Below are 57,671 nucleotides of genomic sequence, written 5' to 3'. Positions count from 1 at the left end.
GATCGCCCGGTGGCCGGAGGACCCGATCCAGCCGTCGACGCACCGGTTCGCCAGCTGGGCGGCCGTCTCACCCGACGCGGAGGCCGTGGCGACGATCTCACCGTCGGTCTCGACGGCCCAGCCGTACTGGGCCATGCGGTTGCCGTTGTGGCCCATGGACCCACGGTTGCGCTGGTGCTCGCTCCACGACTGGGCGACGGCGGACAGCTGATGGTCGAGCGGCAGCGGCGCGCGACCGTTGGACACCCGGTAGTCGTTGATCCGCTGGACCATGACGGCCATCGGGTCGTTGCTCGCGCGGGTGGCCGTCGCGGCGCGGGCTGCGGTGGCGGGCAGCGCCAGCGTGGCAGCGCCACCGAGCAGGCCGCCCAGGAGCAGGCGTCGGTCGAGGCGACCGTGCCGGACGAGCCCGGGCGAGCTGATGGTGCCGGCAGGCGGTGACGGCGCCGGCCGAGCGGAATGGTTTGCCATGACGTTGTGTTCCCCGTCGTCGATTGCTGCGTGGGATTGTCGGGGTGTCACGAGAGCCTGACGCATGGTCCACACGGCCACCCTGTCCGAACGTCCGCCGAGGGAGGACGATCCACGCAACACTGTTCGGGATGCCTCCCCCTCGTTCCTGCCTCGCCTGCCTGGCGGTCGTTGCCCTGCTGGTGCTGACCGGCTGTGCACGCACCGGGGGCGAGCCGTTCCAGCCGACCCACAACGGTCCGCTGCCGCTGGACGAGGGGACGACCGTCGGCCAGACGATCAACCCGGCCGGGGACGCCATCACCGGCCTTGACGTGCAGGTGGCGACCTACACCGCACCTGCCGACCCCGACGGCACACTGACGCTGGCGCTGCGTGACCCCGACACCGGTCAGCGCATCGCACGGACCTCCGTCGCGGGGACCGAGCTGGCCGACGCCACGTGGGTGTCCCTGCGGTTCGACACCCCCGTCGACGTGCCCGACGTCGTCCTCGCCGAGCTGTCGTGGGAGGGGGCGACACGCCTTGCGGTGTGGGCGAACACGCCGGCCAGCCCGCAGGTCCGCTCCGCGGGCGTGCCCAACGACCCCTACGAGGACGGCGAGCTGGTCGTCGACGGCCTGCCCCGAGCGGGCGACCTCGCGTTCCGCGTGCGCGGCGCGGCCGGCCCGGGCGCTGCCCTCGTGCAGCTCGGGGAGGTCGTTGCCTCAGCGGGAAGCCGGCTGCTGGCCGAACCGGTCTTCGCGACCCTCTGGGTCCTCGCCATGGTCGGCGGCGTCGCCCTCGCCGTGCGTGGGCTGCGACCCCGACGCAGCTGAGACACCACCGACGACGTCCGCGCCCGGACCATCGAAGTGCATCCCCGCTGCCACTGCGTCCCGGCTGCGGTCCCGCAGCCAGCTGACCAGCGGCCAGCACGTCAGCGCCATCAGCGCGACGAACGCCGTGCGGAGGGCCCCCGCGAGTTGCTCGACCAACTCCGGTGACGTCAGCAACGCCTCGCGCAGGTTGGGGACGGCGTCCACGACGTCGGGTTGCAGCGGCTGCAGCAGGCCCCAGGTCGTGCCCGGGCCGCCGTACAGGTCGGCCAGGGCCAGCACCGCGCCGACCTGCAGCAGGTGCAACCACAACATCCCACGCCACTCGGGACGTCGGGCCAGGGCCAGCGCGACGAAGGGGGTGACCCAGGCGAAGTAGTGGGCGCTGAACGTCGTCAGCGCGAACATGCCGAAGTGGAACAGGGCCAGCCAGACCCACAGCTCGGCCACCGGCACCGGCCCGCTACCCCACCAGCCGTACGCGCGGCCGATCAGGACACCGAACAGCCCGATGGCGAAGAGCCCGAAGAGGTAGATCGGCCCGACCCCGTCGACGGGGATGGTGTAGGCCAGGAAGGTGGACCCGGTGGAGTAGTCGCGCAGCCGGGAGAACTCCCCGACCGTGTCGGCCAGCAGCGTGTTGGTCCACATGACCACCGCGAACGGCAGCAACGACAGGGCGGCCCAGCCCAGCCGGGCAAGCGGTCGACGCATGACGATCAGGCCGAAGATCGGGACCAGCACGATCGGGTAGCCGCGCATGGTGATGGCCAGCCCGAGCAGGACCGCCCCCCACCACGGGTGCTCCCGCTCGCAGGCCCAGAGGGCCGCGACGACCAACGCCACCGCGAACATCTCGTAGCGGCCGAACGCATACGTGGCGTACAGGCCGATCGGCGAGAGCATCCAGAACGCCCAGGCCCGGGTGACGTGCCTGGGGGCGGCGTGGGCGACGAGCGCCAGGATCAGCAGGCCCGCGGCGATGTCGAAGGCCAGGTAGGGCAGCTTGAGCGTCAGCAGGGTGCCGAAGATGCCCTCGGTGTCGACGAACTGTCGTTGGAACTGCGCGGTCAGCGCCGGACCGTCGGCCCACCACCACGGGTCGGTCCACAGCACGTCGGCAGGGGGAAGCAACGGGTCCAGGATCCGCAGGGACAACGCGTGGGTGTAGTGCGCGCCCATGTTGACCAGGTAGTCGCTGTAGACCGCCCCGTCGTAGGCGATGAGGTGGCTGCGCCAGTAGACCGCCAGCATGTCGGCGCTGACGGTGAACGGGGCGATCAGCAGGCGCACGACCATGCCCACCCCGAACCAGCCGAGCAGGCGTGGCCGCTGGGCGGGATCGTGCAGGGGCGCCGGCAGCCACGACAGCAGCCGGGGCAGCCCCTGCGTCGACCGCCCGCCGCTGGTCATCGGCCGGCGGTGTAGTGCTTGATGATGTTCTTGGCGTGGATCAGCGCGGTCCTCGGCCCCTGTGCGGTGGCGGTGCCGATGAAGCGCTTGGCGTAGTAGTACGGCGAGCGCTCCGGGACGACGTCGGCCAGGGTGAAGTTGGACGCGATGTAGTCGTGTCGCTTGTGGGAGGTGTCGGCGGCCCGACGGGGGCTGCGACAGAACTCAACGATCGGCGCCACGGCCCGTTCCCACGTCATCTCGGGCTTGATGGCCGCGAGGTTGTCCACGCACTCCTGGTACAGGTCCTTGTCGTTGCGCAGGCGACGGATCGCGTCGGCGCACGCCTCGACGTCCTCCGGCGGGACGGTGATGCCCAGCCCCCGCTCCTTGGCCAGCAACGACAGCGTGTCGCCCTCGGTGGCCACCATCGGCAGCTCGCACCAGATGTAGTCGAGGATGCGGGTGCGAAAGGAGTACCGCGTCTCGAGGTGCTCGTAGTGGGTGGAGACGCCGACGTCGGCCTCCATCAGGTAGTTCTGCCGCTGGGTGTAGTCGATCCAGCCGTCGTTGAAGAACACGTGGGTGCCCAGCAGGCCGAGCTCGACGGCAAGGTTGTAGGACGACGACGCCATCTGCATCTTCGGCACGTCGGGGTTGGGGTGGGCCGACCCCATGAACCACAGCTTCACGTCGGGGTGGTCCTCGGCGACACGCCCGACGGCCTTGATCAGCGTCAGCGGGTCGAACCAGTTGTAGATCCCGCCGCCCCACAGCAGCAGGAAGTCGTCCTCCTCGATGCCGTCGACGACCCCGCGGAGCACCCGCTCCTCGGTCTTGATCGGCTGGCCCGCCGGCAACCCGAAGGGTGCGATGTCGATCAGCGACCGCAGCGACTCGTCCTCGTCGAAGGTGGCGGGGTTGATGCGCTTGAGCGCCGACATCTGGCCCAGCCAGAAGTCCCGCTGCTTCTCCGAGGCGCAGACGAAGAAGTCGCCCCGCTGCAGCTGCTTGTTCAGCACGTCGGTGTCGGAGTTGTGGGTGGCGTAGCGCTGCCACTCCAGCTCGTGCTTGCGGTGGCTCATCCCCTCCAGGTGGAAGGGGTCGTAGATGTCGACGATGACCGGGCCGTCGAAGGCCTCGATCTCGGGGATCGCGTGCATCACGAAGCCCTGGAAGATGACGATGTCGGCGACGTCGAGCAGCGCGTTGATGCCGCCGGGCGCCCCGGTCCAGGTGACGGTGAAGCCCCGGCTGTGGACGCTGGGCGGTGACATCGACGCAAGGGTCACGTCGAACCCGGCGTCGTGCAGGACCGTGGCCATCTCGAAGCAGCGGATCGCCGGGCCGGCCATGCGCTCGCTGAGGGTGTCGCCCGTGATGATCAACACGTGGGTCTTGTGGACCAGGTGCTCGTACAGGTCGAACGCCTTCTCCACGGCGTTCCACACCTCGAGGTACTCACGGCCGTTGACGTTGGGACGCAGCGTCTCCTTGAACAGCGGCAGGATCTCGGAGTCGGGCCGTTCGCGCTTGTCCTGGATGGCGTTGCGCTTGGCCGTCAGGTTGGAGATGCTGCGGCCGAAGTCCCGCATCGCCGCAAGGTGGGCGGCGGTGATCGCGGGAACGGGGAAGTCCTCGTCGTCGAGGTTCTTGGCCCCCTCGACGATGGAGAAGTCGGGCAACCCGTCGCGTTCGGTCAGGTCGGTCAGCCCACGCATCAGCGTGAGCAGGACCGCGCTGGGCAGGGTCCGGGCCAGCAGGTCGTCGCCGTAGTTCTTGAAGATGGTGGCAAGGGCGTTGCGCTCAAGCAGGTAGCGCTCGCGGGCGTAGCCGAAGCGCTTGATCGTGCCGTGATGGCGGTGGAAGACCTTGGAGGAGGGCACGAAGTGCACCTCGTGGCCCAGGACCCACAGGCGCCAGCCGAAGTCGACGTCCTCGAAGAAGGCGAAGAAGGACTCGTCGAACCCGCCGACGTCGAGGAACAGCTGGGTCGGCACGACCATGGCGCCGCCGGAGGCGAACAGGGTGCGTTCGGCGAAGTTGGGGTTCTCCCACGCGGACTGCTCGACCTTGTTGGCGTAGCCCATGCCGTTGAACGCCATGCGGCCGCCGGCGTAGTCGATGGTCTCGCGGTCGTCGCGCAGGATCAGCGAGCCGAGGCAGCCGACCTCCTCGTGGGAGGTCAGGTAGGCCACCGCCGCGGCGATCCAGTTGGGGTCGGCCTCGGCGTCGTTGTTCAGCAGCGCCAGGTACTCGCCGTTGGCGACCTCGGCACCCTGGTTGACGGCCGGGGCGAAGCCCACGTTGCTGTCGTTGACCAGGATCCGGACCTCGGGGAAGTCCTTGCGGACCATCTCCACCGACCCGTCGGTCGAGGCGTTGTCGATCAGGATGATCTCCAGCCGGTCGGACTCGTGGGTCTGCCGGACGAGGCTGGTCAGGCACGGGGCGAGGAGGTCGCGACCGTTGAGGTTGACCACGACCACGCTGACCGTCGGCTGCTCCTGGCGAAGGCCGGTGGACAGGGTGGCATCGGTGGGGGTCGACATCGGGCGCTCTGGCTCCTGGGAGGAAGAGGGAGGGCGAGCGCGGGCGTGCTGACGCCGGCTCGCATGGGACGTGGGAAGTGTACGGGCGCGGCCCGATGGAGCCGGGTGGACCGGGTGGCCATCAGGCGAGCCCTGCCCGGATCGACCCCTTCGTGCCCCATGACCGGTCGGGGGGTCAGGCCCCGCGAGCTCGGCGCCGCGTACCCTGAACCGCGATGCGCACGCCTGTCACCCTCTCCGCGGTCGTGCCCGTCTACAACGAGATCGAGTCGCTGCCGGCGTTCCATGCCGAGCTGGTCGAGGCCCTGCACGCCATGGATGTCAGCAGCGAGATCGTCTACGTCGACGACGGGTCGAGCGACGGCTCCACCGAGGAGCTGGAGAAGCTGCACCTGGGCGACCCCGACACCGTCCGGGTCGTGGTGCTGCGGCGCAACTTCGGCAAGTCCGCGGCGTTGGCCGCCGGGTTCGACGTCGCCCGCGGCGAGCTGCTGGTGACGCTGGACGCCGACGGGCAGGACGTCCCGGCCGAGATCGGCACGTTGCTGGCCACGATGGAGCGGGAGGACCTGGACCTTGTCGGCGGCTGGCGGGCCGCCCGCATCGACCGTCGGGCCAAGCGCTGGACCAGCCGGGGGTACAACGCCGCGACCCGCACCTTCACCGGCTTGGACCTGCACGACTTCAACACTGGCTTCAAGCTGCTCAAGCGCGAGGTGGTGGAGGAGATGCCGCTGTACGGCGAGTTCCATCGCTTCGTCCCGGTGCTGGCCCATGACCTGGGCTTCAGGGTCGGCGAGGTCGCCGTGACCCACCGTCCCCGTCAGGCGGGCACGTCGAAGTACCTGTCCCTGACGCGGTTCCCCAAGACCATGCTGGACCTGCTGACGGTCCTGTTCCTGACCCGGTTCGCCGACCGGCCGCTGTACCTGTTCGGTGGCGTGGGTGCGCTGCTGTCCGCGGTTGGTTTCCTGATCCTCGCCTACCTGTCGGTGCTGAAGCTGGCCACCGGTGCGGGCATCGGCCAGCGCCCGCTGCTGCAGTTCGGCATCCTCTCCCTGCTGGTCGGGGTGCAGCTCGTCGGCACCGGCTTCATCGGTGACGTGCTGCGGCACTCGGCGTCCCGGGAGCAGGTCCCCTACCGGATCCGGCGGACACTCGCCCCCGGTGTGGATCCCATCGACCCCCTCGACGGCGACGCCTGAGCGTGCGAGCCATCGCGCTGACCCACGTGTTCCCCCGGTGGGACGGCGATCCGTCGGCGGCGTTCCTGTCGACGTGGGCGGCCGCCCTCCGCGCCGACGGCCACGACGTCCGGGTCATCGCCCCCCACGATGCGGGGCTGCCGGAGGTCGACGTCATCGAGGACACGCCGGTCCGGTTCGTGCGCTACGCCCCGGAGGACCGCGAGGTCCTGGCCTACCGCGGTGAGATGCACCGCATCGCCCTGCAACCCACCGGCCCACCGCTGGTCGCCTCGATGATGACCCTGATGGCCGGCGCGCTCCGCCGTGCCGTCCGGCGATGGACGCCCGACGTGGTGCACGTCCACTGGTGGATGCCCGGGGCGATCATCGCGCGGATGGCCCGGGTCGACGTTCCCGTCGTGGTGCACCTGCACGGGACCGACATCGGGATCGTCGAGGGGCGTCCCGGGCTGCGGCCCCTGGCCCGGTGGGCGCTGGACGGGGCCGACCGGTTGGAGGTCGTCTCGACCTCGCTGGCGCGCCGGACCCGGTCGGCCGTGGGCCGGCGGGTCGACGGGCTGAACCCCATGCCCCTGGACATCGCCCGGTTCACCGACGTCGAGCCGCAGATGTCCCTGGACCGACCGATCGTGCTGGGCGTGGGGCGGCTGGTGCCGGAGAAGGGCTTCGCCGACCTCATCGACGCCGTGGCCGGGCTGGAGGACCGGGTGGTGCTGCGGCTGGTCGGCGACGGACCCGCCGCCCGCGACCTGGCGATCAGGGCGCACGAGCGGGGCGTCGAGCTGCAGCTTCCCGGCCGGGTCGACCCGCTCGACCTACCCGCGGAGTACGCCGCCGCGGAGGTGGTCGTGCAGCCCTCCCACGCCGAGGGGCTGGGCCTCGTGGCGGCCGAGGCGGCGCTGATGGGCCGGCCGATCGTCGCCACCGACTCGGGCGGCGTGCGCGACGTGCTCGACGACCAGCTGCTGGTCCGGGTGGGCGACGTCGAGTCCATGACCGCCAGGATCCGCGAGTCCCTCCACGACCCCGACCTTCCGGCGGTCGTGCGGGCCGGCCAGCGCGTGCGGCGGACCCTCTCCCCCGAGGCGTCGGCCCGGCGCACGGTGGACGGCTGGCAGCAGGCCATCGCCGCCCACCGAACCCGCGGCTGAGGGCCAGTCGGGTCGGGACGTCGGTCAGGTCGGGACGTCGGTCAGGCCGAGACGTCGGTCAGGCGGCGGTGGACCCAGCCGAGCTTGGACATGACCGTCGGGGCGAGCACGAACGGGTACAGGTCGTCATGGCCCATGGAGCGGTTGATGGCGTTGAGGGCGTAGGTCAACGGCAGCCAGGCCTGGATCAGCTCCGGCATGGTGTCGTTGTCCGGTTCTGCGTCGTCGGGGTCGGAGGTCAGCACCTCGTGCGCGCCGTCGACGCTGACGCCGAACGCCCCCGCGGTCTCCAGGACGTCGGTGATGTGCAGCCAGTGGGCGACGGTCTCGGCGAAGTCCTCCCACGGGTGGGCGGTGGCGTAGGTCGAGACGTAGGAGTCGGCCCAGCCCTCCGGCGGTTCGGCGTCGTAGTGGGCCTCCAGGGCCTCGCCGTAGTCGGCCCGCTCGTCGCCGAACACCCGTCGGAAGTCATCGATCACCTCGGACCCGTCGACGTACCGGGTCCACAGCCAGTGGCCGATCTCGTGGCGGAAGTGCCCGAGCAGGGTGCGGTAGGGCTCGTCCATCTGCTCGCGGATGCGGATGCGCTCGACGTCGTCGGCCTCGGCCAGGTCCAGGGTGATGACCCCGTCGGCGTGGCCGGTGATGACCTGTTCGTCCCGGCTGGACAGCAGGTCGAACGTGGCCCCCTGCACGTCGAGGCCCATGCGCTCCAGCTGGAAGACCAGCCGGCGCTTGGCCGCTTCCGCGCGGCGCCATTCCGCCGCGATCTCCGGGTCGTCCAGGGAGGGGCGGGTGCGGGTCAGCCGGCAGGATCGGCAGTACTGCTCGCCGTTCTCGGTGACCCACGGGCAGCCGTGCTCGCGGTTGGCGCACCGCACGTCATCGGCCGTTGCCGAGCGCATCGCCCACGTCGCGGGGTCGAGGACCAGGTCGGTGCCGCAGCGGGTGCAGGAGGTGTTGTCGAAGAAGACCAGCTGGGTGCAGCGGTCGCAGGAGAAAGTGATCACGTCCAAGGTCTACCCCGGACCGAAACCCTTTCGAACCCCAGGACCTCAACCGAGCGCCACCGTGGCCAGCGCCTGGTCACGGGTTGCCTCGCAGGGACCGGTCCAGTCCGGCTGCACGGCGGCGCACAGCGCGTCGGCGGACTCGCGTGCGGAGGTCTCGTACACGGCGTTGGACGCCGCACCCTCGATGCACCAGTGGGCCGCGTCGGCCGATCCCATGCTGCACCGCTCGATCACGCCGTCGGGGTCCAGTGCGGCGATGGAGGAGATGTCGCGGCCCATCGAGCGATAACACGCCGTCCGGTTGAGCCCCTCGACGCTGTCACACCACTCGAAGGCTCCGGGGATGTCGCCGCCGAGCCGCCAGATGATCATCGATGTCTGCATCATCCAGCAGTCCTCGGCCAGGTCGTCGTCGACCTCGGTGCAGGGATATCGCAGGTCGTCGGCGGGTACGCCGGGCGTGGTCAGCCCCTGCTGGGCAGCCATGACGTTCTCCATGAACGCGCCGCTGGCGCAGGACCGGACCAGCCAGAACTCCTCGAGGTCACGGCACAACGGCAACGCCTCGAACAGGTCGGCGTCGACCCGCAGCATCAGCCCGTGGCCGAGGCCGTGCAGGCAGTTGTAGTGGGTGAAGGAGTAGCGGGGGTCGGCCGCCCCGTCGCAGAAGGTGGGCAGCTGCCCGGAGAGCGCGTCGTCGTCGATCTCCGCCAGGCGGGCCTCGATGAAGCCGTGGAAGTACCCCGACCAGCAGGCCGACCCGTCGACGGACAGGGCGTCGGCCATGTCCTCGATCTGCTCCGCTGCGTCGTTGCCGATGTCGTGCACGACCTGATGGCAGTTCTCCGCCACGTAGCCGTCCACGGCCTGCGCGGCGACGGCCGCGTCGATGGCGGCCTGCGGTCCCTGGGTCGCCAGGATCGTCGACAGGGTCGAGCGGTAGCAGGCGCCCCGGCCGACCTCCAGGTCCCGGCAGACGGTCGGGTCGTCCGCGGTTCCGTCCAGCACGGCGGCGACGGCCGGGTCCAGCCCCCCGGTCCCCTGGCCCCAGCCGGGGTCCCAGCCGACCAGCACGGCGCCCAGCACGAGCGCCACGACCAGCCCCAGCGCCTCGACGCGGGCGGTGCGTGGCACGTCGGCCCACCCCTCCCGTGTCCGGTGGTGCCACAGGCCGAGCGGCACGGCGACACCGACCACGATCACGGCCTTGAGGACCAGCGCGACCAACACCCCGCCCTCCATCCCCGACCAGGCCCGCGCAGCCAGCAGCAGGCCGGTGGCCCCGACGACCGCCAGGGACCACCCGGCGACGGGGACCATCCGACGCAGCGATGCCCGCAGCTGCAGGGTGCGTTCTTCACGGTCCAGCGCTCGCCATGCCGGAGTGCCGGCGACGAGCAACATCACGAGCAGCGGGCCGGTCCAGGCCGCGGCAGCGCCCAGGTGGAGGATGCCGAAGGTGACCGCGAGCAAGGGATCCTCACGGGAGAGGGCATGTCCGGCGAGGGTCCCGCCCACGACGGCGACGACCAGCGCGACCAGCGCCGGGGTCGTGGGGATGCGGCCGGTGGTCCGTGCCCCCGTTCGTGTGCTCCCGATCGCGAGCAGCCCGAGGAGCACGCCGACGGCGGCGAACCCCACCGTGCCGCGTGAGGTCCAGGCGAGGTCGCCGGCGCCGGCCTCCAGCAGGACCGCCAGCGCCACCCCACCGCGGCCGAGCGCCACGACGGCGCTGGCGAGGAGCAACCCGCCGATCCGGCGTCGGGTGATCCGGCCGGCCAGTCCTGCGTGCCCCACCGCGGCCGCACCCGCGAGGAGGGCGAGGGCGACGTACCAGGCGATCCGGAGGGCCAGTCCGGCCGTGTCCAGCGTCCTCGCGGTCAGGGTGGCCCCGCCGGCCACGCTCGTCGTCCCGCCGACCTCCGTGCCGACGCCGAAGAGGACCTCGCCGAGGACCCGGTGGCCGTCGTCCCCGATCGACTGCCACGCCAGTCCGTAGACGGCGTGCGGCAGGCGGGGAACGCCGAAGGCCACCACGGTGGTCTCGCCCGCCTCGCCCGAGAGCGGCTGGACGGCGACGACGTCACCGTCGGCGCTGCGCAGCTCGGCGGTGACCGTGCGGGGGTCGACCGCGGTGGCGAACGTCAGGACGATCTCGTCTGGCGAGTAGGCCAGCCGTTCCCCCGTCGCCGGGGACGACGCGACCAGCGAGGTGTGGGCACGGGCCGGCCCCGCTGTCAGGGCCAGCCCGGCCGTGGCCAGGACCAGGGCCAGCACGAGCCGGCCCACACGCCCCGTGGACACCGGCGACCGCACCATCAGTCAGCCGACGACGTCGGGGGCGGTGGAGGTGGGGGTGGAGGTGGAGGCGGTGGGGGTGGTGGTGGTGGAGGCGGTGGTGGCGGTGGTGGTGGAGGCGGCGGCGGTGGAGGCGGCGGTGGTGGAGGCGGCGGCGGCGGTGGAGGGGGTGGCGGGGGTGGCGGAGGCGGCGGCGCCGGTGGCGGCGCCTGCGGCTGGGGAGCCGGCTCGACGGTCTCCACGACCGGGACCTCCGTCGCGGTCGCGCTCTCGGTGGGGGTGGCGGTCTCCGTCGGCGTCTCGGACTCCGTCGGGATGACCAGGCCGTTCGTGCCCTCCTTCACGGAGTCGGTCTCGGACTCCGACGGGGTTCCGTCGTCCTCGGAGGGCTCGGTCTCGCTCGCGCTGACCGACTCCGTGGGGGTCGGGTCGTCGTTGGCGACCGAGTCGTCACCGCCGAGGGCGACCACGCCGACGACACCGATGACCGCCGCGGCGAGCACGGCGGCGATGCCGATGAACAGCCCGCGCCGGGAGGAGGGGTCGGCAGGCGGGACGGGCGGAGTGGTCGGTGGCAGGATCGACTCGCTGACCCGGTGGGTGGGTGGCGCGCCCGCTTCGGCCGCCGCGGCCCCGACCAGCAGCCCCTCACCGGTCGTCGAGCCGCTGGCCTGGACCACCGGCTGCCGGTCGACGGTCGGCAGGTCGCCGACCCGGACACCCGGGGCCGTGAACTCGCCGGTCCTGGCCCCCGAGGCGGACACCTCGTCGTCGGCGTCTCCCCGGATCAGCATGCCGGGGGCGCGGAGGCCATGGGCGGACAGGACGTCGGCCATGGCGTTGCCGAAGGCCTCGACCGACGGGTACCGGTCCTCGGGCTTCTTGGCCAGACCCTGCTCGATCAGCGCGATGACGTCCGGCGGGACCTCCTGGGCGGTGACGGGGGGCATCGGGTTGAGGAGGATGCGGGCCAGCATCGGCGTCAGCGTCTCGTCCCCCTCGCTGGCGAAGGCCGGACGGCCCTGCACCAGCGCGTACAGGGTGGACGCCATGGAGTAGACGTCGGCGGACGCGGTGGGACGGTTGCCCTCCAGCACCTCGGGCGCCACGTGCGACAACGAGCCGGTGATCGAGCCGGTGGCGGTCTCGGTTCCACCGGTGATACGGGCGATGCCGAAGTCACCGAGGGACGGTTCGCCGAACCCGTTGAGCAGGATGTTCTCGGGCTTGATGTCGCGGTGCAGGATGCCGGCCCGATGGGCGGTCTCCAGCGCGCCTGCGACCTTGATGCCCGCCGCGAACGCGTCGGGCCAGGCCATGACGCCCTGGGTGTCGACGAGGTCCTTCAGGGACCCGCCGGGCATGTACGCCATGACGATGTAGGGGTACCCGCCTGACGTCTTGCCCCATGTGTAGACGGTGATGATGTGGGGGTGGCCGGCGAGCGTGCCCATGGCCTGCAGCTCGCGGGTGAACTTCTGGTCGGCCTTCTCCGTCGAGCTGGGCTGGTTCAGGACCTTGATGGCGACGGTCCGCGACAGCGAGAGCTCTCGGGCCCTGAAGACGTAGCCGAAGCCACCTCGCCCGACCCTCACGGCGTCGACGAAGTCGTCCGGCATGGCGAAACGGACCCAGTCCGGGTCCGGCTCGTCCGGCGAGTACGGGATGTCGGTCATCGGTAGGGCAGTCCCCTGAAGAATGTCGTACACGCAGGCTACTCCCATCTGCGAGTCGTATCGTTCGTTCGCACGCCCGTAGTGGCTCATTGGCCTCCGACGTCACAGGTTCGACACATGTCTGCACCACATCGCCGTACCGCATCCCTGCTCGTGGTCCTCCTCACCATGGGGGTCCTGACCGCGTTCCCGGCCAGCGCCGAGGAGTTCGCATCCTTCGGCTGCTTCGCCGATCCGGGAGGTGACGCCGGCGGCGTGGACATCGCCGACATCGTGGGGACCTGCCTGCAGTACCCCGACACCGACCCGTCGGCGGAGTTCCCGCAGGGTGAGCCCATCCGCCTGACCACCGTGTTCGCGGCGGGCAACAACCCGCTGCAGGACGCGTCGTGGAGCAACGACGACACGGCGCTGCAGGTCGCGCTGTCCACCGACGGTGATGCCGCCCCCGAGCTCGTGCTGCGGCTGTTCCACGACGGCAACAGCCTGGTGCGCAGCATCACCGACGGCAGCGGCGGGCCGGTCGCCGCCTGCGACGCGCAGGTCGAGCTCGATCCCAGCTTCCAGGGCATCGACTTCGTCCTGCAGCCGAGCTGCATCCCCGACAGCCCCGACGTGCGCTACAGCGTGCAGATGACCTACGAGCAGACCGAGGGCGCCGCGGTGGCGATGGACCGCTGGCCCGACTCCGACGCCTCCGTCCGTATGCCCCGCGGCGACGAGAACCCGTTCTGCGACGTTCCGTCGGAAACCGGTGTGGAGGTCGTCGTGGCGCGGGTGGCCTGCGGCATCGGGGGCACGGAGCCGGTCAGCCAGGCCGTGGCGATCAGCCAGTTCGTCTTCAACGACCTGTCCACGCTGGAGTTCGAGCCCTACACCGGCCAGTGGGCCGTGATCGTGCGCGACGACAACTTCGCCGACGCCCTGGCCGGCTCCTCCCTCGGCTTCGGCCAGGGGCCGCTGCTCTTCACCTACTCCCCCACCTCCGGCCCGGCCCTCGGCCAGGACCACACCCGGCTTGCCGCGGCCACGAAGCAGGAGCTGATCCGCACCGTGCCGCGCGGGTTCCCCGTGTACGTCCTCGGGGGCACCGCCGCGATCGACGAGGGGGTCATGGACCACCTGCGCGAGCTCGGCTACGACGCCCAGCGCCTGTCCGGCCCGACCCGCGTCGACACCGCCGCAGCAGTTGCGCTGGAGGTGCGACGACGCACGCAGGACTTCGCCGCCCGCAACCCCGGGTTCCCCGACACCAACATGGTGCTGATGGCCAACCAGGACAACTGGCCCGACGCGGTGCTGGCCGGGCAGGTCGGTGCGCTGTGGGGCTTCCCGGTCCTGCTGACCGGCGCGACGGGCGATGCCCCCGCGGCCACCCTGGCGGCGCTCGACGCACTGCGTCCGCAGGCCATCCAGTTCATCGGGGGGCAGACGGTGATCTCCAGCGACACCCTCCGGTCGATCCGTGAGTACGCCAACACCGGCGGGTACGCATTCGGCGGCCCCGGGGCGGAGCTGACCGACGACACCTCCAACCCGTGGCGGCAGTTCTGCGCCAACTCCAACCCCGACGGCACCCAGACCCCGCGCTGGACCTGCCGTTGGGGCGGCGACACCCGCATCGCGACGGGGGCGGCGGTCAGCCAGTTCGGCCGCGAGATGATCCAGCGGTTCGGCGGCGAGGACACCCTCATCCCCGACACGGAGGTCTACGCCTCGGGCGTGGCGCTCGGCGGCGGCCGCGACAGCGACAACTACGCCTACGTGCTGGCGGCATCGATGATGTCGGGCCGGTTCGGCGGTGCGGTCTTCCTGCCGACGGACAACAACACGTTGACCGACACGGTGATCCAGTCGGTGTGCGACATCCGACGCGGCAAGGACACCAACGGCGACGGCGAGCCCGACACCCCGTTCATCGAGTTCGTCGAGCTCGTGGCGCTGATGGCCGACACCGACAAGCTGTCCGACGAGTTCGGCGAGGAGATCCGCTCGCTGATCAGCGACGGCTGCCCGGCCACCTTCGCCACGGCAGCCCCGGACCTGGTCGCCGCTGACTGACCCCTGTCGGGTTCCGGGCCGCCCGCCGCAGGAACCCGACACGCCACCGGCTCGGCGGCGTGGACGGGTCAGCGGGTGCCGAGGTAGGTGCGGATGCCCAGCACGCTGCCCTTCGGCACGACGACGCCCGTACCGATCTCCGACAACGCCCCGACGAGGGCGTCGCTGATGACGGCGGCGTCGTGCACCTCCACCTCCTCGTGCAGCACCGCCCCCTGCAGCACCGCGCCCGCACCCACGCGGCACCGCGGTCCCACCACGGAGCCGAACCGCACCACCGCGGTCTCGTCGACCACCGCGCTGGGGTGGATGGCCGACTGCCCCTCGACCACGACCATGCCCTCGGCCAGCGGCCAGGCGCACTCGCCGTCGATCACGGCCCGGTGGCCCTCGAGGTAGCGGGCCGGCGTACCGAGGTCCTGCCAGTACGCGTCGTCGTTGACGCCGAGCATCCTCTCCCCGGCGTCCAGCAGGCCCGGGAAGACCTGGCGCTCGAACGACAACGGTCCGTCGCCGGGGAAGTGGCCGAACAGCCGGGGCTGCAGGACGTAGGTGCCGGCGTTGATGGTGTTGTCGGGCACCGTGCCCGGCTGGGGCTTCTCCACGAACCGGCGCACCATTCCCTCGCCGTTGCGCACGACCACACCGAACGCGGAGGTGTCGGCAACCTCGTGCAGGGTCAGCGTGGCGACGGCGCCCGACCGGACGTGGCTGTCGATGATGCGGCGCAGGTCGACGTCGGTCAGGACGTCACCGTTGCAGACCAGGACGGGTTCGTCGGGCTCGTCGGCGAGGGCACGGCGGACCGCTCCGGCGGTGTCGAGCGCCATCTCCTCGGTCGCGACGTCGATCTCGAGGCCCAGCTGCGGCGCCGCGTCGACCAGCGGTTGGAACGGGGCGGCGTCGCGCCCGACCAGGAAGGTGGCGCGGGTGACGCCCGCATCGACCAGTCGCCGGAGCAGGCCGTGGGCGTAGGGGTCACCCATGAAGGGGACCAGCGGCTTGGGGATGAGGTGGGTGAGCGGACGCAGCCGTGTGCCACGGCCACCCGCCAGGATCAGGGCGCGCATCGTCGGGCAGGCTAACCCGATGTGTGTCGGCGAACCACGACGGGTGGCCGGTTCGACGACACACCGAGGGGGATCAGCGGCTGTCGCGCCAGGAGTTGAGGGTCGGTTCGGCGCCGTGGTCGCCGGGTTCGTAGATGCGCCGCAGGCCGTCGGGTCCGTACTGCTGGTCGACCCAGCCACGCTCGTCGTCGTGGGGATAGGCGTACCCCACGCCGTGGCCGAGGCGCTTGGCGCCCTTGTAGTGGGCGTCGCGCAACGACGCCGGCACCGGGGCGTTGCCCAACCGCTCGACCTCCGCGTCCGCCTTCGCCATGGCCCGCGTGACCGCGTTGGACTTGGGCGCCAGGGCGAGGTGGATGCAGGCCTGGGACAGCGCGAAGCGGGCCTCGGGCAGCCCGACGCGGTCCAGCGCCTCGAAGGCCGCCACGGACACGGCCAGCGCCTGGGGATGGGCCAGCCCGATGTCCTCGCTGGCGAGGATCACCATCCGCCGTGCGAGGAAGCGCGGGTCCTCCCCCTCCGCCAGCATGCGGGTCAGCCAGTACATCGCCGCATCCGGATCCGACCCGCGCATCGACTTGATGAACGCGCTGACCTGGTCGTAGTGGTTGTCGCCCGCCTTGTCGTAGCGCAGGTGGGGCTGTGCCAGCGCGGACTGCACCATCTCGGGGGTGATCTCCCCGTCCTCGGTGCCCACCGCCAGCGCGGCCGCCGCGTCCAGCCCGGTCAGCAGCACCCTCGCATCGCCGTCGGCGGCATGGAGCAGCGCGGCGCGCGCGTCGTCGGTGGCGGTGACCCCCTCCAGGCCCGGGTCGGCCAGGCCCCGGTCGAGCAGCACCGAGAGGTCCTCGGGCTCCAGCGGCGCCAGCCGGTAGAGGATGCTGCGCGACAACAACGCGGCGTTGACCTCGAAGGAGGGGTTCTCCGTCGTGGCCCCGATCAGCACGACGTCGCCCGCCTCGACCGACGGCAGCAGCGCGTCCTGCTGGGACTTGTTGAAGCGGTGGATCTCGTCGACGAACAGGATCGTGCGGCGCTGGGTCCGTCGCAGCCGTTCCCGGCCCTCGACGACGGCCGCGCGCACGTCCTTGACGCCGGCCGTGACGGCCGACAGGACGATCATCTCGGCGTTGGCCTCGGCCGCGATGACCCCCGCAAGGGTGGTCTTGCCGGTCCCCGGTGGCCCCCACAGGACCATGGAGGACAACCGGCCGCTCGCGATCGTGCGGCGGATCGGCCCCTCCGGTCCGATCAGGTGCTGCTGGCCCACGACCTCGTCGAGGGTGCGGGGGCGCAGCCGGGCGGCGAGGGGTGCCGTGGCCGACCCGGCGCCGGCACCCGACATCACCCGCCGGGGGCCCGGCGGGGTGTCATCGGCAGTGCGGTCGTCGTCGCCGCCGAACAGCTGTGCCTCAGGCACGGGCCGCCACGACGACGGCCCACCGATGGCCGTCGGTCACTGTCCCGAGCCGCGCACCGAGGCGTTGAGCTGGGTGGTCGGGTCGTAGAGCAGGCAGACGATCTCGCGGTCACCCTGCTCCCACGACGCCTCCGTGGGGGTCAGCTGGCTGGTGAAGAACCGTGACTCGGCCCACACCACACCGACGTAGTCGGTGAACGCCTGTCCCTGGCACTGCTCGTCGGCGAAGGTGTTCAGCTGCTCGAGCCCCGGGAACCCGGTGCCGTCGTCGGGGTGGTCGACGAGGAAGAAGACCTCGCTGTCGTGGGGTGTGTCACACGGGACGACGGCCACGGACTGCACCTCGTCGCTGGTCGACGGGCTGTTGTAGCAGTCGCCGACGGCCAGCTCGAAGACCGACGCGTCCTCACCGGGGACGGCGGTCGGGGTCTCGTCGGCCGGCAGGTCGTCGAGGACCTCGGGTTCGGTCCCCTCGTCGGCCAGGTCGCTGTTGAGGTCGTCGACGGCCTCCCCGAGCTCGGATGCCGTGGCCTCGGTGTCGGCGTCGACCACGTCGTCGTCACCGCCGGCCAGCAGGACCGCGGCGAGGCCACCACCGGCGAGCACGAGGACGAGCAGCACGAGGCCGACGATCAGGCCCACGTTGGACTTCTTGGGGGGCGGCGGCTGGAATCCGGACCCGGGCTGGTTGTAGTACCCGGGCGGCTGCTGCCCGTAGGCGGGCTGCTGGCCGTAGGCGGGCGGGGCCTGTCCGGGGGGAGTCCCGTAGCCCCCCGGCTGACCCTGGGGTTGGGCGGGCGGCTGCTGTCCCCACCCCTGCTGGGGGGGCTGCCCACCGGGGGGACCCCCCTGCCATGGCGTGGGGTTCTGCGGCGGGTTGCCCCAGCCCGGCGGTGTCTGGTCGCTCACTGGTCGGTTCCCTTCTGCACACCACGGTTGTAGCTGCAACACCACCCTGCTCGCCACAGGCGAAGTCGGGGCATGACGTCATCGACCCGTATGATCGCCCGCGTGACCTACGACCTGACAGTCTTCGACGGCGCAACCGCAGTGATCACCGGCGGGGCCGGCTTCCTCGGTTCGCACCTCTCCCACCGCCTCCTGGACCTCGGCGCACGCGTCGTGGTGATGGACAACCTGTCGACGGGCTCGGCGTCCAACATCGAGGACCTGCTCGGCCACGACCGGTTCTCGTTCATGCGCTACGACGTGACGGAGTACATCCACGTCGGAGGGTCGGTGGACTTCGTGCTGCACTGGGCCTCCCCCGCATCGCCGATCGACTACCTGAAGCTGCCGATCCAGACCATGAAGGTCGGTGCGCTGGGCACGCACAAGGCGCTCGGGCTGGCCAGGGCCAAGGGCGCACGCTTCATGCTGGCGTCGACCAGCGAGGTCTACGGCGATCCCGACATCCACCCGCAGCCGGAGTCCTACTGGGGCAACGTCAACCCGATCGGCCCGCGAGGGGTCTACGACGAGGCCAAGCGCTTCGCCGAGGCCCTGACCTTCGCCTACCACCGCTCCCACGACATGGAGGTGCGGGTGCCGCGCATCTTCAACACCTTCGGGCCGAGGATGCGCATGGACGACGGGCGTGCGGTACCCACGTTCATCGCGCAGACCCTTCGTGGCGAGCCCCTCACGGTGTTCGGCGACGGACAGCAGACCCGGTCGCTGTGCTACGTCGACGACCTGGTGGAGGGGTTGCTGCGCCTGCTGTCCAGCGACTACGACGCCACCCCGGTCAACATCGGCAACCAGCACGAGATGACCATCCTCGAGGTCGCCCAGCGCATCCAGAAGCTGGCCGGCGTGTCGCCGGGCATCGTCCACGAGCCGATGCCGGTCGACGACCCGAAGGTCCGCCAGCCGGACACGACGATCGCCCGCCGCGAGCTCGACTGGAAGCCCGAGGTCGACATCGACGACGGACTGATGCGCACCATCGAGTGGGTCCGCGCCAACCGGATGTGACCTCGGGGGACGTGATCGGCAGGGCCGACGGGCCGCGTGTCCTGTTCGTCCCCTCCAACGGGATGGGCCTGGGGCACATGACCCGTGCCGCCGCCATCGCTCGTCGACTGGGCGAGGCAGGGGCCATGCCCATCCTGTGCGTCCTCTCGCCGCTGATCGACCCGCTCCGGCGGATGGGGTTCCTGGTCGAGCACATCCCGTCCTACGCCTCGACCCCGCTCGAGCGGTGGCACTGGCAACGACTGCTCGCCGACCAGCTGCGCCACCTGATCGAGGTCCATCACGTCTCGGCGGTGGTCTTCGACGGCGTCGCCCCGTACCGGGGGGTGCGACAGGTCATGGCGGAGGAGGATGCGCCGCCGTTCGCCTGGGTCCGCCGAGGACGATGGCGGGCCGACGCCCGACCTGCCGCGACGGCCGCGGGCTTCTCGATGGTGGTCGAACCCGGCGAGGTGGACCGTGCTGTCGGCGACGACGACCCGACAGCCGTGGTCGTGGCGGGCTCCTCCGACGGTGTCCCCGTCCGGGGGGTCGGCCCCGTCCTGCTGCACGACCACCGGGACCTGCGAACCCGGGATCAGGCGGTGGCCGACCTGGGGCTGCCCGCTGACCAGCGCTACGGCCTGATTTCCCTGGGAACTGGCCTGGCAGGTCCACTTGCCCACACCGCCGGGCCGTTGGTGACCGCCATGCGCGATCGGGGACTGGTCCCGGTGGTCGCCGCCTCTCCCCTCGTGTCGCCGCCCACCGTGCGGGGGGCGCTGGTCCGCCAGCGGTACCCGCTGGCCCCGGCGTTGGCGGCCTTCGACGTCGCGGTCCTCGCTGCCGGATACAACTCCGTCGTCGAGGCGGTGGCCTGTCGGACGCCGTCGATCCTGGTGCCGAACCCAGCAGCTGCGGTGGACGACCAGCTGGCCCGCGCAGCCGGCCTGGAGCAGCAGGGCCTGGCGGTGCTGTGGGACTCGACGGGAGCGTCCGGCCGAGCCGGTGAGGGTGGATCGGGCCCAGAGGCGGCGCTCGACAAGGCGCTGGACGACCGTTCGGCGCTGGTCGAACGCATGGCCGCACGACCGGTCCCGCAGGGGGCGACCCGCGCAGCGGACCTGATCAGGGAGCTGACCCGCCACCCCGGCAGGAAGCCCGTCGCATGAGCAGTCCGACGATGCCGAGCGCTGTCCGGACGGGACTTCGCACGGTCTACGGCCTGCTGCTGGCGGCGTTGCCCGGCGGGTTGGCCGACCGGCTGCGCGACGTCGTGGCCCGGATTCGCGGGCGCTGGCCGGGACTGGACGGCCCGACCGGCGGACGGGTCCGCGTGCCCGGCCCGCTGGACCATCCGGTCGTCCTGGTCGTCGCCGTGGGATGTGACCCGGCCAGGCTCCGTCGTGCCGTCGACGGCCTGTCCGACGTGCCGGTCCGTTCGGTCTGGCTGGTCGACACCCCCCTCCCGGGCGACATGGCCGATCAGGTCATCGAGTGGGTGCCCCCCGCCACGGACTACGCGCGGTTCGGCCTCAACGCAGACGCCCTGCGGCGGTCCCGAATGGACGCCGTGGAGCGACGCTACCGCCCGAAGCGCGTCGTGGTCATCGGCCCCGAGGGACCGCTGCCGGATCCCGTCCTCATCACGCCGGCCCCGTGGTGAGCCCGACGTCCCCCTCCCGCCCTCGGGTGCTAGTGGTCACGACCGTGCACCCACCCGACGACCCACGCATCCGGTACAAGACCGCGGCCAGCCTGGCGAAGGACGTCGCGGTCCGGCTGGCGACGCGTGCCCCCGGCCCGAGCGACACGTGGGGGATCGACCCGGTGGTGCTGAGGGGCTCGAGACCGCGCAGGGCGATCGCCGCGCTGCGCGAGATGCTGCGAGGTGACGTGGACCTCGTCTCCATCCACGACCCCGAGCTGCTGCCCGTCGCGCTGGTGGCCCGGCTGCTGCGCCGGATACCGGTGGTGTTCGACGTGCACGAGGACCTGCCGGTCCGTGCGGGCCTGTCCCGTCGGGTCACCGAGCCGGCGACCGGTGGACGATCGCCGGCCACGGCCGTTCGGGCCCGCGTGGGGCCCTGGCTGACCCGCCGGCTCCTGCACATGGTCGAGCGGTGGGTCGTGGTCACGCTGGCCGAGGAGGGGTACGCCCGCGACTTCCGACGTGCCCACCCGGTGCTGCCGAACCACCTGCTCGTCGACGTCCTGCCGTCACCGACGCGCAGCACCACCGAGGGCGGGGTCGTCTACCTCGGGGACGTGACCACGGCCCGAGGCGTGGTCGTGCTGCTGGACGCCGTGGCCTCGGGGCTGCCCGGGCGGCCCCTGCACCTGATCGGTCGGTGTGCGCCGGACCTCGCCGACACCCTGCGGCGCCGAGCCGACGCGCTCGGCGTGGCATTGGAGGTCCACGGCTGGATGGCGTTGCCCGACGCGCTGCGGCGGGTGGCCGTGGCCGAGGTCGCAGCCTGTCCGTTGACCGACCACCCCGCGTACCGACGGTCCCTCCCGACGAAGGTGCTGGAGTACCTGGCGGTCGGGGTACCCGTCGTGGCCTCGAACCTGCCCGGTACCGCCGAGGTCGTCGGGAGGCTGCCGGGCGTGGTGCTGGTCCCCCCGGGCCATGTCGACCAGCTGGCTCGTGGCCTGGCCACCGCAACCGATCCGGCCCTCAGGGAGGCTGCGGTGCGCGGGGCGGACGCCGTCCGCGAGCGCTTCGGCTGGCCCGACGAACGGATCAGGCAGGTGTACCGAGACGTCCTGGCCGCCTCCCCCGAGCCCTGATCCGACATCCGGGGCAGAAGTTCTGGGCGTCGGGAGGAAACATGGGTTGCACGGCGAACTCAACAGGGATGCCCCTGTACGCCGCCACCTCGTGGGTCCGCCGATGACCGCCCCCTGGCCCGCGCCGAACGAGATCGACGACGGCGCCCTCCTCCGCCATGCCGCAGGCGGGGACGAGGACGCCTTCGCACTGCTCTACCACCGCCACCGCTCGTTGGTGCACCGCGTCTGCGTGGCGCACGGCCCACGAGGGATGGCCGATGACCTGACCAGCGAGACGTTCGCCACGCTGTTCCAGCACGCCGAGCGGTTGTGGGACCGGGATCGGCTGGCCCCGTGGCTGGCCACCGTCGCGCGCAACACCGCCATCAGCGCGCTGCGCCGTCCGGTCGTCCACCGCGAGTCGTCGATGGCCGAGGTGCCCGCGCGGTTCGCCCAGGCCGACCACGCCGAGTCCGTCACGACCCGCATCGATGTGGACGCCCTGCTGTCCCACGTCAACGGCAGCGACGCGGCCATGCTGCGCGCGCACTACATGGACGGCCGACCGCTCGCCGAGATCGCTCGCGAGTTCGGCACCTCCGTGGGCGCGATCAAGGTCCGCATCCACCGGGCGCGTGGACGCGCCCGACGGACGGCGTTCGCCCGATCGCTGCGTGGGGTCGTCCCCGTGCAGGTGCTGACCTGGCGCACGCAGGTGGCCGACGTCCTTCGAGCGGACGTGTCGACCGTCGCCATGGTGCTCGCACCCGTCGCGGTGGTCGCCGCGATCGCTGGGGGCATCGCCGGCAGCGACATCGCGATCTCCGAACGGGCTTCGTCACCCGAGGGGGCGGTCACGTCCACGCTGACCCACCGCAGGCCGGGGTCGGCATCCCCTGCGGCCACGCAGTCCGCCCCGGTCGACCATCAGCGGGAGGCGTCCACCATCCAACCCCCGTCCGGGCAACGGGTCGACGACCCCCCGAGGGGGGCTCCCGACGATGGTCGCCCCGACGTGATCGACGTCCCCAGGGTGTACCTCAGCAGCGAACCCCCGGCGCAGGAGCCCGACAGCACGGTCGGGATCGCTGGCCTCGAGGTGGAAACGACCTCCCCCCCGGGCGTGTCGGACGCCACGCGCGAGCAGGCATGCGACGTCGTCGCCGTGGCCCCGGATCCGGTCAGCTGCCACAACGAGCGCTGAGGCGACCCGCCGAGCGACGATCCCCTCCACGACCGCCCCGCCAGAAGCCGGCGCCCCACGCGAGGTGCATCACCGCCAGCGCCACGCCGATCCGGACACGATCGCCCGCCGTCGACCGGTCGGCCCCGGCCGGATCGCCGGCCGGATCGCCAGCCGCCGGATCGCCAGCCGCCGGATCGCCAGCCGCCGGATCGCCAGCCGCCGGATCGCCGGCCGCCGGGTCGGCGGTCGCGGCGGTCGCGGCGACGGCGAGCAGCCATGCCGAGGGGACGACGGATGCCAGCCACGGCCGACGACCGGCCAGGACGACCGAACCGATCAACCCCAGCACCAGCGCCGGGGCGGCCAGCTGACGAGGCTGGATCGACCCGGGCGCGGTGGCCATGACATGGCGCTTCCAGCGGCCGAAGTCGTGGTACTGCGCGGCCAGGTCGATCCACCTGTCGCGGGGCTCGTGGGTGGCCTCCATGTCCGGGGTGAACCAGACCAGGCCACCGGCCTGCTCGATCCGGTGGCAGATCTCGTAGTCCTGGTTGCGGGCCAGGGAGGGGTCGTAGCCACCGACACGGTCCAGCCACGCACGATCGAAGACCCCGAGGTAGGCGGTCTCGCTCGGCCCCGAGGTGGCGCCCGTCCGGTGCCGTGCCCCGCCCGACCCGAGCCAGGTACCCATGGCTGCTGCGGTGGCGCGGCCGACCGGGGACGTGCCGACCGAACGCTGCAGTCCCCCGACGACCGCCGCACCCTCCTCCAACGCGGTCAGGGCCGCACGCACGTAGCCGGGACGAAACGTCGCGTGGGCATCCAGCCTCGCGACCACCCGGTGTGGCAGGGCCGCGATCCCGGCGTTGAGACCGGTGGGGGTCGCCCCGCCCGGGTTGTCCACGACGCTGACCGACGGATACGCCTCCGCCAGGCCCGCAGCGGCACGACCGGTGGGGGCATCGGCCGGGTCGACCGCGATCACGACGGCCCCCACGCCCTCGCCCAGCGCCGACTCGACGGCTCGGGCCAGCGTGCCCGCGGCGTGGCGGGCCGGGACGATGACGCCGACGTCGGCGGGACCGACGGTCACCGCCGGGCCAGCACCTGCTCCAGCTGGGTCTCCACCGTCGTCGAGATCACGCCGGTGCCGCCCACGACGACGCCGTCGGCAACCCGGCTGACCCGGGACTCCACGAACCTGGCGACGTCCGGGGCGTCGGCCATCGAGTCCCTCGGCGCCAGGACGAGCACGCCCGACCGCCGGGCGGCCAGCGCGCCCGCCGGCAGCGCGTCGGCGAAGCCGGAGGCCGAGGCGATCACGAGCGTGACGTCCCCGGTGCGCTGTGCCAGCGCCTCGTCGGCGACGGCGGTGGACGTCGAGAACCGGTTGGAGCCGGCCAGGCGTCGGACCTCGTACCCGAGGCCCTCGAGCTGGCTGACCACCGACGGTCCGATGACGGCCGTGCCGCCGATGATCGTGACGGTGCGGGCGCCCAGGTCCTCCAGCGCGTCGATGGTGGCGTCCTCGACCCGGTCGCGGCCCGACAGCAGGGTCGGCGGGCCGTCGACCAACGCCGCCAGGGAGGATGCGCTCACGGCGTCGGGCCAGTCCCCGGCCGGGGCCAGCGTGACCTCGTCGGCGGTCCCGACGGCGGCGCCGGCGATGGCGGCCGCCGTTTCCAACCGGTTGTCGCCGGCGAGGCGTCGTGTGGTCAGCCCCATGTCCGCCAGGTCACCACGCACGGCGGTCGACAGGGCGCTGTTGCCGCCCAGCAGCCATGCGGTCGTGGCCCCCAGCCGGCGGATCTCCACTTCGGTGGCCGGTGACAGCTCGGCGGTGCTCGACAGCAGCAGCGGCGCCTCGAGGCTGGCAGCGAGCGCGACGCCGGCAAGGGCGTCGGGGAACCTATCGGAGGCGGCGATCACGACATCCGACGCGGCGTCCCAGCCGAAGGCAGAGACCTGGACGGCGGTGCCGATCCGGTCGCTGGCCGCGACCCGGGCGATGCTGTCGGGCACCTCACCGGGGGGCGGCTGTGGGCTGGGGGTCGGGGTGGGTGATGGGGTCGGCTCGGGGTCGGGCCCACCACCACCGGGCTGGCTGCGCACGTCGACGAGCGTCGAGCGAAGGCCGAGCCGGGACTTCAGCTGGTCACCGGAGAGCACGACGGTGCCGGTGGTCCCGGTGACCTCCACGCCACCGTAGCCACGGCTCGGCGAGCCGATGCGACCGGCGGCACCGCGGGGCTCGAGCAGGCGCATCGACGTGGCCCTCCCCACTCCCGCGCGGCTCCCGAGCTCGTCGGCGGTGAAGGCGGCCGTCCAGCGGCGCAGCGGGTTGCTGCTGGCCAGGTCCCAACGGCTGTCGTCCACGGGCTGCACGTAGGGCAGCTCGCCGCCGAAGACGAATCGGGAGGACTCGGAGTGGCCACCGTGGCTGGAGGAGTAGAAGGTCTCGGCGATGCTGCCGTTGTGGGTCAAGATCTGCCCGGACGTGGCGTTGACGGCGTTGACCCACTTGCCCTGGCTGTCGGCGGACTCCAGGTCCCACCCCTCGTAGTTCTGGTCACGGGGTGTGGAGTACAGGTGGCACCGGCAGTCCGTGCGGATGCCGAGGGCCTGGATGCGGGCCAGGGCGTAGGACCGACCGCTGATGACCTGGGCCTGCAGGGTCGCGTCGGGCCACGAGATCGGCACCTCCGCCAGGCCGCGCAGGTACAGGTCCATGTCGGTGAACTCGAGCGTCAGGTACGCCTCGGAGGCGCCCGTCAGGACCGAGTCCAGCTGGAGGGTTCCCCAGCGGTAGGTGTGGCCGACCTCGGCGACGTGCACGCGGCGGTTCACCGACGGGTCGGGGCTGAGGACGGTGCGGAGGTTCCACTCCTTGTCCCCGCCCTCCCAGACGACCGCGCCGTTGCCGGTGTCGGTGATGCGGTAGGTCGCCTCGGGGGTGACGTCGACCCGCCATGTGCTGCCCTCGGGCTGGCTGGTCGGCAGGTCGGTGCACTCCCCGCTCTGGTAGTGGCACAGGCGGTAGGGGATCGTGCCGCGCTCTGCGGTGTAGGTGGCCTTCGGCATCCCGGTGCCCAGGCCGATGACCACGAGGTCGGGCTGCGGGACGGCCTGGATGGTCGTGCCCGGGAAGTAGGTGGTGAGGATCTGGGTCGCCGTGCACCCGAGCAACCCCGCGCCCTGGGCGCCGTACTGGCTCATCCCCGCGCCGTGGCCCCAGCCACCGCCCACGAGGACGAACTCCCCGCCGGGCAGCTCGGGGTCGGGGATCGCGCTGCCACCTGCCGGCATGCATCCCCCCTGGGCGAACTGGGCCGGCGGCGGGGTCCGGTCGACGTAGCCGGTGAGGTCCGTCGTCGGCGGTGCCCCCTGCCCGGCCATGGCTGTCGGCACGGACGCGAACACGCAAGCAAGCGCCATCACGACCAGCAGGGTCGCGCGGCGCACACGGGGAAGGGTGGCGGTGATTCGCATGTGACTGTTGTTAACGGCAGTGAAGTACTGAGCCTTAGTGTGACTCACGTTGTCAAGGCCCTCGAGCGGGATCATGGCCGCTCGTCAGCTGTGACGCTGCCGGTCATCCGACCGATACGCCCGGACGGCCACCCCGACCCCCGACCCCCGACCCCCCGACCCCCCGCCCGACGGATCTTGACCCAGGCGCAGACGGATTCGTACCCAACGGTCGCCCCTACGGCCTCGAACCCTGCGTCCAGCCGACGGATCGTGACCCATGTCGGCCACCCGACGGCCCCGAGTGGGTCAAGATCCATCAGCCAGGCCGGTGCCGGCCGCACCCCCGGGGACCGAAACGCCCAGGCGGAGGGGAGGGACGGTCAGGCGGCCTGGCCGTGGGTGCGACCGCGGAGCTGGGACCAGGCGATGACCGAGCCGGCCCAGCCGAGCAGGCCGAGGCGGATCAGGCCGCGGGTCAGCAGGCCCGTGCGGTAGCGGCGCGCGAAGAAACGGTCCAGCGAACGGGCGTGTTCGGCGACCATGCGGACCCGCTTGCGCCCCACCGACCCGCCGACGGCGTGCTGCACCTCGGCCACCGGCGTGAAGACGACGCGCCAGCCGGCCGTGCCGAGGCGCCAGCACAGGTCGACGTCCTCCACGAACATGAAGTAGGCCGGGTCGAAGCCGTCGACCTCCTCGAAGGCGGTCCGGCGGAGCGCCACGCAGCAGCCCGACAACCAGTCGACGTCGCGTTCGCTCTCGTGGTCCCAGTCGGTCAGGCGGTACCGCCGGGTCCAGGGGTTGTCGCGCCAGACCAGCCCGAGCAGCGCATGCCCGATCGCGGTCGGGATGTCGGGGAACGCCCGCGCGGACAGCTGCAGGCGCCCGTCGGGGAACACCACCTTGGGTCCCGCGGCACCGACGTCGGGACGGTCGAGCACGTAGGCCCCGAGCCGCGCGATCGATCCCGGGGTGAAGACCGTGTCGGCGTTGGTGACGACGACGACCTCGGCCTCGCACGCGCGCACGCCGACGTTGGCCGCACGACCGAAGCCCAGGTTCGGCAGGGCCACCCGTTGCACGTCGGGGTGGCGCTGGGACACCGCCGTGAGGGACCCGTCGTCGGACCCCGAGTCGACCACGACGATCTCGTCGGCACCCGCGTCGCCCAAGCTGTCCAGGCAGGTCAGCAGGTCGTCCCGGGTGTTGTGGTTGACCACCACGACGGCCGTCCGCGAGGAGGGCCGGTCGGCGTGGGTCACGCGATCTCCTGCAGCAGCACCTTCAGGGAGTCCTGCCAGTGCGGCATGTCGGGCAGGCCGACCTGGCGGGCCATCAGGTTGTCGAGCACCGAGTAGGCCGGACGGTGCGCGGGGGCCCCGAAGGACGCCGTGTCGGTCGGGGTCAGGTCGACGTCCAGACCGGCCTCGGCGAAGATCGCGGCGGCGAACTCGAACCAGGTGCAGTGGCCGCGGTTGGTCAGGTGGTAGGTCCCGGGCCGGCCGCTGGCGGCCAGCCGGCGGATCTGCGGTGCCAGGTCGAAGGTGAACGTGGGCGACCCGCACTGGTCGTCGACCACGCTGACCGCCCCGCGTTCGCGGCCCAGCCGCAGCATCGTCTTGGCGAAGTTCCCGCCGTTGGCGCCGTGCACCCACGAGGTCCGCACGATGTAGTGGCGGTCGAGGGCACGCCGGACGAGCTGCTCGCCGGCCTCCTTGGAGCGACCGTACATCGACCGTGGGTTGACGGTGTCGAACTCGGTGTAGGGCCGGCCGAGCGTGCCGTCGAAGACGTAGTCGGAGGAGATGTAGACCATGGCGGCGTCGACGGTCTCGCAGGCACGGGCCACCCACCAGCTGGCGGTGGCGTTGACCTGCCAGGCCGTCTCGGACTCGGTCTCGCAGGCGTCGACCTTGGTGAACGCGGCGGAGTGGACGACGAGGTCCGGACGGTGGTCGGCGACGGCGGCCTGCACGTCGGCCTCGCGGGTCACGTCCAGCGACGCACGGTCCAGCGCGACGACGTGGTCGTCGGCGAACGCGCGCTGCAGGTCGTGGCCCAGCTGTCCGCTGGCCCCGGTGATCAGGACCTTCACTGGCGGACCAGCCCCCGACGGTCCGACGCGCCGGCCTCCTTGAGGGGACGCCACCAGGCCTCGTTGGCGCGGTACCACGCGATGGTGGCGTCCAGCGCCTCCTCGAAGGTGTGGCCCGGCGTCCAGCCGAGCTCGCGGACCTTGGTGGTGTCGACGCTGTAGCGCAGGTCGTGGCCCGGACGGTCGGCCACGAAGTCGATGCGTGCGTCGGCGGCCTCGCCGGTCAGCCCGAACCGCTCGAGGATGGCGTAGGTCAGCTGCTTGTTGGTGATCTCGTTGCCGGCACCGACGTTGTAGACCTCGCCCGGCGTGCCCTGGGTCAGGACCAGCCACTGGGCAGCAGCGTTGTCGATGACGTAGGTCCAGTCGCGGATGTTCTGCCCCTCGCCGTACAACGGCACGTTCTTGCCGTCGATCAGGTTGGACACGAACAGCGGGATGACCTTCTCGGGGTAGTGGTACGGCCCGAAGTTGTTGGCCGTGCGGGTCACCGTCACCGGGTAGCCGTAGGTCACGTTGTAGGCGCGGGCCAGCAGGTCGGCCGCCGCCTTGGACACCGAGTACGGCGAGTTGGGCTCCAGGCCGTCGCCCTCGCGGAAGCTGTCGGGCTCCTCCACCGAGCCGTAGACCTCGTCGGTGGAGATGTGCAGGAAGTTGCCGATCTCGGCCTTGCGCGCCACGTCGAAGATCGTCTGCGCGCCGACGACGTTGGCGACCATGAACTCCGCGCCCCCGGTGATGGACCGGTCGACATGGGACTCCGCGGCGAAGTTGACCACCGCGTCGTGCCCCGGCAGGACCTCGCGCAGGTGGTCGCCGTCACAGATGTCGCCCTTGACGAAGTCGTACCGCGGGTCGTCAGCGAGGTCGGCCAGGTTGGCGGGGTTGCCGGCGTAGGTCAGCTTGTCGAAGTTCGTGATCCGAACATCGCTGTCCTGTGCCATGGCGTAGCGGATGAAGTTCGAGCCGATGAAGCCGGCCCCACCGGTGACGAAGATGCGCACGTCGACGTGCTCCTTGAGGGTGCTGCTGACCGAGCCAGGGTTCGACTCGGCAATCCAACGCAGGGTATCGGGCCGGCCGATCCGGCGATGCTGTCCGGCCGGGAGGGGCGGACGGGGCCACGCCCACCCCGTCCGGTCGGCTCATCCCTCGGTCAGCCGGCTGACCAGGTGCGCGGGCAACGGCTGGTAGCGGTCGTGCCGGGCGACGAACCGACCCCGGCCGTGGGTGAAGGACCGCAGGTCGATGGCGTACCGAAGGATCTCCGAGGTCGGGACCGACGCGAGGACGATCACCTCTCCGCCGTTGCCGAGCTCGGTGCCCTCGAGCTGGCCGCGACGTTGCTGCAGGTCCCCCATCACCTCGCCCTGCAGCTCGCCGGGGACGGTCACCTCCAGGTGGCTGATGGGTTCGAGCACGACGGTGCCGGCGTCGGGCAACGCCTCCTTCAGCGCGAGGGCGCCGGCCATCCTGAAGCTCATCTCGTCGGAGTCCACGGAGTGGTACTTGCCGTCGGTCACCGTGGCCTTGAGGTCCACCAGCGGGAACCCGTGGGTGCCGCCCCTCGCCATGGCCTCGGCGATCCCCGCCCCGACGGCGGGGACCAGCGACTTGGGGATGGCTCCGCCGACCACCTCGGACTCGAACACGTACCCCTCGCCCGGCGGGAGGGGTTCGAAGCGGACGTTGGCGACGCCGAACTGGCCGCGACCGCCCGACTGCTTCTTGTGCCGTCCCTCGACCTCCACCGTGCGGGTGATGGTCTCGCGGTAGGCGACCCTGACCGGCTCGGTCTCCAGCCTGACGCCGTACCGCCGGGCCATCCGGTCCAGCACCACCTGGAGGTGGGTGTCACCGGCGCCCCACAGGATCGTCTGGTGCGTCTCGTCGTTGCGTTCCAGCCGCAGCGACCGGTCCTCGGCCAGCAGCTTGTGGAGGGCGCCGCCCATCTTGTCCTCGTCCTGCGGGCTGGCGGCGACCAGCGCGACCCCGTGGACCGGCGGGACGGGGTCGGGCAGCGGGACCACCCAGCCCCGGTTGCCGTCCTCGAGCGTGTCGCCGGTACGCACGTCACCGAGCTTGGTCACTCCGGCGATGTCACCGGCGACGACGGTCTGGACGGGAATGTGCTCGCTGCCCCTCGTGGCGAGCAGGCCGTGCATGCGTTCCTTCTCGCCGGTGCGCACGTTGACCACGACGTCGTCGGCCCGCAGGGTGCCGCTGAGCACCTTGAACATCGTGATCTGGCCGACGTAGTCGTCGCTGCGGGTTGCGAAGACCTGCAGGAGCAGCGGGCCGTCGGGGTCGACGGGCATCTGGAACAGGTCGTCGGCGATGACGACCTCCGTGCCCGGCAGGTCGGCGGGCGCCGGGCCGACGTGGCAGATGAACTCCAGCAGCCGGTCGACACCGATCGGCTCGATCGAGCCGTCGTCCCGGGAGGCGGCCGCGGACCCGCACATGACCGGGAAGACCGTCCCGGCGTCCACGCCCTCGTGCAGCGCTGCCTCGAGCTCGGCGGGGGTGGGCTCCACCCCCTCGAGGTACGCCTCGAGCAGCGAGTCCTGGGTCTCCACGACGTCCTCGACCAGCGCCTCGTGGGCGGCGTGCTCCCGTTCGGCGATCTCGGGCGGCAGCTCGTCGGTCTCCACGGCGCGCCCGCTGTCGTACAGGAAGGCGTGCTCGGTGATCAGGTCCGCCACCCCGTGGAAAGCTGCTTCCTCGCCGATGGGGATCTCCACGAGCTCGAAGCCGTCGCCGAAGTGCTCGCGCACGTGGGCGACGGCCCGTTCGTAGGACGCCCGGGTGCGGTCCATCTTGTTGACGAACACCATCCGTGGACGGTCCATGGCTGCGGCGGCGCGCCACAGCAGCATGTCGCCGGTCTGCACACCCGCCGTGGCGTCGACGACGAAGACCGCCAGGTCGGCGATCCGCAGGCCGGTCAGGGCCTCCTCGCGGAAGTCGGCGTAGCCGGGGGTGTCGATCAAGTTGATCCGGTAGTCGTCTGACCCGACGCGATGGTCGATCGGGACAACGGAAAGCCGCACGGACTGCGTGCGGCTGTGTTCCTCGGGCTCGGCGTCGGTCGTCGCCGTGCCGTCCTCCACCCGGCCGAGGCGGGTGACCACCCCCGCCCGGTACAGCATGGCCTCGGCCAGCGTCGTCTTGCCGTTGCCGGCGTGACCCACCAGCGCCACGTTGCGGATGCGATCGGCTCGGTGTCCCATGCAGGCGCCCTCCTGTGGGTGAAGTTGGCTCAGGGGCAACGTACCGCCGGTGTCAAGGTGCCCGGGGCGATCGCACAGGGGGCAACACCGTCCCGTTGTTGGTACAACCCGATGCCATGAAAGGCATCATCCTCGCCGGCGGGCGGGCCACCCGCCTGGGCCCGGCCAGCCGTGGCACGTCCAAGCAGCTCATGCACGTCTACGACAAGCCGCTGGTGTACTACCCCGTCACCACGCTGCTGCACGCGGGCATCAACGAGATCCTGGTGATCTCCACACCCGAGCAGATCGACGCGTTCCGGGCGTTGCTGGGCGACGGGTCTGCGTGGGGCTGCGCCTTCTCCTACGCGGTCCAGACCGAGCCACGGGGCCTGGCCGACGCGTTCGTGGTCGGTGCGGACTTCATCGGTGACGACGACGTCGCGCTGATCCTCGGCGACAACATCTTCTACGGCTACGGCCTGGGCGAGCAGCTGCAGCGCTACACCTCCCCCGACGGGGCAGTCGTGTTCGGGCTGTGGGTGCCCGACCCCGAGCGCTACGGGGTGCTGGAGTTCGGCGAGGACGGCTCGGTCGTCGCGGTGCACGAGAAGCCCGCCGACCCGCCGTCGAGCTACATGGTCCCGGGCCTGTACTTCTACGACAGCTCCGTCGTGGAGATCGCCCGCACCATCGAGCCGAGCGCGCGCGGCGAGATCGAGATCACCGCGGTGAACAACCACTACCTGTCGCAGGGGAAGCTGGAGGTCGCCAAGCTGCCCTTCGCGACCGACTGGTTCGACGTCGGCACGTTCGACGCCATGCTCGACGCCCAGAACTGGGTGGCCGGGCAGCAGCGGCGCAAGGGCTTGCTGATCGGCGCCCCGGAGGAGGCCGCCTACCGGGAGGGCTTCATCGACGCCGACCAGCTGCGGCACCTGGCCGAGGCCGAGGCGTTCTCCGGCGACCTGGCCAAGAGCGGGTACGGCGAGCAGCTGCTGCGCTTCCTCGACTTCGAGACCGGCTGACCCCGGGACCGATCGGGCGCCGTCGTGATGTGGTCGAGGCGGCGCCGGGCCATATCGTGGTGTCGATGGGGATGGGTCACGACCACGGCACCACCTCGGCCGCGCACGCGGGCGAGGCACATCGCGGTCGGCTCCTGCTCGCGACGGCGCTCATCGGCGGGTTCTTCGTCGTCGAGCTGGTCGGCGGGTTGCTCACCAACTCCCTGGCGCTGCTGTCGGATGCGGCGCACATGTTCACCGACGTGCTCGGCATGGGCATGGCGCTGGCGGCCATACAGGTGGCCAGCAGGGCGGAGCGGTCGCCCCGCTGGACCTTCGGGTTCTACCGGCTGGAGATCCTGGCCGCGCTGGCCAACGCCGCGCTCCTGTTCGGTGCGGCCGGCTGGATCCTGTGGGAGGCCGTCGGCCGCCTGACCGACCCACCCGAGGTGCTCGGCACGCCGCTGCTGGTGGTGGCCACCATCGGCCTGCTCGTCAACCTGATCGCCTTCGCCATCCTGCGACGGGGTGCCGAGGAGTCCCTCAACATCGAGGGTGCCTACCTCGAGGTCCTGGCCGACACGCTCGGCTCGGTCGGCGTGATCATCGCCGCCGTCGTCGTCAACACGACCGGGTTCACCCTCATCGACCCGATCCTGGCGGTGGGCATCGGCGTCTTCGTCCTTCCGCGCACCTACCGGCTGGGTCGCAAGGCCCTGCGCATCCTCATCCAGGCCGCGCCCGAGGGGATGGACGTCGATGCGCTGGAATCGGCACTGGCTGCCCTCGACGGTGTCGAGCGCGTGCACGACCTGCACGTCTGGACCCTGACCTCGGGCATGGACGTCGTGTCGGTGCACCTGGAGATGTCACCCGGCGCGGACAGCCATGACGTCCTGCATCTGGCCCGTGACCTGCTGGAGCACGACCACGGCATCACCCACGCCACCATCCAGACCGAACCTGCGGCGCACGCGGAGTGCGAGCCGCAGGAGGTGCACTGGTGAGGAGCCACTGACCCAGCCAAGCGGAGCCCTCAGCTCGTCTTTCGGGGACTCAGCGCCTCAGCACTCGATGTCGGACAGCTCCGCGCCGGCGAAGACCTCCTCGCTGGCGTCCTCGGCCGGTGCCTCCGACGCGGAGGGGGTCTCCGACACCGACTCGGTCGGGTCGGGTTCGGGGGCGAAGTCGGCGGGGTCGAAGCCAGAGCCGAGCAGCAGCTGCAGCTCGTCGATGTCCTCTGCGCTGGGGCTGATCATCACGCCGCCGAGCTGCTCGGCCAGCAGCTGGGCGTGGTCCTCCCGTCCCTCGGGGTAGAGGATCTGGGAGTTCGTGAAGCCGTAGTTGGGCGCGTTGCCGACCTCGGCGACGGTGAAGCCCAGGGCCTCCAGCACATCAGCGGTCTCCTGCCCGGTCCCCTCCGGAGCCTCGCCGTTGAGCACGCGCACCGGGACGACGTTGGACGGGCCCAGCTCGATGGCGCCGCCGTCGGTGCCGACGCCCTCGGGCAGCAGGTCACCCTCACGGAAGGCCCGGAACAGCGCATCGGCCTCGTCCTCGAGCAGGCGAACGACGTCTGCCTCACCCCACTTGCTGTTGTAGCCGGGGACGGTCCGGCCGTCGACGGCACCGGAGGAGATGCCGCGCACGGAGTTGAGCAGGTCGATCATCTCGCTGGCGCCGAAGCCCCGGTCGGTCTCCAGGGAGTCCGAGACCGAGCTGACGAGGCTGGTCACCCGCGCCGGGTTGAGGAGCGTGCCGACCGAGGTGGCCTTGTTGACCATCTCGCGGGCGAACCGCTGCTGCCGGGCGATGCGGCCGAAGTCGCTGTCGAGGCGGCGGGCACGCACGAACTGGATGGCGGTGACGCCGTCGAACTCCACGCAGCCCGAGGGGATGTCGAGGCCCGAGTAGCGGTCCTGCAGCGGTTCCTCGATGTAGAACGTGACACCGCCGAGGGCGTCGACGGCCTGCACGAACCCGGCGAAGTTCACGCGGGCGTAGTGGTCGATGTGGATGCGGGTCAGCGCGGTGATCGTGTCGATCAGGCACTGCGCACCACGCCCTTCGCCCTGCTGCTCCCCGATGTAGAAGGCCTGGTTGATCCGCCCCGTCGAGCCGTCGCAGCGCTCGACCAGCAGGTCGCGAGGGAACGACAGCATCGCGGCCGCGTCGGTGTTGGGGTCGATCTGCAGCAGGATGATCGTGTCGGTCAGGTCGGTCCCGGTGTTGTCGGTACCGATGGCCTGCAGCTGCTCCTGCGACAGTCCCTCGCGGCTGTCGGAACCGACGAGGAGGATCGTGGTGCGGTCCTCGAGGTCCTCGATGGAGGGCAGCTCGAGCGGCGCGTCGGCATCGTCACCGGCGGAGAAGCCGCTGGTGCCACCCTCGGTGTTGATGACCAGGTCGAGGTCACCGATGTTCTGCTGTGCGCGCCACAGGATGAAGGCGTAGTAGCCACCCGTGAACACCGCGAACGCCGTGACGACGGAGACCACGAGCATGCCGAAGCGCAGCCAGTCGACCCCTCCGTTGCGCGGCTTGCCGCCGGCGACGGTCGGTCCGAAGACACCGGGCGCGAGGTCGCCCGCACGCTCGGGGGTGGTTGCGGCCACGGCTGGCTTGGCCCTCCAGGGTCATCGGGACGGGGTCGCAGGGATCCGTCGATCGGGAAGCAGGAAACGGTCGGTCGCGGCACGAGGCTGGGAGGCATGGCCAGCGGACACCCGGCGATCGTATCGTCGTCGCCCCGCCGGCACGCGGAACACCCGGCCGATGGGGAACGCCTCGCCGGACCCACGGTCGTCACACAGCAACATGTGGCGCACTGATGCATCCGCTCGTGGACCCCATCGAGCGCGGACGGACGGCGCATCACCACTACCCTCGGCGGCCATGACGATCCACGACGCCCTGACCCGTCACGCCCGTCAGCTGGGCCACTCCCCCGCGGTGGTCTTCCGCGACGCCGACACCGGCGAACGGACCGAGCTGAGCTGGGCGACCCTGCACAACTGGGCGTCCAAGGGCGCCAACCTGTTGCTGGACCACTTCGACGCCGGCCTCGGGGCGCACGTCATGCTCGACATGCCGGCCCACTGGATGGCCCCCGTGCTGTGCCTGGCCACGTGGGCGACGGGCGCCACCGTGGTGGTGGGCGGTGCTGCCGACGTGCATGTCGTGCACGAGGCCGACCACCCCGAGGACGGCGACCTCGTGGTCGGGGTCGGGATGGGTGGACGGCCGATGAGTCCCGTGCCGGCCGACGCGCTGACCGTGGTCGACGTGCTGGGCCAACCCGACGACTTCGTGGACGACCCCGGCGACGAGGGCGCGTGGGCGATCGGCGGGCGGACCCAGGCCACGTTGCTCGCCGAGGGCCTCGACGGCGGCCGCATCCTGCACGCCGCCGACCGGGTCGACGAGGCGATGGTGTTCCTCGTCGCACGGACCCTGCCGGCGGGGACGGCGCTGGTGATCGCCCGCGGGTACGACGAGGCCGGCCTGAAGCGGGTGGCCACGGAGGAGAAGGTGGCGTAACGTCGGTCTCGGCAGACACGTTCGGATGTCGTGCCCCGTCGAGCAGCGCAGGAGGTGAGGACCCCATGGAAGCCATCTGCTTCGCCATGCCCGTCCGTCCCTCCCACTCGACCACGGGCGCCTGACCAGCCGACGCACATCGGCTCCGCACGGGCGCTCGTCACGCCCGAACCTGCTCGAGGAGCACTGCGTTGTCCGAACCTGTCATGCCCGAACCTGTCATTCCCGCCGTCGGTGAGCCCGACCGCACCCCGTCCCTGTCCACCGTCGGGTACGGCGGCCCCTGGCCGGCCCTGCTCGACTCGATCGATCCCGATGCCGCGCACGGCCGGGTGGTCCGCGCCGACCGCGGGGCCGCGACCGTCCTGACCGCCCGGGGCCACGTCCGCGTGACCTGGACCCCGGCGACGGCCCCGCCGGTGACCGGCGACTGGGTCGTCGTCCATCCCGACCCGCACGCGGGCCCCGACCACGGGCTGCTCGCCGGCATCGCCACCCGGTCGACATCCATGACCCGTCCCACCACCCATGGCCAGCGCTCGTCCAACGATGCCGATCAGGTCCTGGCCGCCAACGTCGACCTCGTCGGGGTCGTCGCGGTTGCCAGCGAGGACCCCAACGTCCGTCGGCTGGAGCGCGGCGTGGTCATGGCCTACGAGTCCGGCGCCCAGCCGCTGGTCCTGCTGACCAAGGTCGACCTGGTGGGCCGTCGCGACATCGCCATCGCCAGGGCCCAGCAGGCCGCGGTCGGTGTCGAGGTCCTGCCCGTCTCACCCCTCACCGGTGAAGGGGTCGACGAGCTGCGCGAGCGGCTGGCCCCCGACCGGACGATGGCGCTGCTCGGCGCGTCGGGGGTCGGCAAGTCGACCCTGACCAACGCCCTGGTCGGCGAGGACGTCCTGGTCACCCAGGACGTGCGAGCCGTCGACGGCAAGGGGCGTCACACCACGACCCACCGCGAGCTGGTCGCCCTGCCGGGCGGCGGCGCGGTCCTGGACACCCCCGGCCTGCGCACGCTCGGCCTCGGCGTCGTCGAGGACGGCATGGCCGCGGCGTTTCCCGAGATCGAGGAGCTGTCACCCGGTTGCCGCTTCGGTGACTGCCGCCACGACGCCGAACCCGGCTGCGCGGTCCTGTCCGCGCTCGACGACGGCACGCTGGACCCCGACCGGTTCGAGGGCTGGAAGCGCATCCGGGCGGCGTCGGAGAACGCCGCCCTCCGCGCCGACATCGCCGCCTACCGCCAGGCGACCCGGTCGTGGGGCCGCACGTACCGCGACGCCCAGTCGATCAAGCGCCGCTGACCGCACCCGCCATCGTCCCGTCGCCCGCCCCCGGGCGGGCGACGGGTGGCCACCTACCGCTGGTGGTCCAGCATGTTCTCCAGCAGGGTGTAGCCGGTGTAGGTGACGGCGTAGTTCTGCAGGCCGTAGGGGTGGAAGTAGTCCTCCGTCGGCTCGGGCAGGAGGGCACCGAGGAAGGTGACCGTGCCGTCGCCGAGGTCGGCCTGGCCGTAGATGGTCCGGCCCGTGCCGTTGGTGCCGGCGGTGACGGCGCCCGGGAGGGCGTCCCACGCGGTCCGGTCGACCGTCCAGTTCGGTGCCGCACCGGCGTTGTCGGGGTAGCCGACGGGGATGACGTCCCACGTCTGGGACGCGACCCCGCGGAGGCCCTCGTTGAGGTGGTCCTCGGAGGTCTCGAGGAAGTCGACGTAGCCGACGTTGCGGTTGGTCACGCCGACGTGGCCGGCGTCGATGCCGTCGAGCAGGTCGGCGAGGACCGTGGCGGCCCCGTCGGTGACGACCAGGTTGCCGCCACCCTCGACGAAGGTGCGCAGGGCGCCGACCCAGCCAGCGAGGTCGGTGCCCTCCGGCATGACCTCGTCGGCCAGCACGAGGGAGTCGTAGCTCGACAGGTCGGTCGCACCGGAGAGCACGTCGGGCACCCGGACGGCGTCCAGCGGGTTGTCGGCGAAGCGGTTGAGGTCGGTGAAGAACCGCATGCGCGAGACCGTGTAGTGGGTGAAGGAGAAGTCGGGGTCGACCTCGGGGTCATCGCCCGTGAAGTTGCCTGGGATGGTGTCGTTGCCGGCACCGAACCCGTTGCTGTCGATCGAGGAGGTCGGGGTCGGGTCGAGGACGTAGGCTGCCCGGCCACCGACGGGGAAGGTGTGGGTCAACGGCTCGACGGCCGTCTTGAACATCGCGTAGTTGATGGCCCGCACGGTGTCGACCCACATCTGGTTGACCTCACCCGGGTGGGTCAGGATGTTGGAGAACGGCAGGTTCGACGCGGTCATCTCCGTCGCGAACCCGGTGCCCTCGACGCCGTGGCCGTCCTGGGTGACGGGCGAGTTGTAGTAGTCGATGCCCGACCCCGCAGCGGAGTAGCCGAGGATGTCGTACAGCGTCCCCCACTCGTAGGGCTGCACGGCCCCGCCGGTCGCCTGGTTCAGCGCCTCGATGGAGTCCAGCGCGATTCCCTCGATGTTGTCGGAGATCGAGTCCGCGAAGCGGGCCAGCCGCTCGGACTTGCGGTAGTCGAACTGGCCGACGATCTGCAGACCCGAGGCCGCGACCGGCTTGACGCCCTGGCCGTGGTTGTCGGTGCCCAGGTACCAGCCGCGGTAGTCGGGGTCGTCGCTGTCGTGCTCGAGGTCGGCGAACTCCGCGAGAAGGGCGTCGAGGCCGCGGCCCTCCGGCTGGTCCAGCGTGCCGTTGGAGGCCCGCAGGTAGCCCTGGACCGGGAAGTTGCGGTTCAGGTCACGGCTGCCGTCGTTGGCCCGCGTGAAGTTGACGCCGCCGTCGTCGTGGGTCATGTCACCGTTGATCCACCCGTCGGGGTTCGGGAAGACGAAGTGCACGACGAACTGCGCCAGCGTCTGCTGGATGAACGCCTGGTCGTTGCGCTGGTCGACCATGTCCTCGATGACGCGCGCTGCGCCCTCGCGGCCGGCGTGTTCGTTGCCGTGGATCGACGACATGATCAGCAGGTGGCGCTTGTCGGCCAGCGGGACCGACTCGTCGGTGACCCGGATGTCGTAGACCGGGGCGCCACCACGGCTGGGTTCGGCCAGCTCGGTGATCTCGATCAGCCCGGGGTGCAGCTCGTCGAGGACACCCACACCGCACTCGAAGTCGGCGAACGTGAGGAACGTGGCCGACAGTCGCGGTTCGGGGAAGACCCTGCCGTCGACGGTGACGTCGTCGGGTGTGCACTTCACCGGGGCAAGGCCGGCGACCGAGCCGAGGCCGGGCAGCGCCGAGGCGCTGACGGTGGTGAGGAGGGTCAGGACGGCTACGAGGGCCAGCAGTCGGGATCGCATCGGTGCTCCGGGTCGGCGTGCCCGCCGGCGCGGGCTCTGCCCGGAAGGTTCGACACGACCCCCACGGTTTCCTGCCCGATGTGTGCGATCAGGCGTCGCGGACCGCGGCGATGCGTTCCTTGCGCAGCCGGCGACGCACGCGCGCCTGGGCCTGGCGGCGGAGCGCCTCCTCGCCCTCCACGACGAGGGGTGGCACCTCCACGGGTCGGCCGTCCTCGTCCAGCGCCACGAAGACCAGGTAGGCGCTGGTCGTGTGCCGTCGTTCGCCACCCTCCCACGGCTCGGCGTCGACCCGCACCCCGACCTCGATGGAGGTGCGTCCCACGTCGTTGACGCGGGCACGGACGATCAGCAGGTCACCGACCCCCACGGGCGAGTAGAACGACAGCTCGTCGATGGCGGCGGTGACCGCGAGTCGGCCGCAGTGCCGGGCGGCGGTGGTGCCGGCCGCCTCGTCGACCTCCCGCATGATCACCCCGCCGTGCACGTTGCCGGCCCTGTTCGCGTCGAGCTGGTTCATCGTCCGGACGAACGTGACCTCGCTGTCGCTGACACGCCGTGGGGGCAGGGCGGAGGCGGAGTCGTTCGTGGCCGGGTCGGTCATGCCCGGGACGATACCGCTGGGGAGGCGGCCCCCGACGTGCGACGGCCGCCTCCGATGGAGGCGGCCGTCTCGGAAGGTCGCAGGTGGGTCGGGAGGCGTCAGCGGCGGCTGTAGTACGGCTTGTCGGCGTCGGGGCGCTCCTCGGGCTGCTCGGCCGCGTGCTCGTCGCCGGACGGAGCGGACTCGAAGCGCTCGACCTCGGGCTCGGCTTGGCCGCCGTCCTCGGCCGGCACCTCACCGCGCAGGAAGTTGACGGTCACCCAGAGGTCGTCACCGTGGCGGACCACACCGATCCCGACCTGGTTGTAGGCGCCCATGATGTTGTGCCGGTGGCCGGGCGAGTCCATGAACGCATCGTGCAGGCCCTGGACCATCTGCTCGATCTGCCCGCCGGGCCAGTACATCGTGCCGACGTTCTCGCCCATGGCCTCCCAGTGGCCGCTGTACTGCTGGCTGTAGCTGGGGTTGTGGTACATCCGATCCTCGGCCTGCATGACGTGCGACCAGTCGCGGGCGATGCCCGACAGCTCGGTGTTCATCGTCAGCGGGCCATGACCCTCCGCAGCGCGGGAGGCGTTGATGTGGTCGAGGAACATCGTCTCGGCCTCGGGAACGACCTCGGCGGCCGAGGCAGCGCCGGCGCTCAGGACGAGCAGGGCGGCGACGAGGAGGGCGACGGTACGGAGCTGACGGAACATGCGGCGGAGGCCTTCAGGGAGGGGGCGGCGTCACTGGACGCCATCTGCAATCACCCTGGGTATCGGAACGCTACGAAGAGTCATTGAGTGCTTTCTTCGATCCGTGCGGTTCCGGCCACAGCGACGCCCGGACGGGGTGGTCCCCGGGCCGCGTCACCGTCCCGTCGGCAGGCGCCCGTAGACTCCCGCCGCGTGTCGCCCCGTCCCCTCTCCCGCGCCGTCGCCGCCTTCCTGGCCGGCGTCCGTGCGCTGGTGGGCCTGCTGCGACGTCATGCCCGGTTCCCTGTCCTGACCGAGGTCCTGCAGCACTGGCTGCACGAGCAGCGCACCGTCCGCCAGGGGGTGCTGGCCCTGTCGATCGGCATCGGCATCACGCTCGTGGCCGGTGTCGTGCTCGGCGCGATGGACGCGTTGCTGGAGGAGCTGCCCGGGCTGCTGGTCCTGGCCCCGGCGGCGATCGGCATGCGCGGCGCCATCTTCGGGGCGCTGGGGGCGCGGCTGGGCACCGGCATGCTGACCGGTCAGATGGACGGCTCGTTCGCCCGAACGTCCTTCCTCGGTCGCAACGTCGAGGCCGCAACGGTCCTCAGCGTCATCACGGCCGTGATCCTCGCCGCCGCCGCGCGCCTGGTCGGGGTGATCGGTGGCTTCGAGACCATCTCCTTCACCGACTTCGTCCTCATCTCGATGATCGGCACGATCCTGTCGTCGTTCGCGGTCCTCGCGGTCGTGATCGTGCTGGCGCGAACGGCCCAGCGCCAGGAATGGGACATGGACGCGATCGGCACGCCCATCGTGGCGGCGTCGGCGGACATCTCGACCCTTCCCGCCCTCGTCGTCGGCACCTTCGCCGTCGGCAACGAGACCGCGAGCGGCATCATCGGCTGGGCGTTCGTCGTCCTCGCCGTCACCATCGGGGTGCTCGGCCTGCGGACCGCGTCGAGCAGCGTTCGCCGGATCGTCCGGGAGAGCCTGCCGATCCTGCTCTACACCGCTGCAATGGGCATCCTCGCCGGCACCGTGCTGGAGTCCCGCAAGGCCGACCTGCTGTCGAGCGTGGCGCTGCTCGTGGCGGTCCCGCCGTTCATCTCCAGCTCCGGTGCGATCGGCGGGATCCTGTCCGCTCGGCTGTCGAGCCAGCTGCACCTGGGCCTGCTCGAGCCGACGTCGGTGCCCCGGCGACCGGCATGGCTGGAGGGCAGCCTCACCGTCCTGTTCGGGCTCGTCGGGTACTTCGCCGTCGGGCTGCTGACGGCCATCGCCGCGGGCCTGCTGGGGTACGGCGGGCCGGGGTTGCTGCCGCTGCTCGGCGTCACGATGACGGCCGGCGTCCTCGCCCTGTTCATGATCTTCGCGGTCGGCTACTACGCCGCGACCGCGTCCTTCCGGTTCGGGCTCGACCCGGACAACGTGGGGATCCCGCTGGTGACCTCCACCATGGATTTCGTTGGCATCCTGTGCCTGACTGTTGGGATAGTGGTGATCCTGTAGATGCGCCGAACCGTGAAAGAGCTGCTGACCGCGGGCAAGGACGCGACCGAGCTGATGCTCGACCTTGCGTTCGCCTCGGTCTTCCTCGACGAGGAGAAGCTTGCCCGCGAGGTGCTCCGCCTGGAGGACCTCATGGGCGAGGCCGTGCGCGAGCTGCGCATCATGTGCATGCTCGCCAGCCGCTCCCCCGAGGACGCCCAGCAGCTGGCCGGCGTGCTGGCGCTGGTCAACTCGATGGAGGCCATCGCCGACGCCGCCGAGGACGTCGCCCGCGTCCAGCTGCGCAACCTGGGGGTGCCAGCCGCCCTGCGCGATGACCTGCGCTACGCCGACGAGGTGACCGCACGCGTCAAGATCCGCAAGGGGTCGGAGATGATCGGCGCGTCGCTGCGCGACCTCGCCCTGCCGGCACGGACGGGGATGTGGGTCATCGCGATCCGCCGCGAGGTCGAGTACGAGCACGGCCCGCACGCCGACATGCGCCTGCTCAAGGGCGACGTGTTGTTCATGGAGGGCCCCGCCGAGGGGGTCGACCTCGTACGCGAGCTCGCAGGCGGCAACCCGCTCGGACTGCACCAGCCGGCCTCCGGCGGTCGCCTGACCGACCTCGACCGTGCCGTGGACATCCTGGTGGAGATGAAGAACGCCGCCGAGGCGGCCGTTGGCCTGGCGTACTCCGCGGTCCTGTTCGACGACACCGGGCTGGCCAGCGAGGTGTCGGGGATCGAGGACCGCTGCGACGCGCTGTACCACGAGCTCCAGCACTGGGTCCTCCGCGCGGCCCGCGAGCTGACCGACGACGACGAGCTGGACGACCTGCGTGCGCTGCTGCAGATCGGCCTGTCCTCGGAGGCCATCGCCGACGCCGCCCAGGAGATGACCCGGCTGGCGGAGTCCCCTGACGAGACCCACCCCGTGATCCGTGCCGCCCTGAGCGACACCGAGGAGCGGGTCAACGACGCCGTCGTGCACGAGGGCTCACCGATGGTCGGGCGGACCCTCCGCGACCTGAAGCTGCGGACCGCCACGGGGGCCGATGTCCTGGCCCTGCAACGTCAGGGGCGGTGGATCAACAAGCCTCGGTCCAGCCGCGCGCTGGAGACCGGCGACCGGCTGGTCGTGCTGGGACCCGAGGAGGGTCTGGCGCAGCTCCGTGGCTGGGCGGGGGACCCGCGGCCCCTCGACGAGGACCTCGAGCCCGCGTCACATCGTTCGCGTCGGTGACCGAGTCGACGACAACCTGACCACGAATCACCCTGCGTGACGGTCCGTGTGACCCAAGTGTGCGCTCGGTTGGAGGATCGGCGGTCGGATCGGCGAACATGATCGGTAGCACGGCGTCCCGTCCGATCGACGGTCGATGCCACCTCCGACCCACGGGCTACCTGCCCGGTCGATTTCAAGAGGCCGACCGTGGCACCCAAGCGGTCGGCCTCTTTCGTTCCCGGACGGGCACACGTCCCGGGCGATGCAGGCCACTCGAGGGTCCCCGACGGGCTACCGTGTGCGGTCGCGCAGCTACCCACGATGTCGACCGAACAGCCCCCGCCCCCACCCGACGAGCCGCTCGTGCCCCCGCGCGAGGCGGCCAGCCGTGCCCTGTCGCTCGTGCAGCTCGGGCGGGCTGCCGACGCGGTCACCCTCGTCGAGCAGGGGCTCGTGGCCCCGGGGGTGCGTCTGGAGGACAAGCCTCCCCTGCGGTACGCCGCCGCGGTCTCCCACCACGCCCTGGGCAACCACGAGCAGCAGATCCTGGCGGCCGATGCGTGCCTTGCGGCAGGCCGACGGTTGGAGCAGCCGGGCTGGATGGCCAACGCTCGATGCCTGCGCGCGATGGCGGAGATCAGGACCGACCGCGTGGACGCGGCGCTCCGCGATCTCGCCCGGGCCGAGTACGACTTGGCACGGACCGACGATCCCGGGCTCGCGAGCTGGGCCCACAACGGGCTCGGATACTGCTACCTCGAGCTGCGGCTGTACGAGCTGGCCATCCCGCACCTGGAGGACGCCACCCCCATCGACAACCCGGTCGAGGCCCCGGCCGCATCGGTCATCCACTACGTCAACCTGGCCGAGGTCCATCAGCGGTGGGCCGACGAGATCGAACGTGCGGCACCCGAGGAAGCCGACGGCGAGGACGTGCGGCGCAACCGCGACACCAGCAACGCCTACGCTCGTCGGGCGGTCGAGGAGGCCCGCAGGCTGGAGAACCCCCACCTCGTCGCCATGGCGAGGTCCCTCGAGCTCGTCACCCGCCCGCCGGCGCTGGCGGATGCGTCGGTCGAGGAGCTCCGCTCGGTCTGGGAGGACCCCGACCACACCGAGCACACCGGTGGCCGGCCGACCGTGGGGAGCGCCCTGGCACGAGCGCTGTGGCGGACGGGCCGTCGTGAGGAGGCCCTCGAGGTCGCCCAGGAAGCCGCGAGGTTGTCCGAGGACGCCGCCGACTGGCAGATCACCGCCAACGCCCGATGGCTGCTCACCGAGATGGCCCACGAAGCCGGCATCGAGGGTGCCGCCGCCGGCCGGGCGTACGGCCTGACCCTGTCACGGGTGCTCTGGCGCCAGCGCCTCGCGACGCTGCACGGGGCCCTGTCCGCCCGCGAGGTGGAGTCGCTGCAGCACGAGATGAGCCGTGCCCAGCAGGCGGCCACCTCCGACCCGCTGACCGGCGTGGCCAACCGCCGGGCGCTGGAGACGGTGCTGGGCCGGGTCGGGAGCGGGCCGCAGGACGGACCGACCAGCCTGCTCCTCGTGGACCTCGACGGGTTCAAGCGGGTCAACGACGAGCACGGCCACCAGGTCGGTGACGAGGTGCTGCGGGCGGTGGCCACGGCCATCAGCGAGACGGCACGACGCGAGGACCTGGTCGTGCGCTTCGGCGGCGACGAGTTCGTGATCGTCGCCACCCACACCGACGCCACCGCCGCCGCGACGCTGGCCGAGCGAGTTCGGCTGGCGGTCTCCAGCGTGCGGGTCCCCGTGGCAGGCGACGACGGCCCGTTCGTCGGGGTCACCGCCAGCGTCGGCACCCGCACGACCGGGCCCGACCTCGCGGTCGAGGACCTGGTGGCCGCCGCCGACCGCGCGATGTACGCCGTCAAGCAGACGCGCGAAGGGTCCTAGCCCCGCGGCAGGCCCTGCTGACCCAAGGGGGCTCCGCCCCCTTTCGAACCCCCGCCGCGGCGCCTCCGGACCTCACGAGGGCTCGTTCCTCGCCAGCTCCTGTCCTCAGCCCCGGGGCAGACCCAGGGCCCGGGCGATCAGCATGCGCTGGACCTCGCTGGTGCCCTCGCCGATCTCCAGGATCTTGGCGTCCTGGTAGAAGCGGCCGACGGGATACTCGGTCGTGAAGCCGTAGCCGCCGAAGATCTGGCAGGCCTCGCGGGCCGCGGTGACCGCGTACTCCGTGGACATCAGCTTGGCGATCGACGCCTGCTTCTTGAAGGGCTTGCCCTCCTGGAGCAGCCAGGCGGCGTAGTAGTACTGGTTCCGTGCCACCTCGGCCATGGCCTCGAGGTCGGCGATCTTGAACGCCACCGCCTGGTAGCTGCCGATGGGCTTGCCGAACGCCTCGCGTTCGTGGGCGTATCGGACGCACTCGTCGACGCATCCCTGGATCAGCCCGACCGCCAGCGCGGAGATGGCGATGCGACCCTCGTCGAGGATGTTGAGGAAGTTGGCGAATCCACGGCCGGTCTCGCCGAGCTGGTTCTCCGCCGGGATCCGGACGTCCTCGAAGTACAGGTCCCGGGTGTCGGAGGCGTGCCAGCCGACCTTCCGGTAGCCGTTGCCGATCGTGTAGCCGGGCGTCCCCGTCGGGACGACGAAGTTGGTGACCTCGCGCGGGTCGTCGTTGGTGACCGCGGTGATGGTCACGAACTCCGAGATGTCGGTACCGGCGTTGGTGATGAACTGCTTCGAGCCGTTGATGACCCAGTGGTCACCGTCGCGGCGCGCGGTGGTGCGCAGCCCGCCGGCGTCGGAGCCACCGCCCGGCTCGGTCAGCCCGAACCCGGCCAGCTTCTTGCCCTCGGCCAGCTGGGGCAGGAGGTCCTTGCGCTGCTGCTCGTTGCCGAACTTGTAGATCGGCTGGGCGCCGAGGCCCACTCCGGCCTCCAGGGTGATGCCGACGGACTGGTCGACACGACCGAGCTCCTCGATCGCGATGCACAGCGACAGGTAGTCCCCACCCGAGCCGCCGTACTCCTCGGGGAACGGCAGGCCGAACAACCCCATGTCACCCATCTGGCGGACCAGGTCGGTGGGGAACTCGCCCTTGGCGTTCATCTCCTCCGCACGTGGGGCGACCTCGTTGACCGCGAATGCGCGGACGAGGTCCTTGAGGTCCTGCTGCTCGTCGGTGAGCTCGAAAGAGATTGCCATGGCTCGGGGGCTCCAGTCGGTCCGTGGGGCAGGGGCGCAGTGTACGGCCCGTCCGTGCCCTGCTGGGGCCGAGGGCGCTGCCCGGTTAGCCTGCGGACGATGTCGCTTCCCCAGCCGCCCGACGGCCCTCGGTGGTCCGGGCCGCCACCGGCCGGTCCGCCACCCACCGGTCCGCCACCCATCGGGTACCCGCCGGCCGGTCAACCGCCCGTCGGACCTCCCACCGGGCCGCCGCCCGGCACCCCGCCCTGGCCGACCCCAGCCGCACCGTCCCCGCCGTCGGGCGGCGTGCCGCGGTGGCTGTGGGTCTACGGTGCGGTCGTCGCCATCGCCCTGATCAGCCTCGGCGGCTGGCTGCTGCTGGAGCTCCGAGACCCCTCGGGGCCGAGCGTCCCCGCCACCGCGGACCTGTCCGCCGCCGGCTGCACGGCCGACACGACCCAGCCCGACCTGGGCGGCGGCCACCTCGGCCCCGAGGAGATGGTCAACAGCGCGCCGTCGTTGATCTACCCCGACCAGCCCCCGTCGTCGGGTCCCCACATCGGCCAGGTCGTCAGGTCCGGGGTCTTCGACGTCGTCGTCGACCCCCGCATCACCACCCACAACCTCGAGCACGGCTACGTCGTGATCTGGTACGACGTCGACACCTCCGCCGAGGACCTGGCCGCGCTCCGTGCCTGGGCAGAGGCCGGGCTCGCGGGCGACTACCCCAAGCTCGTGGTGGCCGAGTACCCGATCCGCCTCCCGGATGACGCCGACGTCGTGCTGACGGCGTGGTTCCAGCGGCAGGCCTGCGAGGGGTTCGACACCGCCGCGGCCGATGCGTTCCTGCGCGCACACTACGACACGTTCGGCGAGGCCCCCGAACGAGGGCTGCCGCCGCATGTGTCCAGCGGCAACGGCGTGCTGGACCCCGAGGGGCAGGACCTCGTGCTGCCGCCGCTCGACGACGTCAACTGACGGGACCGGGCCCCGCTGCCCCGGTGACGCCTACCGGCGGTCGGCGATCCGCATCGCCATGCCGACGACGGCAAGGACGAGGACCGCGCCGACGATCCACTTGAGGATGCCGACGATGGTCGTGATGACCAGGTAGCCGAGGAACAACACAACGGCCAGGAACAGCAGGCCGCCGCCCATGCCTGCACCTCGGGGTTCGCTCATGCCGCCAAGCGTAGTTGACGGCGCCGACGCGATCACGACGGCGTCGGCCCGCAGAAAGGCGCCTCCGCCGGGGGACGGAGGCGCCTGAAGGGTTCGCGAGGCCGTCGGTCACGGGGGAACCACGCCGACGGCAGAGCCCTCTGGAAGGTGCGACGACGGGGCAGTCCTCCCTGTCGCTGCGTGATCGACTCTACCCCAGCGTGAGACGAACAGAAAGCATTTCATCCACAGCTACTGTCGGTGTCGACGACACCACGATCAGCCGGCGAGCGCGCGCACCACACGGGACGGGGACGGCCGACCGAGGTGACCCGCCATCCAGGTGCTGGTGTCCACCAGCGCCGCCAGGTCCACCCCGGTGTGCACGCCCAACCCGTCGAGCATCCACACGAGGTCCTCGGTGGCCAGGTTCCCCGTGGCCGACTCGGCGTATGGACAGCCGCCGAGCCCGCCGGTCGAGGCATCGACCACGGTGACGCCCTCCTCCAGCGCCACCACCGTGTTGGCCAGCGCCTGCCCGTAGGTGTCGTGGAAGTGCACGGCGATGCGGTCCATGCCGATCCCGGCGTCGGCGAACGCCCGCAGGACCGCGCGCACGTGACCGGCGGTGCCCACGCCGATGGTGTCGCCGAGGGACAGCTGGTGGCAGCCGAGGTCCAGCAGGCGGCGACCGACGGTGACGACCTGCGCCGGGTCGACGTCGCCCTCCCACTGGTCACCGAACACCATGGAGAGGTAGCCGCGCACGCGCATCCCCTCCCCCAGCGCTCGGGACACGACGGGCTCGAACATGTCGAACTGGGAGTCGAGGCCGCGGTTGAGGTTCTTCCGGGCGAACGCCTCGGTGGCGCTGGCGAAGACGGCGATGTCGGTCACGCCGCACTCGACGGCGCGGTCCAGGCCACGCTCGTTGGGGACCAGCACGGGGAAGGTGACCCCGTCGGCCGGGCTGATCCCGGCGAGGACCTCGGCGGCGTCGGCAAGCTGCGGCACCCACTTGGGGTGCACGAACGAGGTGGCTTCGACGATCGTGTGGCCGGCCGCGACCAAGCGGTCGATGAACGCGGTTTTGACCGCCGCCGGGACGACCGTCGCCTCGTTCTGCAGGCCGTCGCGTGGACCCACCTCCCAGATCGTGACGCGCTCGGGCAGGTCGCCGGTCGGGTCAGGCAGGACCTGTGGCCGCCTCACGGGGACGCCTCGTCGCCGGCTGGGGCCGCGGGACCGTCCTCGGCAGGCTCGACGCGCACGAGGGGGTCCTCCATGCCGACCTGGCTGCCTGCCTGCACGTGGACCTCGGCCACGACGCCGTCGAACGGGGCGACCAGCGGATGCTCCATCTTCATGGCCTCGACCACGACGAGGGTCTGCCCGGCCGTGACCTCCTGGCCGACGGCGGCGCTGACCGCCGCGACGGAACCGGGCATCGGTGCGACCAGCGTGCCGCTTGCGCCGCCGGGACCGGCACCCCGGTTGGCGGCCAGCAGGTCCTCCTCGCTGATCAGCCAGGCGCGGCCGTCGGCACCGATCCACGCGCGGTCCTCGGCCAGGTCGACGGTCCACGTCCAGCGACCGCTGGGCAGGTCCACCCGCAGCCGGTCGCCGACCAGCGACACCGCCGCCGGCCACACGTCCCCGTCGCCGACCACGACCTCGGGGCCGTCCCGGCTGATCCGCACCCTGACCTCGACCGCCTCGGTCCCGGGCGCGCGCAGGCGCCAGCGGGTCCAGCCGGGCTCCCCGAGCCGCCAGCCACCCGGCAGGTCGAACGGGTCGACGACGCCGGGCAGGCCGCTCTCGCGAACGGCGATCGTGGCCAGGCCCACGGCGGCATAGACCTCGTCGGGCACCTCCGCGTCGGTCAGGGCGTCGCCGCGGTCGGCGATCAGCCCGGTGTGCATGTCGCCGGAGCGGACGTCGTCGTCGGCCAGCAGGGCGCGCAGGAAGGCGATGTTGGAGGGGAAGCCGAACAGGGTCGTGTCGGCAAGGCCCCGGTCCAGTCGGGCCAGCGCCTCGGCGCGGTCCTCACCGACGGCGATGACCTTGGCGACCATCGGGTCGTAGTCGGAGGTGACCACCGCGCCACGCCCGACACCGGTGTCGACGCGGATGTCGTCGGGCGTGTCGAACCGCACGACCCGACCCCCGGTCGGCAGGAAGCCCGACGAGGGGTCCTCGGCGTAGACGCGGGCCTCGACGGCGTGGCCGTGGGGCACCAGGTCGTCCTGGTCGAACGACAAGGCCTCGCCGGCGGCGATGCGGACCTGCTCGGCGACGAGGTCCAGGCCGTAGACCTCCTCGGTGACGGGGTGCTCGACCTGCAGGCGGGTGTTCATCTCCAGGAAGAAGAACTCCTCGGCGGCCGCGTCGGTGATGAACTCCACGGTGCCAGCGCCGACGTAGCCGACTCGTTCGGCGATCGCGACGGCGGCCTCGCCCATGGCCCGGCGGGTCTCGGGGGTCAGCGCCGGGGACGGGCACTCCTCGATGACCTTCTGGTGGCGGCGCTGCAGCGAGCACTCGCGTTCCCCCACCCACAGGGTCCGACCGTGCGTGTCGGCGAGGACCTGGATCTCGATGTGCCGCGGGCGTTCGACGAACCGCTCCAGCATCAGGGTGTCGTCACCGAAGCCGCCCTTGGCCTCGCGGCGGGCGGCGGTGATGGCCTCCTGCAGGCCGGCGGGGTCGCGGACGACCCGCATGCCCTTGCCGCCCCCACCGGCGGAGGCCTTGACCATCAGGGGGTAGCCGACGCCCTCGGACTCGGCGATGAGCTCCTCGTCGGACATGCCGGGCCGGTGCACGCCGGGCACGACGGGGGCACCCGCCTCGATCGCCAGGTCCTTGGCGCTGATCTTGTCGCCCATCGCCTCGATGGCACCGAGCGGTGGGCCGATGAAGGTGATGCCGGCCTCGTCGAGCGCACGGGCGAACCCGGCGTTCTCCGACAGGAATCCGTAGCCGGGGTGGACGGCCTGGGCGCCGGTGCGGCGGGCCGCCTCGACGATCAGCTCGGGGCGCAGGTAGGACTCGCTGGCGGCAGCGGGGCCCAGCCGGACGGCGACGTCGGCCATGCGGGTGTGCAGCGCCTCGGCGTCGGCGTCGGAGTAGACGGCCACGGCACGGATGCCCATGGCATGCAGGCTGCGGATGACGCGAACGGCGATCTCGCCACGGTTGGCGACCAGGACGGTGTGGAACACGGCTGCTACTTCTCCTCTGACTGCGGTACCCAGCTGGCCGGACGCTTCTCGAAGAAGGCGGCGATGCCCTCCTGCCCCTCCTCGGAGACCCGCAGCTCGGCGATGATGCCGGGGGTGCGGTCCGTGGCGACGTCGAGGTCGTCAAGCGCCAGGTCGGGCAGGGTCTTGGCGACGGCAGCGGCCCGAGGACCGGCCTTCAGGCACCGGCGGACGGTCTCGGCCACGGCGACGTCCAGGGCGTCGACGTCGTCGACGAGCTGGTGGACCAGGCCGATGCGGTGGGCGTGCTCGGCGTCGAACAGCTCGCCGGTGACGAACAGGGCGCGGGCCTGGGAGACACCGATCTTGCGGACCACGTAGGGCGAGATCACGGCGGGAGCCAGCCCGAGGACGGCCTCGGTCAGCCCCAGCTTCGCCCCGCGGACGGCCACGACGATGTCGCAAACGGCGGTCAGGCCGGTCCCCCCGGCGATGGCGTGCCCGTTGACGCGGCCGATCAGCGGCTTGGGCAGGTCCCACAGGCTGCGGAGCATCCCGTTCATGCGACGGGAGTCGGCGACGTTCTCCTCGCGGGACCAGTCGCGCATGGACCCCATCCAGTTGAGGTCGGCCCCGGCGGAGAACACCGGCCCGCCGCCGGTGAGGACCACGACCCGGACGTCGTCATCGGCGGCAAGGGCCGCAGCGACCGACGACAGCTCCCCGATGAGGGTGTCGTTGAACGCGTTGCGGACCTCGGGTCGGTCCATCGTGATCGTGGCGACGCCGCGGTCGTCGACCTCGACCCGCAGTGTCTCGTGGCTCTGCTGCATGGTCATGGTGGCGGATGGTAGACCGCGACGGGCCGTCTGCTGGTGGGGGCGTAGGATCACGCCGATGGCCGATCTCCTGCTCGTCGTCGTGACGGCGGTGCTGAGCGCCGCGCTGACCGGCGCGGTGCTGTACTGGCTGTGGTCGCGTCGGGTCATGCCGGTGCTGGAGGATCGTGCGCGCACGGTGGCGGAGGAGGTGACCGCCGACGCCGTCGTCCGGCTGCGGGAGGAGGCGCTGCGGACCGGCGACGACCTGGCCCCGAAGTTCCGCCAGGCCATGCGCGACGGCATCCAGGACGCCGTGTTCGCCCCGCCGACGGAACGCATCGGCCAGACCGCCCGCGGCGTCACCAACGCCGGCGTGAACGTGATGGACGCCGCCTTCCGCCGCCTGTTCGGCAGCCCCGCCGACCCGTCACCGCGGCCCGAACGGACGGACCGGACGGACCGACCCGACCGCTGACCCCGCCCGTCGCGGGCGGGCCCGGCTACATGCGGAACACGCCGTAGGACGGGTCCTCGACCGGGGCGTTGGCGCAGGCGGACAGGGCCAGGCCCAGCACCATGCGGGTGTCGGCCGGATCGATGACCCCGTCGTCCCACAGGCGGGCGGTGGAGTAGTACGGGTGGCCCTGGGTCTCGTACTGGTCCAGCAGGGGCTGCTTGAAGGCCGCTTCGTCCTCGGCGCTCCACTCCTCGCCCTTGGCCTCGGCCCGGTCGCGACGGATCGTCGCCAGCACCGTGGCGGCCTGCTCGCCGCCCATGACGGAGATGCGGGCGTTGGGCCACATCCACAGGAATCGGGGCGAGTACGCGCGGCCGGACATGCCGTAGTTGCCGGCCCCGAACGATCCGCCCACCACGACGGTCAGCTTGGGCACCGACGCCGTCGAGACGGCCGTGACCATCTTCGCCCCGTCCTTGGCGATGCCACCGGCCTCGTAGTCCTTGCCGACCATGAAGCCGGAGATGTTCTGCAGGAACACCAGCGGGGTCTTGCGGCGGTCGCACAGCTCGATGAAATGGGCACCCTTCAGCGCCGACTCGCGGAAGAGGATCCCGTTGTTGGCGACGATGCCGACGGGGTGGCCGTGGATCCGTGCGAAGCCGGTGACCAGGGTGGTGCCGTACAGCTGCTTGAACTCCTGGAAGCCCGACCCATCGACGATGCGGGCGATGACCTCGCGCACGTCGTAGGGGGTCTTGGTGTCCGGCGGCACGACGCCGTACAGCTGGGACGGATCGACCTTGGGTTCGACGGACGCCTCGCGGGTCCACGGGGCCTGTGCCTTCGGCCCGAACGATGCGACGATCCGACGGACGATCTGCAGGGCGTGCGCGTCGTCGTCGGCGAGGTGGTCGGTCACCCCGGAGGTACGGCTGTGCAGGTCGCCACCACCGAGCTCCTCGGCGGTCACGACCTCACCGGTGGCGGCCTTCACGAGCGGCGGACCGCCCAGGAAGATCGTGCCCTGCTCGCGGACGATCACCGTTTCGTCCGACATCGCCGGGACGTAGGCGCCACCCGCGGTGCACGAGCCCATGACGGCCGCGATCTGCGGGATACCGCGCTTGGACAGGTTGGCCTGGTTGTAGAAGATCCGGCCGAAGTGCTCGCGGTCGGGGAAGACCTCGTCCTGCTTGGGCAGGAAGGCCCCGCCGGAGTCCACGAGGTAGATGCACGGCAGGTGATTCTCCAGCGCCACCTCCTGGGCGCGCAGGTGCTTCTTGACCGTCATCGGGTAGTAGGTGCCGCCCTTGACGGTGGCGTCGTTGGCGACGATGACGCACTCGCGGCCGCTGACCCTGCCGACCCCGGTGATGATCCCGGCCGAGGGGGCATCACCGTCGTACAGCCCGTGCGCCGCCATCGGCGAGAGCTCCAGGAAGGGGGAGAGGGGGTCCAGCAACGCGTCGACCCGGTCGCGCGGCAGCAGCTTGCCGCGGTCGGTGTGCCGCGCCCGAGCCCGTTCGCCGCCACCACCGCGGACGTTGCGCAGCTGGTCGCGCAGGTCGTCGACCAGGCCGGTGTTGGCCTGGGTCCAGGAGGCGAACTGGTCGCTGGTCGGGTCGGCGCCGGTGCCGAGGGCGGGGTAGGCGGTCACTTCGTCGTGTCCTTGTCGTCGGCTCGGACGGCCCAGGTCTGCGTGCACGTCCCACATCCCAGCACCGTGACCTCGTCGCTGACGTCCTCGGTGACCCGGGTCGTGTCGGCGCCGCAGGCGGGGCAGGGGGGCAGGGGTTCGTCGATGGCCGCCATGATGCGACGGAGGCTACCGGCCCCGCGCGCGTCGGACCCGGTCAGGGGCCACGGACGCCACGAGGTGGCACGCTGGTGGGCAGCCGTGCCCTGCCCCTCGACCGCTCGCCCTGCCACGGGCCACACCCTGCGACGCTCCCCGAGCGGATCGCTGCGCGCCCTGGCGTTCGTCGTGGCGCTGGCGCTGTCGGCTGGTGCCTGCACCACCGGGCCCCCGGTGACCGCCAACGGCGACGCGCTGGCGAAGGCCACCCCGACCCCGACGCCCACCGTCGCGGTCCCCACCGCGCCGCCTGAACCCCAGCCGCTGCCGCAGGGCCCCCCGTTGGAGGTCCGCGTCGACGGCGTGCAGCTGGCGTCCACCAGCAGCGACGGCATCTTCGGCGCCGCCCCCGCCGCCGTCGATCCGGCCGTCGCCGGGCAGTGGGTGACCGCGGCCAGCGACCGGCTGCGCGACTTCGTCAACGCCATGTGGGTCAGCACCGACACCATGCTCACCGACGCCGCCGTCGCCACGCTGCTGGACCCCGCGTCGTTGCCGCCGGAGGCCCGTCAGGGCCTCGGTGTGCTGGACCGACCCGACGTCCTGGGCATCACCGACGTGGCCGCGGCCACGACGGCGCAGGTGCAGATGGACACCACACGGCTGGGCACCGTCACGCTCTTCTGGTCCACCTCGGCGACGCTCGTGCTGACGGGCGTGAGCGGTCCGGTCACCCAGACCGGGGTGGCCTCGTTCGTCGAGCGTGGCGCCGGTCCCGAGCTGGTTGCGCTGGAGGCCGACACGACGTTCGGCGGCGACCTGCAGGCGGTCCTGTCGTGAGCCGGGTGCGGCGCCTCGTCGCCGGCGCCCTGCCGCTGGTCGTGATCGCCGTCCTGGCGGGCACCGTCGGTGCGTTCGCCCTGGACGGGCTGACCCGCTCGATGACGTTCGGGGCCGGTTACGGCGACGACGACCTGCTGGTCGTCCTCGCCATCGGCAGCGACGAGGGCCCGCCCCATCGGCCCGGCAACCCCCTGACCGCCCGCGCGGACGGCATCCACCTGCTGGTCGTCGACACCCGGACCACCCGGATGACGGTGGTGGACATCCCCCGTGACTCCGCGATCGGCGGCAGCAAGGTCAACGCCCACCTGGCGTTCGGGGGCCCCGAGCGGCTGGAGGCGCAGCTCGAGGCATGGAGCGGACTGCCGATCGACTTCTGGGCCCTGGGATCGTTCTGGTCGCTGGAGCAGGTGGCGACCGGGCTGGGCGGCCTGGAGCTCGACGTCCAGCAGCCCATGCACGACCCGTTCAGCGGGACCAACCTCGAGCCCGGCTTCCAGCGGGTCGACCCCGGTCAGGTGCTGGCGTTCGCACGGGACCGCAAGAGCCTGTCCAACGGCGACATCGGCCGCAGCCACAACCAGGGCCGGATGATCATCTCGGCCCTGCAGCAGATGCGCGTCCAGTCCGGCGGCGAGCTGACCAACGTCCTGGGGATGGTGGAGCTGTTCGAACGCAGCGCCGTGCACAACATCCCGCCGTCGGAGGTGCTGCCGCTCGCGCTGCTGGCCCTGCGGATCCCGCCCGAGCACATCGAGCAGGTCACGATCTCGGGCCCGTTCGGCACCATCGGCGGCGGGTCGGTCATCCGCCCGCAGCCGGGTGACCTGTTCCCACGCCTGATGGCCGGCCAGGTCGGCCCGGCCCAGTAGCCATGCGGCGGGGTCAGCCGGCCGGGCGCAGGTGCTCCACGTCGCCGGCGGACACCACGACCTCGGTCCCGTCCTCCCGGCGGACGCGCAGGTGGCCCTCGTGGGTCAGCCCGACGGCGCGACCGGTCACCGGCGACGGGCCGTGGACGACGACGTCGGTACCGAGGGTTGCGCAGCGGGTGACGTAGGCCGGCACGACCGCCTCGGGGTCCGTCTCGGCGAGGTCGACCCACCGTCCGAGCGCCTCGAGCAGCTCCACCAGCACCGCGGCCCGGTCGACATCACCGTCGACGGCCTCCGCGAGGCTGGTCGCCCGCAGGTCGGCAGGACGGTCCACCCCGCGCCAGTCGACGTTGACCCCCATGCCGACGACGACCGCATCCCCCAGGGCCTCGACGAGGACCCCCGAGGTCTTCGTGCCGTCCAGCAGCAGGTCGTTGGGCCACTTCAACCCGATCCGCTCGGCGCCGACCACCGACGCCGCCGCGTCGTGGACGGCGAGGCCGGCGACGAGCGGCAGCAGCGGCCACCGACTGGTGGGCAGTGACGGCCGCAGCAGGACCGACAGCGCCAGGCCCCGGCCCGGGGACTCCGACCAGGACCGTCCGCGCCGACCGCGCCCGGCGGTCTGCAGGTCGGTCCCGATGACCAGGCCTGCGGGTTCGCCAGCCGTTGCGGCAGCGCTGAGATCGGCGTTGGTGGACCCGGTCCGGTCGCGCCACTCGAGGCGACGCACGACCCCGTGTCCAACAACCCGCTCGACGGCCCACTGCGGAGGAAAGCTCATGGGCGCATCCTACGGACACCACCCCGGACGGTGCCGCCGGGGCCCGGGCCACGTGCCACCACGAGATGGCACGTCGTGCGTACCCTTGGGCGCATGCGGATGCGGATCGACGAGCTCGCCGCGCGGACGGGTGTGACGTCGCGCAACATCCGCGCGTACCGGGAGAAGGGCCTGCTGCCCGCCCCCGAGCTGGAGGGACGAACCGGCTTCTACACCGACGAGCACCTGCAGCGGCTGGACATCATCACCTACCTGCAGGACCGTGGCTTCTCGCTGGAGGCCATCCGCAAGACCCTCGACGCCTGGTCGGCCGGTGGGGACTTCAGCCACCTGCTGACGCTCAAGCAGATCCTCAACTCCCCCTTCCAGACCGAGGAACCGGAGATCGTCTCGGTCCCCGAGCTGCTGGTGCGGTTCCCCGAGGCGATGCACGACGCGACCCTGCTGACCCGGGCCATCCGGTTGCGGCTGGTCGAGCCGGGACCGTCCAACAAGCTGCGGGTTCCCTCGCCGCTGCTCCTCCAGGCCGGCGTGGAGCTGACGCGCATCGGCGTGCCGCTCGCCGAGGTGCTCGACCTGTTCGAGCGGGTCCGCGTCGACCTGTCGGGTGTGGCCGACGCCTTCGTGGGGATCGCCGAACGCTTCCTGGTGCGCCCCGTCGAGCTGGGAACCGACGGGGCGCCATCGCCGTCGGACGCCATCGGCGCGCTCGAGAAGCTGCGGCCCCTGGCGCTGGAGGCCGTCAAGCCCATCCTGATCCGCGAGCTGGTCACCGCCGTCGAGGACGCCGTCGCCCGCCTCGCGGCGGCGGTGGAGCAGCAGGACTGACTGCCCACACCACCGCCTGCGGCCCTCCCTACGCGCCGCCTGC

General features: G+C 71.6%; 48 protein-coding genes (1 of these 48 running past the window's edge). 21 read left to right on the top strand and 27 right to left on the bottom strand.

Going from position 1 to position 57,671, the window contains the following annotated elements:
• Positions 1-471: the 5' end (the start) of a CAP domain-containing protein gene (locus CUC05_RS00230; protein WP_170127873.1), read on the bottom strand. It extends 990 nt beyond the left edge of the window; 471 of the gene's 1,461 nt are visible here — the first part of the coding sequence; its start codon is at positions 469-471; its stop codon lies beyond the left edge, outside the window.
• 131 nt (positions 472-602) lie between these two features.
• Between CUC05_RS00230 and CUC05_RS00225 the strand changes: the two genes are divergently transcribed.
• Positions 603-1,289: a hypothetical protein gene (locus CUC05_RS00225; protein ID WP_108664069.1), complete on the top strand. Its 687-nt coding sequence runs from the start codon at positions 603-605 to the stop codon at positions 1,287-1,289.
• Here CUC05_RS00225 and CUC05_RS00220 read toward each other — a convergent pair.
• Both CUC05_RS00220 and CUC05_RS00215 read right to left on the bottom strand, forming a co-directional pair.
• Positions 1,179-2,702 carry a glycosyltransferase family 87 protein gene (locus CUC05_RS00220; protein WP_108664068.1) on the bottom strand — a complete coding sequence of 508 codons (1,524 nt, stop codon included), beginning with the start codon at positions 2,700-2,702 and terminating at the stop codon, positions 1,179-1,181. The two genes, CUC05_RS00225 and CUC05_RS00220, sit on opposite strands and share 111 nt — an antisense overlap.
• Positions 2,699-5,233: a glycosyltransferase gene (locus tag CUC05_RS00215; protein ID WP_108664067.1), complete on the bottom strand. Its 2,535-nt coding sequence runs from the start codon at positions 5,231-5,233 to the stop codon at positions 2,699-2,701. The genes CUC05_RS00220 and CUC05_RS00215 overlap by 4 nt, the downstream gene beginning before the upstream one ends.
• Before the next feature lie 215 nt (positions 5,234-5,448).
• On the opposite strand from CUC05_RS00215, the gene CUC05_RS00210 reads away from it, so the two are divergent.
• Together CUC05_RS00210 and CUC05_RS00205 are read left to right on the top strand one after the other, a co-directional pair.
• On the top strand, positions 5,449-6,438 hold the full coding sequence (locus CUC05_RS00210) for a glycosyltransferase family 2 protein (protein ID WP_108664066.1): 990 nt from the start codon (positions 5,449-5,451) through the stop codon (positions 6,436-6,438).
• Positions 6,439-6,440: 2 nt separating this feature from the next.
• Positions 6,441-7,592, top strand: coding sequence for a glycosyltransferase (locus tag CUC05_RS00205; RefSeq protein ID WP_108664065.1), 1,152 nt, complete (start codon positions 6,441-6,443; stop codon positions 7,590-7,592).
• Between the two features lie 41 nt (positions 7,593-7,633).
• Here CUC05_RS00205 and CUC05_RS00200 read toward each other — a convergent pair whose 3' ends face one another.
• Genes CUC05_RS00200 through CUC05_RS00190 form a run of 3 tightly spaced genes read right to left on the bottom strand, consistent with a single transcriptional unit; the run spans position 7,634 to position 12,579 of the window.
• A complete protein-coding gene (locus CUC05_RS00200; protein ID WP_108664064.1) occupies positions 7,634-8,602 on the bottom strand; it encodes a zinc-binding metallopeptidase family protein in 969 nt (322 codons plus the stop codon).
• Between the two features lie 45 nt (positions 8,603-8,647).
• Positions 8,648-10,909: a copper resistance CopC/CopD family protein gene (locus tag CUC05_RS00195; RefSeq protein WP_170127872.1), complete on the bottom strand. Its 2,262-nt coding sequence runs from the start codon at positions 10,907-10,909 to the stop codon at positions 8,648-8,650.
• Positions 10,910-10,923: 14 nt separating this feature from the next.
• On the bottom strand, positions 10,924-12,579 hold the full coding sequence (locus CUC05_RS00190; protein ID WP_170127871.1) for a serine/threonine-protein kinase: 1,656 nt from the start codon (positions 12,577-12,579) through the stop codon (positions 10,924-10,926).
• Between the two features lie 117 nt (positions 12,580-12,696).
• On the opposite strand from CUC05_RS00190, the gene CUC05_RS00185 reads away from it, so the two are divergent.
• Positions 12,697-14,640 (top strand): cell wall-binding repeat-containing protein, encoded by a 1,944-nt coding sequence (locus CUC05_RS00185; RefSeq protein ID WP_108664061.1) that lies wholly within the window; start codon positions 12,697-12,699, stop codon positions 14,638-14,640.
• 68 nt (positions 14,641-14,708) lie between these two features.
• On the opposite strand, the gene CUC05_RS00180 is transcribed toward CUC05_RS00185, so the two are convergent.
• The 3 genes from CUC05_RS00180 to CUC05_RS00170 all read right to left on the bottom strand — a co-directional run bounded on the left by CUC05_RS00180 (position 14,709) and on the right by CUC05_RS00170 (position 18,039).
• Complete coding sequence (locus CUC05_RS00180) at positions 14,709-15,710, bottom strand: nucleotidyltransferase family protein (RefSeq protein ID WP_108664060.1); 1,002 nt, start codon at positions 15,708-15,710, stop codon at positions 14,709-14,711.
• 73 nt (positions 15,711-15,783) lie between these two features.
• Entirely contained in the window at positions 15,784-17,130 is a 1,347-nt protein-coding gene (locus tag CUC05_RS00175) for a replication-associated recombination protein A (protein ID WP_205712052.1), read from the bottom strand.
• Between the two features lie 36 nt (positions 17,131-17,166).
• Positions 17,167-18,039, bottom strand: coding sequence for a septum formation family protein (locus CUC05_RS00170; protein WP_157965031.1), 873 nt, complete (start codon positions 18,037-18,039; stop codon positions 17,167-17,169).
• Between the two features lie 102 nt (positions 18,040-18,141).
• On the opposite strand from CUC05_RS00170, the gene CUC05_RS00165 reads away from it, so the two are divergent.
• From CUC05_RS00165 to CUC05_RS00150, 5 genes are all read left to right on the top strand, one after another.
• Positions 18,142-19,107: a UDP-glucuronic acid decarboxylase family protein gene (locus tag CUC05_RS00165; protein ID WP_205712051.1), complete on the top strand. Its 966-nt coding sequence runs from the start codon at positions 18,142-18,144 to the stop codon at positions 19,105-19,107.
• Between the two features lie 11 nt (positions 19,108-19,118).
• Entirely contained in the window at positions 19,119-20,258 is a 1,140-nt protein-coding gene (locus CUC05_RS00160; protein WP_157965030.1) for a glycosyltransferase, read from the top strand.
• Entirely contained in the window at positions 20,255-20,752 is a 498-nt protein-coding gene (locus CUC05_RS24360) for a hypothetical protein (RefSeq protein ID WP_157965029.1), read from the top strand. The genes CUC05_RS00160 and CUC05_RS24360 overlap by 4 nt, the downstream gene beginning before the upstream one ends.
• A 44-nt stretch (positions 20,753-20,796) precedes the next feature.
• The gene (locus tag CUC05_RS00155) at positions 20,797-21,879 is read left to right on the top strand and encodes a glycosyltransferase (RefSeq protein ID WP_157965028.1); all 1,083 of its coding nucleotides are present in this window, start codon (positions 20,797-20,799) and stop codon (positions 21,877-21,879) included.
• Positions 21,880-21,982: 103 nt separating this feature from the next.
• Entirely contained in the window at positions 21,983-23,065 is a 1,083-nt protein-coding gene (locus CUC05_RS00150) for an RNA polymerase sigma factor (RefSeq protein ID WP_170127870.1), read from the top strand.
• Here CUC05_RS00150 and CUC05_RS00145 read toward each other — a convergent pair.
• The 6 genes from CUC05_RS00145 to CUC05_RS00120 all read right to left on the bottom strand — a co-directional run bounded on the left by CUC05_RS00145 (position 23,043) and on the right by CUC05_RS00120 (position 31,846).
• Positions 23,043-24,140: a glycosyltransferase gene (locus CUC05_RS00145; protein WP_108664054.1), complete on the bottom strand. Its 1,098-nt coding sequence runs from the start codon at positions 24,138-24,140 to the stop codon at positions 23,043-23,045. The genes CUC05_RS00150 and CUC05_RS00145 overlap by 23 nt on opposite strands.
• Positions 24,137-26,536, bottom strand: a complete 2,400-nt coding sequence (locus CUC05_RS00140) for a cell wall-binding repeat-containing protein (RefSeq protein ID WP_108664053.1) — start codon at positions 26,534-26,536, stop codon at positions 24,137-24,139. Before CUC05_RS00140 ends, CUC05_RS00145 begins: the two co-directional genes overlap by 4 nt.
• A gap of 362 nt (positions 26,537-26,898) precedes the next feature.
• The gene (locus CUC05_RS00135; RefSeq protein ID WP_157965027.1) at positions 26,899-27,780 is read right to left on the bottom strand and encodes a glycosyltransferase family 2 protein; all 882 of its coding nucleotides are present in this window, start codon (positions 27,778-27,780) and stop codon (positions 26,899-26,901) included.
• The gene (gene rfbD, locus CUC05_RS00130; RefSeq protein ID WP_108664052.1) at positions 27,777-28,613 is read right to left on the bottom strand and encodes a dTDP-4-dehydrorhamnose reductase; all 837 of its coding nucleotides are present in this window, start codon (positions 28,611-28,613) and stop codon (positions 27,777-27,779) included. The genes CUC05_RS00135 and rfbD overlap by 4 nt, the downstream gene beginning before the upstream one ends.
• Positions 28,610-29,617, bottom strand: a complete 1,008-nt coding sequence (rfbB, locus tag CUC05_RS00125) for a dTDP-glucose 4,6-dehydratase (protein ID WP_108664051.1) — start codon at positions 29,615-29,617, stop codon at positions 28,610-28,612. The genes rfbD and rfbB overlap by 4 nt, the downstream gene beginning before the upstream one ends.
• A gap of 141 nt (positions 29,618-29,758) precedes the next feature.
• The gene (locus CUC05_RS00120) at positions 29,759-31,846 is read right to left on the bottom strand and encodes an elongation factor G (RefSeq protein ID WP_108664050.1); all 2,088 of its coding nucleotides are present in this window, start codon (positions 31,844-31,846) and stop codon (positions 29,759-29,761) included.
• A gap of 116 nt (positions 31,847-31,962) precedes the next feature.
• Here CUC05_RS00120 and rfbA point away from each other — a divergent pair, with 116 nt between their 5' ends.
• Complete coding sequence (rfbA, locus tag CUC05_RS00115; RefSeq protein WP_108664049.1) at positions 31,963-32,853, top strand: glucose-1-phosphate thymidylyltransferase RfbA; 891 nt, start codon at positions 31,963-31,965, stop codon at positions 32,851-32,853.
• A 65-nt stretch (positions 32,854-32,918) separates the two neighbouring features.
• On the top strand, positions 32,919-33,839 hold the full coding sequence (locus CUC05_RS00110) for a cation diffusion facilitator family transporter (protein ID WP_108664325.1): 921 nt from the start codon (positions 32,919-32,921) through the stop codon (positions 33,837-33,839).
• 57 nt (positions 33,840-33,896) lie between these two features.
• On the opposite strand, the gene CUC05_RS00105 is transcribed toward CUC05_RS00110, so the two are convergent.
• Positions 33,897-35,447, bottom strand: a complete 1,551-nt coding sequence (locus tag CUC05_RS00105) for an LCP family protein (protein WP_157965026.1) — start codon at positions 35,445-35,447, stop codon at positions 33,897-33,899.
• Between the two features lie 280 nt (positions 35,448-35,727).
• Between CUC05_RS00105 and CUC05_RS24355 the strand changes: the two genes are divergently transcribed.
• Together CUC05_RS24355 and rsgA are read left to right on the top strand one after the other, a co-directional pair.
• Positions 35,728-36,372 carry a TIGR03089 family protein gene (locus CUC05_RS24355; protein ID WP_157965025.1) on the top strand — a complete coding sequence of 215 codons (645 nt, stop codon included), beginning with the start codon at positions 35,728-35,730 and terminating at the stop codon, positions 36,370-36,372.
• A 206-nt stretch (positions 36,373-36,578) separates the two neighbouring features.
• Entirely contained in the window at positions 36,579-37,676 is a 1,098-nt protein-coding gene (gene rsgA, locus CUC05_RS00095) for a ribosome small subunit-dependent GTPase A (protein ID WP_108664046.1), read from the top strand.
• Between the two features lie 53 nt (positions 37,677-37,729).
• Here rsgA and CUC05_RS00090 read toward each other — a convergent pair whose 3' ends face one another.
• From CUC05_RS00090 to CUC05_RS00080, 3 genes are all read right to left on the bottom strand, one after another.
• A complete protein-coding gene (locus CUC05_RS00090; protein ID WP_108664045.1) occupies positions 37,730-39,697 on the bottom strand; it encodes a M14 family zinc carboxypeptidase in 1,968 nt (655 codons plus the stop codon).
• Positions 39,698-39,785: 88 nt separating this feature from the next.
• Entirely contained in the window at positions 39,786-40,301 is a 516-nt protein-coding gene (locus tag CUC05_RS00085) for an acyl-CoA thioesterase (RefSeq protein WP_205712050.1), read from the bottom strand.
• A gap of 98 nt (positions 40,302-40,399) precedes the next feature.
• Positions 40,400-40,999, bottom strand: coding sequence for a CAP domain-containing protein (locus tag CUC05_RS00080; protein WP_108664044.1), 600 nt, complete (start codon positions 40,997-40,999; stop codon positions 40,400-40,402).
• 192 nt (positions 41,000-41,191) lie between these two features.
• Between CUC05_RS00080 and CUC05_RS00075 the strand changes: the two genes are divergently transcribed.
• The 3 genes from CUC05_RS00075 (at position 41,192) to CUC05_RS00065 (ending at position 45,616) form a co-directional block, all read left to right on the top strand.
• Positions 41,192-42,490 carry a magnesium transporter gene (locus CUC05_RS00075; RefSeq protein WP_108664043.1) on the top strand — a complete coding sequence of 433 codons (1,299 nt, stop codon included), beginning with the start codon at positions 41,192-41,194 and terminating at the stop codon, positions 42,488-42,490.
• Entirely contained in the window at positions 42,491-43,714 is a 1,224-nt protein-coding gene (locus tag CUC05_RS00070) for a potassium channel family protein (protein WP_108664042.1), read from the top strand.
• A 303-nt stretch (positions 43,715-44,017) separates the two neighbouring features.
• Positions 44,018-45,616, top strand: coding sequence for a GGDEF domain-containing protein (locus tag CUC05_RS00065; RefSeq protein ID WP_108664041.1), 1,599 nt, complete (start codon positions 44,018-44,020; stop codon positions 45,614-45,616).
• Between the two features lie 105 nt (positions 45,617-45,721).
• On the opposite strand, the gene CUC05_RS00060 is transcribed toward CUC05_RS00065, so the two are convergent.
• Positions 45,722-46,876: an acyl-CoA dehydrogenase family protein gene (locus tag CUC05_RS00060; RefSeq protein ID WP_108664040.1), complete on the bottom strand. Its 1,155-nt coding sequence runs from the start codon at positions 46,874-46,876 to the stop codon at positions 45,722-45,724.
• Positions 46,877-47,164: 288 nt separating this feature from the next.
• On the opposite strand from CUC05_RS00060, the gene CUC05_RS00055 reads away from it, so the two are divergent.
• Entirely contained in the window at positions 47,165-47,836 is a 672-nt protein-coding gene (locus tag CUC05_RS00055) for a DUF3105 domain-containing protein (RefSeq protein WP_108664039.1), read from the top strand.
• Positions 47,837-47,866: 30 nt separating this feature from the next.
• On the opposite strand, the gene CUC05_RS24350 is transcribed toward CUC05_RS00055, so the two are convergent.
• The 4 genes from CUC05_RS24350 to CUC05_RS00040 form a co-directional block, all read right to left on the bottom strand.
• Positions 47,867-48,040, bottom strand: a complete 174-nt coding sequence (locus CUC05_RS24350; protein WP_157965024.1) for a hypothetical protein — start codon at positions 48,038-48,040, stop codon at positions 47,867-47,869.
• Between the two features lie 258 nt (positions 48,041-48,298).
• The gene (locus CUC05_RS00050) at positions 48,299-49,231 is read right to left on the bottom strand and encodes a hydroxymethylglutaryl-CoA lyase (protein WP_108664038.1); all 933 of its coding nucleotides are present in this window, start codon (positions 49,229-49,231) and stop codon (positions 48,299-48,301) included.
• Positions 49,228-51,243, bottom strand: coding sequence for an acetyl/propionyl/methylcrotonyl-CoA carboxylase subunit alpha (locus CUC05_RS00045; protein ID WP_108664037.1), 2,016 nt, complete (start codon positions 51,241-51,243; stop codon positions 49,228-49,230). Before CUC05_RS00045 ends, CUC05_RS00050 begins: the two co-directional genes overlap by 4 nt.
• A 5-nt stretch (positions 51,244-51,248) precedes the next feature.
• Positions 51,249-52,061 carry an enoyl-CoA hydratase-related protein gene (locus CUC05_RS00040; protein ID WP_205712049.1) on the bottom strand — a complete coding sequence of 271 codons (813 nt, stop codon included), beginning with the start codon at positions 52,059-52,061 and terminating at the stop codon, positions 51,249-51,251.
• A 58-nt stretch (positions 52,062-52,119) separates the two neighbouring features.
• Between CUC05_RS00040 and CUC05_RS00035 the strand changes: the two genes are divergently transcribed.
• Complete coding sequence (locus tag CUC05_RS00035; RefSeq protein ID WP_108664036.1) at positions 52,120-52,518, top strand: hypothetical protein; 399 nt, start codon at positions 52,120-52,122, stop codon at positions 52,516-52,518.
• Positions 52,519-52,543: 25 nt separating this feature from the next.
• Here CUC05_RS00035 and CUC05_RS00030 read toward each other — a convergent pair whose 3' ends face one another.
• Together CUC05_RS00030 and CUC05_RS24345 are read right to left on the bottom strand one after the other, a co-directional pair.
• The gene (locus tag CUC05_RS00030; protein ID WP_276308874.1) at positions 52,544-54,160 is read right to left on the bottom strand and encodes a carboxyl transferase domain-containing protein; all 1,617 of its coding nucleotides are present in this window, start codon (positions 54,158-54,160) and stop codon (positions 52,544-52,546) included.
• Positions 54,157-54,315, bottom strand: a complete 159-nt coding sequence (locus CUC05_RS24345; protein ID WP_157965023.1) for a hypothetical protein — start codon at positions 54,313-54,315, stop codon at positions 54,157-54,159. The genes CUC05_RS00030 and CUC05_RS24345 overlap by 4 nt, the downstream gene beginning before the upstream one ends.
• Before the next feature lie 64 nt (positions 54,316-54,379).
• Here CUC05_RS24345 and CUC05_RS00020 point away from each other — a divergent pair, with 64 nt between their 5' ends.
• Positions 54,380-55,138, top strand: a complete 759-nt coding sequence (locus tag CUC05_RS00020; protein ID WP_157965022.1) for a hypothetical protein — start codon at positions 54,380-54,382, stop codon at positions 55,136-55,138.
• Positions 55,135-56,013: an LCP family protein gene (locus tag CUC05_RS00015; protein WP_108664032.1), complete on the top strand. Its 879-nt coding sequence runs from the start codon at positions 55,135-55,137 to the stop codon at positions 56,011-56,013. The genes CUC05_RS00020 and CUC05_RS00015 overlap by 4 nt, the downstream gene beginning before the upstream one ends.
• Positions 56,014-56,026: 13 nt before the next feature.
• Here the strand turns inward: CUC05_RS00015 and CUC05_RS00010 are convergent, their stop codons facing one another.
• Complete coding sequence (locus CUC05_RS00010; RefSeq protein WP_108664031.1) at positions 56,027-56,800, bottom strand: biotin--[acetyl-CoA-carboxylase] ligase; 774 nt, start codon at positions 56,798-56,800, stop codon at positions 56,027-56,029.
• A 93-nt stretch (positions 56,801-56,893) separates the two neighbouring features.
• Between CUC05_RS00010 and CUC05_RS00005 the strand changes: the two genes are divergently transcribed.
• Positions 56,894-57,628, top strand: a complete 735-nt coding sequence (locus tag CUC05_RS00005) for a MerR family transcriptional regulator (RefSeq protein WP_108664030.1) — start codon at positions 56,894-56,896, stop codon at positions 57,626-57,628.
• Positions 57,629-57,671: the final 43 nt, after the last annotated feature.

Origin of the sequence: Euzebya rosea (genome assembly GCF_003073135.1) — a bacterium.
GTDB lineage: Bacteria > Actinomycetota > Nitriliruptoria > Euzebyales > Euzebyaceae > Euzebya > Euzebya rosea.
This window is presented reverse-complemented; position numbering and strand designations above follow the sequence as displayed.

Excerpts from the sequence above, each read along its gene's own strand:
- CUC05_RS00040 (WP_205712049.1), bottom strand. The coding sequence starts at position 52,061 with ATGACCATGCAGCAGAGCCACGAGACACTGCGGGTCGAGGTCGACGAC.
- CUC05_RS00210 (WP_108664066.1), top strand. The coding sequence starts at position 5,449 with ATGCGCACGCCTGTCACCCTCTCCGCGGTCGTGCCCGTCTACAACGAG.
- CUC05_RS00060 (WP_108664040.1), bottom strand. The coding sequence starts at position 46,876 with ATGGCAATCTCTTTCGAGCTCACCGACGAGCAGCAGGACCTCAAGGAC.
- CUC05_RS24350 (WP_157965024.1), bottom strand. The coding sequence starts at position 48,040 with ATGAGCGAACCCCGAGGTGCAGGCATGGGCGGCGGCCTGCTGTTCCTG.
- CUC05_RS00010 (WP_108664031.1), bottom strand. The coding sequence starts at position 56,800 with ATGAGCTTTCCTCCGCAGTGGGCCGTCGAGCGGGTTGTTGGACACGGG.
- CUC05_RS00220 (WP_108664068.1), bottom strand. The coding sequence starts at position 2,702 with ATGACCAGCGGCGGGCGGTCGACGCAGGGGCTGCCCCGGCTGCTGTCG.
- CUC05_RS00120 (WP_108664050.1), bottom strand. The coding sequence starts at position 31,846 with ATGGGACACCGAGCCGATCGCATCCGCAACGTGGCGCTGGTGGGTCAC.
- CUC05_RS00035 (WP_108664036.1), top strand. The coding sequence starts at position 52,120 with ATGGCCGATCTCCTGCTCGTCGTCGTGACGGCGGTGCTGAGCGCCGCG.
- CUC05_RS00140 (WP_108664053.1), bottom strand. The coding sequence starts at position 26,536 with ATGCGAATCACCGCCACCCTTCCCCGTGTGCGCCGCGCGACCCTGCTG.
- CUC05_RS00215 (WP_108664067.1), bottom strand. The coding sequence starts at position 5,233 with ATGTCGACCCCCACCGATGCCACCCTGTCCACCGGCCTTCGCCAGGAG.
- rfbA (WP_108664049.1), top strand. The coding sequence starts at position 31,963 with ATGAAAGGCATCATCCTCGCCGGCGGGCGGGCCACCCGCCTGGGCCCG.
- CUC05_RS00080 (WP_108664044.1), bottom strand. The coding sequence starts at position 40,999 with ATGTTCCGTCAGCTCCGTACCGTCGCCCTCCTCGTCGCCGCCCTGCTC.
- CUC05_RS00005 (WP_108664030.1), top strand. The coding sequence starts at position 56,894 with ATGCGGATGCGGATCGACGAGCTCGCCGCGCGGACGGGTGTGACGTCG.
- CUC05_RS00185 (WP_108664061.1), top strand. The coding sequence starts at position 12,697 with ATGTCTGCACCACATCGCCGTACCGCATCCCTGCTCGTGGTCCTCCTC.
- CUC05_RS24360 (WP_157965029.1), top strand. The coding sequence starts at position 20,255 with ATGAGCAGTCCGACGATGCCGAGCGCTGTCCGGACGGGACTTCGCACG.
- CUC05_RS00190 (WP_170127871.1), bottom strand. The coding sequence starts at position 12,579 with ATGACCGACATCCCGTACTCGCCGGACGAGCCGGACCCGGACTGGGTC.
- CUC05_RS00180 (WP_108664060.1), bottom strand. The coding sequence starts at position 15,710 with ATGCGCGCCCTGATCCTGGCGGGTGGCCGTGGCACACGGCTGCGTCCG.
- CUC05_RS00225 (WP_108664069.1), top strand. The coding sequence starts at position 603 with ATGCCTCCCCCTCGTTCCTGCCTCGCCTGCCTGGCGGTCGTTGCCCTG.
- CUC05_RS00085 (WP_205712050.1), bottom strand. The coding sequence starts at position 40,301 with ATGACCGACCCGGCCACGAACGACTCCGCCTCCGCCCTGCCCCCACGG.
- CUC05_RS00150 (WP_170127870.1), top strand. The coding sequence starts at position 21,983 with ATGACCGCCCCCTGGCCCGCGCCGAACGAGATCGACGACGGCGCCCTC.
- CUC05_RS24345 (WP_157965023.1), bottom strand. The coding sequence starts at position 54,315 with ATGGCGGCCATCGACGAACCCCTGCCCCCCTGCCCCGCCTGCGGCGCC.
- CUC05_RS24355 (WP_157965025.1), top strand. The coding sequence starts at position 35,728 with ATGACGATCCACGACGCCCTGACCCGTCACGCCCGTCAGCTGGGCCAC.
- CUC05_RS00070 (WP_108664042.1), top strand. The coding sequence starts at position 42,491 with ATGCGCCGAACCGTGAAAGAGCTGCTGACCGCGGGCAAGGACGCGACC.
- rsgA (WP_108664046.1), top strand. The coding sequence starts at position 36,579 with ATGCCCGAACCTGTCATTCCCGCCGTCGGTGAGCCCGACCGCACCCCG.
- CUC05_RS00065 (WP_108664041.1), top strand. The coding sequence starts at position 44,018 with ATGTCGACCGAACAGCCCCCGCCCCCACCCGACGAGCCGCTCGTGCCC.
- CUC05_RS00090 (WP_108664045.1), bottom strand. The coding sequence starts at position 39,697 with ATGCGATCCCGACTGCTGGCCCTCGTAGCCGTCCTGACCCTCCTCACC.
- CUC05_RS00110 (WP_108664325.1), top strand. The coding sequence starts at position 32,919 with ATGGGGATGGGTCACGACCACGGCACCACCTCGGCCGCGCACGCGGGC.